Annotated in this window: 53 protein-coding genes, 1 tRNA gene and 3 riboswitches (1 of these 57 running past the window's edge); of the genes, 48 read left to right on the plus strand and 6 right to left on the minus strand. The window is 25.4% G+C overall.

Annotation, left to right across the window (positions count from 1 at the left end):
- Nucleotides 1-1,444: 1,444 nt before the first annotated feature.
- The 4 genes from KQI36_RS09980 (at nt 1,445) to KQI36_RS09995 (ending at nt 7,771) form a co-directional block, all read left to right on the plus strand.
- Nucleotides 1,445-2,242: a MerR family transcriptional regulator gene (locus tag KQI36_RS09980; RefSeq protein ID WP_216450738.1), complete on the plus strand. Its 798-nt coding sequence runs from the start codon at nt 1,445-1,447 to the stop codon at nt 2,240-2,242.
- Nucleotides 2,243-2,339: 97 nt separating this feature from the next.
- Nucleotides 2,340-4,337, plus strand: coding sequence for an FAD-dependent oxidoreductase (locus KQI36_RS09985; RefSeq protein ID WP_216450739.1), 1,998 nt, complete (start codon nt 2,340-2,342; stop codon nt 4,335-4,337).
- 652 nt (nt 4,338-4,989) lie between these two features.
- Entirely contained in the window at nt 4,990-5,655 is a 666-nt protein-coding gene (locus KQI36_RS09990; RefSeq protein WP_010297494.1) for an HD domain-containing protein, read from the plus strand.
- Nucleotides 5,656-6,301: 646 nt separating this feature from the next.
- Nucleotides 6,302-7,771 carry a methyl-accepting chemotaxis protein gene (locus KQI36_RS09995; protein WP_216450740.1) on the plus strand — a complete coding sequence of 490 codons (1,470 nt, stop codon included), beginning with the start codon at nt 6,302-6,304 and terminating at the stop codon, nt 7,769-7,771.
- Nucleotides 7,772-7,927: 156 nt separating this feature from the next.
- Here KQI36_RS09995 and KQI36_RS10000 read toward each other — a convergent pair whose 3' ends face one another.
- Nucleotides 7,928-8,419 (minus strand): cupin domain-containing protein, encoded by a 492-nt coding sequence (locus tag KQI36_RS10000; protein ID WP_010297487.1) that lies wholly within the window; start codon nt 8,417-8,419, stop codon nt 7,928-7,930.
- Nucleotides 8,420-8,606: 187 nt separating this feature from the next.
- On the opposite strand from KQI36_RS10000, the gene KQI36_RS10005 reads away from it, so the two are divergent.
- The 4 genes from KQI36_RS10005 to KQI36_RS10020 all read left to right on the plus strand — a co-directional run bounded on the left by KQI36_RS10005 (nt 8,607) and on the right by KQI36_RS10020 (nt 14,279).
- Nucleotides 8,607-9,338: a hypothetical protein gene (locus KQI36_RS10005; RefSeq protein WP_216450741.1), complete on the plus strand. Its 732-nt coding sequence runs from the start codon at nt 8,607-8,609 to the stop codon at nt 9,336-9,338.
- Between the two features lie 352 nt (nt 9,339-9,690).
- Nucleotides 9,691-9,790: riboswitch (purine riboswitch) on the plus strand.
- A gap of 72 nt (nt 9,791-9,862) precedes the next feature.
- Nucleotides 9,863-10,852: an adenosine deaminase gene (gene add / locus KQI36_RS10010; RefSeq protein WP_216450742.1), complete on the plus strand. Its 990-nt coding sequence runs from the start codon at nt 9,863-9,865 to the stop codon at nt 10,850-10,852.
- 260 nt (nt 10,853-11,112) lie between these two features.
- Nucleotides 11,113-11,793 (plus strand): ABC transporter ATP-binding protein, encoded by a 681-nt coding sequence (locus KQI36_RS10015; RefSeq protein WP_061995690.1) that lies wholly within the window; start codon nt 11,113-11,115, stop codon nt 11,791-11,793.
- Nucleotides 11,793-14,279 carry an ABC transporter permease gene (locus tag KQI36_RS10020; protein WP_216450743.1) on the plus strand — a complete coding sequence of 829 codons (2,487 nt, stop codon included), beginning with the start codon at nt 11,793-11,795 and terminating at the stop codon, nt 14,277-14,279. Before KQI36_RS10015 ends, KQI36_RS10020 begins: the two co-directional genes overlap by 1 nt.
- Nucleotides 14,280-14,332: 53 nt before the next feature.
- Here the strand turns inward: KQI36_RS10020 and msrA are convergent, their stop codons facing one another.
- Nucleotides 14,333-14,908, minus strand: a complete 576-nt coding sequence (gene msrA, locus KQI36_RS10025) for a peptide-methionine (S)-S-oxide reductase MsrA (RefSeq protein ID WP_216450744.1) — start codon at nt 14,906-14,908, stop codon at nt 14,333-14,335.
- Nucleotides 14,909-15,433: 525 nt separating this feature from the next.
- Here msrA and KQI36_RS10030 point away from each other — a divergent pair.
- The 5 genes from KQI36_RS10030 (at nt 15,434) to hydF (ending at nt 20,461) form a co-directional block, all read left to right on the plus strand.
- Nucleotides 15,434-15,850 carry a hypothetical protein gene (locus tag KQI36_RS10030; RefSeq protein ID WP_216450745.1) on the plus strand — a complete coding sequence of 139 codons (417 nt, stop codon included), beginning with the start codon at nt 15,434-15,436 and terminating at the stop codon, nt 15,848-15,850.
- 582 nt (nt 15,851-16,432) lie between these two features.
- Nucleotides 16,433-16,681 carry a TM1266 family iron-only hydrogenase system putative regulator gene (locus KQI36_RS10035; RefSeq protein ID WP_010297449.1) on the plus strand — a complete coding sequence of 83 codons (249 nt, stop codon included), beginning with the start codon at nt 16,433-16,435 and terminating at the stop codon, nt 16,679-16,681.
- Between the two features lie 82 nt (nt 16,682-16,763).
- The gene (gene hydE / locus KQI36_RS10040; RefSeq protein ID WP_216450917.1) at nt 16,764-17,801 is read left to right on the plus strand and encodes a [FeFe] hydrogenase H-cluster radical SAM maturase HydE; all 1,038 of its coding nucleotides are present in this window, start codon (nt 16,764-16,766) and stop codon (nt 17,799-17,801) included.
- A gap of 86 nt (nt 17,802-17,887) precedes the next feature.
- Entirely contained in the window at nt 17,888-19,264 is a 1,377-nt protein-coding gene (gene hydG / locus KQI36_RS10045; RefSeq protein ID WP_061995694.1) for a [FeFe] hydrogenase H-cluster radical SAM maturase HydG, read from the plus strand.
- Nucleotides 19,265-19,276: 12 nt separating this feature from the next.
- Nucleotides 19,277-20,461 (plus strand): [FeFe] hydrogenase H-cluster maturation GTPase HydF, encoded by a 1,185-nt coding sequence (gene hydF / locus KQI36_RS10050; protein WP_216450746.1) that lies wholly within the window; start codon nt 19,277-19,279, stop codon nt 20,459-20,461.
- Nucleotides 20,462-20,866: 405 nt separating this feature from the next.
- Here hydF and KQI36_RS17725 read toward each other — a convergent pair whose 3' ends face one another.
- Nucleotides 20,867-21,340 (minus strand): GNAT family N-acetyltransferase, encoded by a 474-nt coding sequence (locus KQI36_RS17725; protein ID WP_010297437.1) that lies wholly within the window; start codon nt 21,338-21,340, stop codon nt 20,867-20,869.
- A gap of 205 nt (nt 21,341-21,545) precedes the next feature.
- Between KQI36_RS17725 and KQI36_RS10060 the strand changes: the two genes are divergently transcribed.
- The 13 genes from KQI36_RS10060 (at nt 21,546) to KQI36_RS10120 (ending at nt 31,186) form a co-directional block, all read left to right on the plus strand.
- The gene (locus tag KQI36_RS10060; protein WP_216450747.1) at nt 21,546-21,965 is read left to right on the plus strand and encodes a hypothetical protein; all 420 of its coding nucleotides are present in this window, start codon (nt 21,546-21,548) and stop codon (nt 21,963-21,965) included.
- 17 nt (nt 21,966-21,982) lie between these two features.
- Nucleotides 21,983-22,159 carry a hypothetical protein gene (locus KQI36_RS10065; protein ID WP_483400430.1) on the plus strand — a complete coding sequence of 59 codons (177 nt, stop codon included), beginning with the start codon at nt 21,983-21,985 and terminating at the stop codon, nt 22,157-22,159.
- A 99-nt stretch (nt 22,160-22,258) separates the two neighbouring features.
- Nucleotides 22,259-22,744 (plus strand): flavodoxin family protein, encoded by a 486-nt coding sequence (locus tag KQI36_RS10070; protein WP_216450749.1) that lies wholly within the window; start codon nt 22,259-22,261, stop codon nt 22,742-22,744.
- A 273-nt stretch (nt 22,745-23,017) separates the two neighbouring features.
- Complete coding sequence (locus KQI36_RS10075) at nt 23,018-23,632, plus strand: TetR/AcrR family transcriptional regulator (protein WP_216450750.1); 615 nt, start codon at nt 23,018-23,020, stop codon at nt 23,630-23,632.
- Between the two features lie 17 nt (nt 23,633-23,649).
- Nucleotides 23,650-24,318, plus strand: a complete 669-nt coding sequence (locus tag KQI36_RS10080; RefSeq protein WP_216450751.1) for a DUF998 domain-containing protein — start codon at nt 23,650-23,652, stop codon at nt 24,316-24,318.
- A 131-nt stretch (nt 24,319-24,449) separates the two neighbouring features.
- The gene (locus KQI36_RS10085) at nt 24,450-25,109 is read left to right on the plus strand and encodes a B3/B4 domain-containing protein (protein ID WP_216450752.1); all 660 of its coding nucleotides are present in this window, start codon (nt 24,450-24,452) and stop codon (nt 25,107-25,109) included.
- 30 nt (nt 25,110-25,139) lie between these two features.
- Nucleotides 25,140-25,319: a hypothetical protein gene (locus KQI36_RS10090; protein ID WP_216450753.1), complete on the plus strand. Its 180-nt coding sequence runs from the start codon at nt 25,140-25,142 to the stop codon at nt 25,317-25,319.
- Nucleotides 25,320-25,570: 251 nt separating this feature from the next.
- Nucleotides 25,571-26,326 (plus strand): nitroreductase family protein, encoded by a 756-nt coding sequence (locus KQI36_RS10095; RefSeq protein WP_216450754.1) that lies wholly within the window; start codon nt 25,571-25,573, stop codon nt 26,324-26,326.
- An 81-nt stretch (nt 26,327-26,407) separates the two neighbouring features.
- Nucleotides 26,408-26,455: riboswitch (PreQ1 riboswitch) on the plus strand.
- Between the two features lie 231 nt (nt 26,456-26,686).
- Nucleotides 26,687-27,667, plus strand: a complete 981-nt coding sequence (locus KQI36_RS10100) for a nucleoside hydrolase (RefSeq protein WP_216450755.1) — start codon at nt 26,687-26,689, stop codon at nt 27,665-27,667.
- Nucleotides 27,668-27,679: 12 nt separating this feature from the next.
- On the plus strand, nt 27,680-28,228 hold the full coding sequence (locus KQI36_RS10105; RefSeq protein ID WP_216450756.1) for an ECF transporter S component: 549 nt from the start codon (nt 27,680-27,682) through the stop codon (nt 28,226-28,228).
- 262 nt (nt 28,229-28,490) lie between these two features.
- Entirely contained in the window at nt 28,491-29,069 is a 579-nt protein-coding gene (locus KQI36_RS10110; RefSeq protein ID WP_216450757.1) for a non-canonical purine NTP pyrophosphatase, read from the plus strand.
- Between the two features lie 568 nt (nt 29,070-29,637).
- Entirely contained in the window at nt 29,638-30,378 is a 741-nt protein-coding gene (locus KQI36_RS10115; protein WP_216450758.1) for a SatD family protein, read from the plus strand.
- Nucleotides 30,368-31,186: a DUF3307 domain-containing protein gene (locus KQI36_RS10120; RefSeq protein ID WP_216450759.1), complete on the plus strand. Its 819-nt coding sequence runs from the start codon at nt 30,368-30,370 to the stop codon at nt 31,184-31,186. Before KQI36_RS10115 ends, KQI36_RS10120 begins: the two co-directional genes overlap by 11 nt.
- Before the next feature lie 37 nt (nt 31,187-31,223).
- Here the strand turns inward: KQI36_RS10120 and KQI36_RS10125 are convergent, their stop codons facing one another.
- Nucleotides 31,224-31,607: a SatD family protein gene (locus tag KQI36_RS10125; RefSeq protein ID WP_216450760.1), complete on the minus strand. Its 384-nt coding sequence runs from the start codon at nt 31,605-31,607 to the stop codon at nt 31,224-31,226.
- A 725-nt stretch (nt 31,608-32,332) separates the two neighbouring features.
- Here KQI36_RS10125 and KQI36_RS10130 point away from each other — a divergent pair.
- The 6 genes from KQI36_RS10130 (at nt 32,333) to KQI36_RS10155 (ending at nt 37,652) form a co-directional block, all read left to right on the plus strand.
- Entirely contained in the window at nt 32,333-33,016 is a 684-nt protein-coding gene (locus KQI36_RS10130; RefSeq protein WP_216450761.1) for a response regulator transcription factor, read from the plus strand.
- A gap of 194 nt (nt 33,017-33,210) precedes the next feature.
- Nucleotides 33,211-34,458 carry a HAMP domain-containing sensor histidine kinase gene (locus KQI36_RS10135; RefSeq protein WP_216450762.1) on the plus strand — a complete coding sequence of 416 codons (1,248 nt, stop codon included), beginning with the start codon at nt 33,211-33,213 and terminating at the stop codon, nt 34,456-34,458.
- Nucleotides 34,459-34,619: 161 nt separating this feature from the next.
- A complete protein-coding gene (locus tag KQI36_RS10140; RefSeq protein ID WP_216450763.1) occupies nt 34,620-35,990 on the plus strand; it encodes an MATE family efflux transporter in 1,371 nt (456 codons plus the stop codon).
- Between the two features lie 426 nt (nt 35,991-36,416).
- On the plus strand, nt 36,417-37,022 hold the full coding sequence (locus tag KQI36_RS10145; RefSeq protein WP_216450764.1) for a DUF2238 domain-containing protein: 606 nt from the start codon (nt 36,417-36,419) through the stop codon (nt 37,020-37,022).
- A gap of 110 nt (nt 37,023-37,132) precedes the next feature.
- Nucleotides 37,133-37,209 (plus strand) — tRNA-Asp (locus KQI36_RS10150).
- A gap of 56 nt (nt 37,210-37,265) precedes the next feature.
- Nucleotides 37,266-37,652 carry a YbgA family protein gene (locus KQI36_RS10155; RefSeq protein ID WP_216450765.1) on the plus strand — a complete coding sequence of 129 codons (387 nt, stop codon included), beginning with the start codon at nt 37,266-37,268 and terminating at the stop codon, nt 37,650-37,652.
- Between the two features lie 37 nt (nt 37,653-37,689).
- On the opposite strand, the gene KQI36_RS10160 is transcribed toward KQI36_RS10155, so the two are convergent.
- A complete protein-coding gene (locus KQI36_RS10160; protein ID WP_216450766.1) occupies nt 37,690-38,088 on the minus strand; it encodes a hypothetical protein in 399 nt (132 codons plus the stop codon).
- 586 nt (nt 38,089-38,674) lie between these two features.
- A riboswitch (NiCo riboswitch) is annotated at nt 38,675-38,765 on the plus strand.
- Nucleotides 38,766-38,892: 127 nt separating this feature from the next.
- On the opposite strand from KQI36_RS10160, the gene KQI36_RS10165 reads away from it, so the two are divergent.
- From KQI36_RS10165 to KQI36_RS10230, 14 genes are all read left to right on the plus strand, one after another.
- A complete protein-coding gene (locus KQI36_RS10165; RefSeq protein ID WP_216450767.1) occupies nt 38,893-41,415 on the plus strand; it encodes a cation-translocating P-type ATPase in 2,523 nt (840 codons plus the stop codon).
- Between the two features lie 407 nt (nt 41,416-41,822).
- Nucleotides 41,823-43,181, plus strand: coding sequence for an MFS transporter (locus KQI36_RS10170; protein WP_280527033.1), 1,359 nt, complete (start codon nt 41,823-41,825; stop codon nt 43,179-43,181).
- Nucleotides 43,182-43,411: 230 nt separating this feature from the next.
- Entirely contained in the window at nt 43,412-43,687 is a 276-nt protein-coding gene (locus KQI36_RS10175) for a CD3324 family protein (RefSeq protein WP_199870085.1), read from the plus strand.
- 276 nt (nt 43,688-43,963) lie between these two features.
- Nucleotides 43,964-45,160, plus strand: coding sequence for a S8 family serine peptidase (locus tag KQI36_RS10180; protein WP_216450769.1), 1,197 nt, complete (start codon nt 43,964-43,966; stop codon nt 45,158-45,160).
- A 228-nt stretch (nt 45,161-45,388) separates the two neighbouring features.
- Complete coding sequence (locus tag KQI36_RS10185; protein WP_061996255.1) at nt 45,389-45,853, plus strand: GNAT family N-acetyltransferase; 465 nt, start codon at nt 45,389-45,391, stop codon at nt 45,851-45,853.
- Nucleotides 45,854-45,967: 114 nt separating this feature from the next.
- Nucleotides 45,968-46,396, plus strand: a complete 429-nt coding sequence (locus tag KQI36_RS10190) for an RDD family protein (protein WP_216450770.1) — start codon at nt 45,968-45,970, stop codon at nt 46,394-46,396.
- Nucleotides 46,397-46,558: 162 nt separating this feature from the next.
- Nucleotides 46,559-48,550 carry a methyl-accepting chemotaxis protein gene (locus KQI36_RS10195; protein ID WP_216450771.1) on the plus strand — a complete coding sequence of 664 codons (1,992 nt, stop codon included), beginning with the start codon at nt 46,559-46,561 and terminating at the stop codon, nt 48,548-48,550.
- A gap of 206 nt (nt 48,551-48,756) precedes the next feature.
- Nucleotides 48,757-49,773 carry a CPBP family intramembrane glutamic endopeptidase gene (locus KQI36_RS10200; protein ID WP_216450772.1) on the plus strand — a complete coding sequence of 339 codons (1,017 nt, stop codon included), beginning with the start codon at nt 48,757-48,759 and terminating at the stop codon, nt 49,771-49,773.
- Nucleotides 49,774-49,900: 127 nt separating this feature from the next.
- The gene (locus tag KQI36_RS10205) at nt 49,901-50,926 is read left to right on the plus strand and encodes a CPBP family intramembrane glutamic endopeptidase (protein WP_216450773.1); all 1,026 of its coding nucleotides are present in this window, start codon (nt 49,901-49,903) and stop codon (nt 50,924-50,926) included.
- A 548-nt stretch (nt 50,927-51,474) separates the two neighbouring features.
- Entirely contained in the window at nt 51,475-52,488 is a 1,014-nt protein-coding gene (locus KQI36_RS10210; RefSeq protein ID WP_216450774.1) for a CPBP family intramembrane glutamic endopeptidase, read from the plus strand.
- A 135-nt stretch (nt 52,489-52,623) separates the two neighbouring features.
- The gene (locus tag KQI36_RS10215) at nt 52,624-52,887 is read left to right on the plus strand and encodes a hypothetical protein (protein WP_216450775.1); all 264 of its coding nucleotides are present in this window, start codon (nt 52,624-52,626) and stop codon (nt 52,885-52,887) included.
- 44 nt (nt 52,888-52,931) lie between these two features.
- Nucleotides 52,932-53,126 (plus strand): hypothetical protein, encoded by a 195-nt coding sequence (locus KQI36_RS10220; RefSeq protein WP_216450776.1) that lies wholly within the window; start codon nt 52,932-52,934, stop codon nt 53,124-53,126.
- Between the two features lie 668 nt (nt 53,127-53,794).
- Nucleotides 53,795-55,648 (plus strand): cell wall-binding repeat-containing protein, encoded by a 1,854-nt coding sequence (locus KQI36_RS10225; protein ID WP_216450777.1) that lies wholly within the window; start codon nt 53,795-53,797, stop codon nt 55,646-55,648.
- Between the two features lie 183 nt (nt 55,649-55,831).
- The gene (locus KQI36_RS10230) at nt 55,832-56,686 is read left to right on the plus strand and encodes an SHOCT domain-containing protein (protein ID WP_216450778.1); all 855 of its coding nucleotides are present in this window, start codon (nt 55,832-55,834) and stop codon (nt 56,684-56,686) included.
- Between the two features lie 47 nt (nt 56,687-56,733).
- Here KQI36_RS10230 and KQI36_RS10235 read toward each other — a convergent pair whose 3' ends face one another.
- Nucleotides 56,734-56,922 (minus strand): hypothetical protein, encoded by a 189-nt coding sequence (locus tag KQI36_RS10235; protein ID WP_216450779.1) that lies wholly within the window; start codon nt 56,920-56,922, stop codon nt 56,734-56,736.
- A gap of 140 nt (nt 56,923-57,062) precedes the next feature.
- On the opposite strand from KQI36_RS10235, the gene KQI36_RS10240 reads away from it, so the two are divergent.
- Nucleotides 57,063-57,401 (plus strand): PadR family transcriptional regulator, encoded by a 339-nt coding sequence (locus KQI36_RS10240; RefSeq protein WP_216450780.1) that lies wholly within the window; start codon nt 57,063-57,065, stop codon nt 57,399-57,401.
- A gap of 2 nt (nt 57,402-57,403) precedes the next feature.
- Nucleotides 57,404-57,671 carry the 5' end (the start) of a hypothetical protein gene (locus tag KQI36_RS10245; RefSeq protein ID WP_216450781.1) on the plus strand. The gene runs 395 nt beyond the window's last position, so the window shows 268 of its 663 coding nt (coding positions 1-268); its start codon is at nt 57,404-57,406; the stop codon falls past the right edge of the window.

Consider the following 57,671-nt stretch of genomic DNA (forward strand, 5'->3'; position numbering starts at 1 on the left):
TTTTCTAACATTTCATCATAATCTAGCCAGTAGTATTTTTCTCCATTAAAAACTTTAGATATAAATTTATTATGATTTTTAAATATATAATCTAAAATTAAAATATCATCAAAACTAACATTTGCTTTAATAGCCTCAACTTCATTAAAATTTAATTCATATAACATAAACAAACCCTCCTAAAATTAAGCTCTCACTATTCATATATGCATTAAGAGGAGAGAGTTCCGACTCTTTTTTATGTTTTTTAAAAGAAATTAGCAAGTTTATTCAGTTTTATATTATTTTTAAATTTAATATGAAAGTAAATAAAAATATTATAATGTAATGAGTATAATATAAAGAATTCATATTATATAGGGATATAATCATAGGCGTAAAACTAAGGCTAGAAATCCCAAATTTATAGTGTTAAAAAGTAATAATGAAAAAATTAAAAATGCTAGTCTGTGAAAATTTCAAAGAAACTCTAAATATATTTTTATCTGATTTTTATGACTACCCGGAGAAGCGACGTCCTTGTCTGGTGCACCGGCTAATCTGTCCTTGGATTAGGTCAAAAAATCAAACAAAAATCTATAAGAGTTTCTAAATCAATTTTCAATGAATAGCTTATTTAAAATCTTTATTATTACATAATGTATTAAAAGCTTAAAAGAAAAATATTTTATTGGAATAAAGTGGCTTAGCTTTATGCACGGGGATATAATCTCCAACTTAAGATTATACATAAAATTTTTGTTATCAGTTGAGAAAAAAGATTAACAAAAAATTGCGCTTATATCTGTAATTTTTTAAATATATAAATTATATAGTAGTTAGATTGCATAATTAAAATTTATAAAGAAGGAAAGTTATCCAAAGGGTTAGTGTCATCTAGAAGTTACTTTTTAATAAGTGAGGAAAATAAAAATATACAATTAATGAATTTTACCAGTAAAATATTCATTAAAAACTTATAATACCTTGAAAGTACTAAGTTTGAAGGAGAATTTGCTTATTAACTTAAAAAAAGAAAAATCACTGGTAAAAAAACAATAAAACCTAGTAAAATCAATGGTTAAGGTGTATAATAAGAAATAAAGAATGGCTATTTTTCAATGGTTGAACCTTAACATATGATGTATTTAAATTTTAGTAAATCCCATTGTTTATCTAAGCATTGGAAAGTTGAACCTTAACATATGATGTATTTAAATTAACTATGTTGTTTACTAAACCAATTTGTTTGATTAGTTGAATCTTAACACAAGATGTATTTTAAATTTTATTAACTAATAGAATATGCCTATCCTAAAGTGTTATATTTAATGCTTAGGATAGGTTTTTATTTTAAAAAGATTTTAATATATGATGGATATTAAATGTATAATTAAAGTAGTAAAAAATATAAGAATTTTACCGATAAATACCTAAAGTTACTTTATGCAGAAAGGGGTAAATTATGAAATATAGTATTACAGATTTAGCAGAAATTCTTGGATGTACTACAAGTGCTATTCACTATTTTGAGAAAGAGCATTTAATTGAAGTGGAAAAAGGAAAAAACGGCCATCGTTATTATAATGTTGTAGATGTATTTCGATTGCTTTCCTATACAAAGTATCGTTCAATGGAAATGCCTATGAAAACCATCATTACACAATTTGGTGGGAAGGAAAATAATTATAAGTTGATAGAAGAAAGAGAGACAATGTATCAATTAGAAGCTTTAAAAAAGGCTGAATATTATATGAATTTAGCAGATGCTATTGGAGAACATCTTATTAGTATAAGAAGAATTAAAGAACTATTAAATAAATATGAGTTTGCAAAATCGCCTGAAATAACAATTATATGCGATGATGAATGTGGATGGCTTTCAAAAAAACGTAGCTCCCAAAAGATAATTCATCAATGGGTAAAAGCAATGCCTACAGTTCAATTAGGGGTATTTGATTCAAGAATGGGAATGAGCAGTTTTGGATATCTAGTGAAGACAGAAAAGAGGAAGGAACTGAACTTACCATTAGGATTACATACCAGGGAATTGAAAAGTACATCTTGTATACATACAATTGTAATGGCAGATGAGGATTTTACACAATATCCTCAAAAAGTATTTAAAGAAGCCTCTGAATTTATAATGAAAAAGGGGCTGGAATTAGGTGAAATAGCCTGGGGAAAGATATTATTAGTTGAGGTTGAGAAAGGCTCAAAGTTACATCCTTATATAGAATTATGGATTTCGATAAAAATATAACAATATCCTCTTGAAAGTAAAGTTCCTTTATGCTCTATACTGAAATTAACAGGAAAACATTAAAAATATAAATGTGAATTCAGAAAGGAGAAAGAAAATGAAAGATAAATATAAGGTGCTTTACGACCCAATTAAAATTGGAAAATTAGAGATTAAAAATAGATATGTTTTAGCTCCAATGGGACCAGGTGGAATGTGTAACGCTGATGGTAGTTTTAATAAAAGAGGAATTGAGTTTTATGTAGAACGTGCAAAAGGTGGAACAGGATTAATTATGACAGGTGTAACTATGGTGGAAAACGCCATTGAAAAATGCGCATTACCATCTATGCCATGCCCAACAATTAACCCTTTAAATTTTATTACAACAGGTAATGAGATGACAGAAAGAGTTCATTCATATGGAGCTAAAATCTTTTTACAATTATCAGCAGGTTTTGGTAGAGTAAGTATACCATCTATTGTAGGAAAGGTAGCTGTAGCACCTTCTAAAATTCCACATAGATTTTTACCAGGAGTTACATGCCGTGAATTAACTACAGAAGAAGTAAAAAAATATGTAAAAGCTTTTGGAGATTCAGCAGAAATTGCAAAAAAAGCTGGATTTGATGGAGTTGAAATTCATGCAGTACATGAAGGATATTTATTAGATCAATTTGCAATTTCTTTATTTAATCATCGTACTGATGAATATGGTGGGTCACTTGAAAATCGTTTAAGATTTGCATGTGAAATTGTGGAAGAGATTAAACAAAGATGTGGACAAGACTTCCCAGTATCTCTTAGATACAGTATAAAAAGTTTCATTAAAGATTGGTGTAAAGGTGGCTTACCAGGGGAAGAGTTTGAAGAAAAAGGAAGAGATATTCCAGAAGGAATTGAAGCTGCAAAGATACTTGTTGCAGCAGGATATGATGCTTTAAACGGAGATGTTGGATCTTACGATTCTTGGTATTGGAGTCATCCACCAATGTATCAAGAGAAAGGGCTATACCTTCCATATAATGAAATACTTAAAAAAGCAGTAGATGTACCTATTATTACAGCAGGAAGAATGGAAGATCCAGAATTATCAAGTGATGCCATATTATCAGGAAAAACAGATATGATAGCTTTAGGAAGACCACTTCTTGCAGATGCAGAAATTCCAAATAAGATTTTTGAAGGTAAATATGATAAGGTTAGACCATGTTTATCTTGTCAAGAAGGATGTATGGGAAGATTACAAAACTTTGCAACGGTATCTTGTGCTGTAAATCCTGCCTGCGGACGTGAAAAAGAATATGGACTAGAAAAAGCTGAATGTATTAAAAAGGTACTTGTTGTAGGTGGCGGTGTTGCAGGAATGGAAGCAGCAAGAGTTGCAGCTATTCGTGGACATAAAGTTACATTACTTGAGAAAAATGGTTACCTTGGAGGTAATATTGTACCAGGAGGAGTTCCAGATTTTAAAGATGATGATCGTGCACTTGTTAAGTGGTATGAAGGTACACTTAAAGAGTTAGGTGTTGAAATAAAATTAAACGTGAATGTATCAAAAGAAAGTATTAAAGAGTTTGAAGGTTATGAGATACTTTTAGCAACAGGTTCTACTCCGAGAACACTTTCTATTGAAGGTGCTGATAATGTTTATTCAGCAGAAGATGTTTTAATGGAAAGAAAAAATGTTGGGGAAAAGGTTGTTGTAATTGGTGGAGGTCTTGTTGGATGTGAAACAGCTCTTTGGTTAAAGCAACAGGGAAAAGATGTTACAATTGTAGAAATGCAAAAGGATATTCTACAAGTAGGTGGACCTTTATGTCATGCAAATCACGATATGCTTAATGATTTAATTAAATTTAATAATATTAATGTTAAGACAAATTCTTATATAAGCAAGAAAACAGATAAAGGTTTTGTATTAAATACAAATGGAGAAGAATCAATTATTAAGGTTGATAGTGCTGTTGTAGCTATTGGATATTTATCTGAAAAAGATTTATATAATGAAGTTAGATTTGATATTCCTAATGCAAGGCTAATTGGAGATGCTAATAAGGTTCAAAATATTATGTATGCTATTTGGAGTGCATATGAAGTAGCTAAAAATATTTAAGATGTCTTTATGAAAACTAGATATGGATATATGTCCATATCTAGTTTTTATTCTTAAGGATTATTATCATAACTTTTGTTTTTTATATTTATTATTTAAATAAAATTCTTGTTTGAATAATTTTTAGTATATTAGATATAGCATATGAATTTTTACACATGTTCTAACTATTGAAACAAAAATTAAGAGTAGGTTTTTATCTTGAATGAAATATATTTTACTTATAAAAGAATAGTGGTTTTGAATTGAAAAAGTATAAAAAATAATGAATTTTACCAGCAAAATATTCACTAAAAACTTGTAATGCCTTGAAAATACTAAGTTAAAAAGGTATTTTACTTATTGAGCTTAAAAAATAAAAATCACTGGTAAAAAACAATAAAACCTAGTAAAATCAATAGTTTGGATGTATAATAAGAAATAAAGAATGGCTATTTTTCAATGGTTGAACCTTAACATATGATGTATTTAAATTTAAACACTACTTGTTTATCTAAATCTATTATAGCAAGTTGAACCTTAACATAAGATGTATCATGAAATATGTTGAATTTTATTTATTTAGCATTTCTTTTTTATAAAAACTAATATTTTAGGTAAGAATAAACTCAAGATTATTGAATAGTGGATAGTTATAATAAGGAGTGAGTTTATGCCATTAATAACATTTGAAGATATAAAAAATAATAAAGAATTTAAAACTTACATAGAAATAGGTGATAGACACTTAGGTGTAAAAGGATATACAAAACACGATTTTGGGCATGTAATAAAAGTTGCAGAAACTGCAGGTAATATATTAGAGCATCTAGGATTTAGTAAGAGAGAAGTGGAACTTGCAAAGATTGCAGGATATATACATGATATTGGAAATATGGTAAATAGACAAGAGCATGCTCAAACAGGAGCATGTATTTGTTTTAATATTTTAACTAGATTAGGTATGAGTCCAGAAGAAATAGGTATTATAGTATCTTCAGTTGGAAATCATGATGAAGAAGTTGGAATTCCTATAAATCCAGTAGCTGCAGCATTAATATTAGCTGATAAAGTTGATGTAAGACGATCAAGGGTAAGAAATACTGATTTTGCCACATTTGATATACATGATAGAGTAAATTATGCTGTAGAAAAAGCAGATGTAAAAGTTCATAAAATAAGCAGAAAAATAGAGTTAGCATTAACGATAGATACTACTATATGTCCGCTGATAGAATATTTTGAAATATTTCTTACTCGTATGTTGCTTTGTAAAAAGGCAGCAGACTTTTTAAAGGCTGAATTTAACTTAATAATCAATGAAACTAAAATGTTATAGGGTTCCAAGTTGACTTTTAAAATTATTCATTCCAAAACTTGGATACCTAAAATAGTGAGACATGCTCCGAATCATTTAGAATTCAATGCTGAATCTTGCACGAAAATATTTTAAAGTTATTGAATAAATTTAAATTTGAGCTTGTTTCCCTATATGATTAAAAGAATTAATATTAGAGTTATATAATGATAATCTTATAAAATTACCATTATATAGCTCTTTTTTATGTAATGAAAATAAAATTTACTAAGAATAAATTTCAAAATATAAAAAATATAAATATAGTGGTTTTGAAAGTAATGGTTCTAAGATGAAATTTTAGGAAGTTTAAGACAAAATTGTTACATTTAATGAATAAAGTATACTATTTTGTTTAAATTTGTATTAAAATACATATATAAGAATTTATAGGAGACTATAAAAATGATTTAATTATAGGGTTCCAAGTTGACTTTTAAAATTATCCATTCCAAAACTTGGATACCCAAAATAGTGAGACATGCTCTGAATCGCTTAGAATTCAACACTAAATTTTGTATAAAAATATTTTAAAGTTATTGAATAAATTTGAATTTGAGCTTGTTTCCCTATATATAACAATAACTAACAATTATGTTAAATTTATATTAAAAGATGGGAGAATATTATGGGAGATTTTAAAGTTAAAGAAGTAATTAATAAATGTTTTGTTTTTGGAACTTTAACATTGTCTTTTGCTAATTCTATATGGCTATATTTTATGTCTCAACATAATGCTATAAGTGAATTTTTAGCATGGATAGCAATAGCGATAGCAGCTATCTCTACAGCTATAATGTTTTGTTTTTATATTAAAGATAAGGGAAATGAAAAGGTAAGACAATTAGTAAGTATACCTTATGCTATAATTTATGCTATTGGCTTATTTGGAAGTAAAAGTACGTTATCACCAATACCTATACTTTTACTAGTTGTTATTTGTATGGTTTATTTAGAAGAAAAATTTTTATTAAGGATTTTAATAGGTGCATCAATATTTAATATTATTTGGATTATATTAAATATTGGAAATGTAGCGATACAATCAAAGGTTATTTTTTTAGAAGTAATTATATTTTTGTTCTTTATATTATCATATGTGGTAACAAAAATTTCTAATAAAGTTAGAAAAGCAGGATTACAGGAAAAAGAAAGGACTATTAAACTAGTAAGTGAACAAAAAGAAATAATAGAGCAAATGAAAAAGGCAACAGAGCTTTTAAATACTAATAGTAATTCTATTGAAAATACATTTAATATAATAGAAAAATCTTCTGATACTATTCAAGTTGCAATAGAGGAAATTTTAAATGGTTGTGAAGTAACAGCAGTAAGTATAGAAGATCAAAATGTTGCATCAAATAATATAAAAAATGATATTGAAAGTACAGTAAAAGAATCTATTGAAATGGGTAATCATTTTACTGAAAGTAAAAATACTTTTATAAACACTTTTAATATAGTTGAAGAGTTAGGCAATAAATCAAAAATAATAAAAAGCAAAAATGATAATGTTCACAATATATCTAAGGATTTAGTATCAAAAACCAATAAAGTTATTTCTATAATTAATATTATTGAAGATATATCAGATAAAACTAATTTATTAGCGTTAAATGCTGCTATAGAATCAGCAAGAGCAGGTGAATATGGAAAAGGTTTTTCTGTTGTTGCAGAAGAAATAAGAAAGCTTGCAGAGCAAAGTAAAGAATCTTCTCAAGAGATAAGTAACATTATAGGGAGTTTAGAAAGTGAGGTTTTAAATGTTTCTCAATCCATAACAGATGTTTCAAATATAATGGGTGAGGAAGATACTTTAGTAAAGACAACTACTGAAAATTTAGAGGCATTAAAAACAGAGATGATTACTTTGGAAGGAAAAGTTATAAAAGTTAATGGAAGAATAAATCAAATAAATGATGATAACTTAAAAATTAATGACAGAATAGAAAATATGGCATCGATTTCAGAAGAAACTTTAGCTAACTCTCAAAGCACCAAATCAGAAGTAGATATGCTTTTTGAAGAGGTTAAGAATGCTAAAAAATATTTAGAGGAATTATTAGTTTTAGCGGAACAGATGACAACTTACATTTAACATTCTAATTTAAAATTTTAATTTATAAATTCGGAAAATTAGAAAATTGAAAATTGTCCATTTCAGTAAGTGGATAGTTAAAAAGCTACTGTTAGCAATGCTTTTTAACTGTCCACTTTTACTTAAGATTATTAATTTAAAATAAAAGTTATATTATTATTCTCTTGTAAGTTTTTCTATGATATTCTCATGTTCTGGATATTTACTCATTAAATCACTTCTTGAGAAAAGTTTAAAATCATCAAAGTGGAATCCAGGAGATACCATGCATCCTACTAAAGCAAATCCATCTTCATTCATGCTTGAACCAAATATGTATCCTTTAGGAACTAAAACCTGTGGTGATTCGCCTTTTTCTATATTTAAACCTAATTGTTTTGTTATTAGTTCACCGCTAGGAGAAATCATGTATATTGTTAAAGGGGAACCACTGTGGTAGTACCACATTTCATCGGATTCAAGAATATGAAAATTAGAAACTTCTCCAGTTCTTAATAAAAAATATATACTGGTCCAAAGGTGTCTAGAGTCATTAGTATGATTAACTTTTATGTTTTCATCAGATTGGAAACATTCTTTAAAATAGCCTCCTTCAGGATGAGCAATCATATCTAAAGATTTTATAAAATAGTCTGCGTTTCTTATCATTTTTGCAATCTCCTTTATCAATTAAAATATTTATAAACAATATTAATACATTTGTTATAGATTTACAAGAAAAAAATATGACTAATAAATAAAAACTTATTTCAGTAATGGTTTTTGCGCAAAATAAGAACTTTATGTAATTTAAAACATATTATGTATATAGAGTATTGAAAAGGGAGTTTTGTTTATGTTAAGAGAAATTTGTATTGATAAAAGATATTTAGAAAATATATCTGGAGGAAATGACAGGTATAAATCTAATGATTATATTATTCAAAAACATAATGGTCTTGAGATTTGGAATAGTTTTTATAGGCAAACATCAGGAAATATGGTTCAAATGGATTTAGTTAAACAAGCAGTAAAGGGAACTTTTGAAAAAGCTTTTTTTGAACTTGCAAAAATTTCAGGAAGATTAAGTAATGATGAGGTTCTAAAATTTCATGTAAACTTTTTTGAAAATATGTTTATGCAACATGCAAATAACATACCATGCTTTAAAAAAGTAAAAGAAAAATCACCGGATAAAATGGAGTTTCAAAGAATAGTAGAAACTCATGTAAATAGATTTAGAAAGACATTTCAATTTCATGTTGAAAAGTTTCAGTGTAATAAAAGTATGAGTCCTTCAGAGAATATGGATTTAACCAATGAATTAAATAAATGGTTTGATGATTTTAATAGTAAGCTTAATGAGTTTATGGCATTGAGTAAGGATTTAACTTTAGACCAATCTATGGAGTTACATGATACAATGGTGGAAACCATAATTAGATTACATGTTGAAAATTTAGAATGTTTTAAAAATCTTAAAACAGGTGCTGTAGATGGTATGAATTTAAAAGATATAATAACTAATCATCAAAAGAGATGTAGAAATGTATTTAATATGCATGTAAATATGTTTAATTGTGAATAATATAGGGAAACAAGCTCCAATTTAAATTTATTCATCAAATTTTTGTTATCAGTTGAGAAAAATAAGAACAAATATAGTTAGTTAAGAATTATTGAAGAAACTGGGTATCAGTTTCTTAAATTTAAAAATACGTTGAGAATTACTAGGAACAAAGTGAGTAGTAATAACCTCAACTATTCACTATTAACTCTTAACTAAAATAATCTGTTAGTTATTGAAAAAATATTAATTTAAGTTTTCTCATTTGATAAATGAATAAGTTTAAGATTTAATTTGGGAACTCTATATAAATATATTTAAAATGTAAAATTTTAATAAAAATCTATTGACACTTTTCTTTAAACCATTTATAATCACTAAAAAGTAGTAACTTCGTATAACTCCAATAATATGGTTTGGGGGTCTCTACCAGGTACCGTAAATTCCTGATTACGAAGAAGAGAGTGTAACATTATCTTCTTCGTAATCAGGAATTTTTTTGTTATGTTACATAAAATATTTTATATAATAGGGGGAATTTATTAATGAAAAATTGTTTGCCAAAAATAGATTTACATTGTCATTTGGATGGAAGTGTTAGACCAGAAACAATACTAGATTTAGCTAAAAAGGAAGATATTAAACTATTTTCATATGATATAGATGATATAAAAAAGGCACTTATAGCACCATTTGATTGTGAGTCTTTAAATGAATATTTAGAAAGATTTAAAATACCAAATGATATAATGCAGTCAAAAGAAAGTTTAAAAAGAATAACCTTTGAATTATTAGAGGATGCAGCAAAGGAAAATGTTAAATATATAGAAATAAGATTTGCACCATTACTTCACACATTAAAAGGGTTATCAGTAGATGAGATTATACAAAGTGTAATTGATGGTATAAAACTTGGGGAAGAAAAGTATGAAATAAAAGGAAATTTAATACTAAGTTGTATGAGAAATATGGGCGAGGATGCAGCTATAAAAGTTATTGAAGAAGGAAAAAAATTCTTAGGAAATTATGTTGTTGCCATAGATTTATGTGGACCAGAAGAAAAGGGATTTGTACATGATTTTGTAAAAGCCATAAGACTTGCTAGAGAATATGGATATAGAGTAACTATTCACGCTGGTGAAACAGGATTTGGTATAAATGTTTTAGATGCAGTAAAACTTTTAGGTGCAGAAAGAATAGGTCATGGAATATTTATAACTAACTGTGATGAAGCTTATAAAATAGTAAAAGAAAAAGGGATAACTCTTGAAACATGCCCAACAAGTAACGTTCAAACTAAGGCTGTAAAATCTTTTGATAGCCATCCGTTTTATGATTTTTACAAAGATGGAATCAACGTTACAATAAATACAGACAATAGAACAGTTTCTAATATAGATATGACAAATGAATGCAATATTGCCTTTGAGAAATTTAAAATAAATAATGATGATTATAAGAATATATATTTAAAAACAGTGGAAGCAACATTTGCAGACGAAGACACTAAAGAGTGGTTAAAACAGTTTATTTAGTTAAATGAATTATTTAACTTAGAAAAATTAAAAATAATAATAGAAAACCTGTGTTAAAAATAAGATTTAAATTTTTAAACACAGGTTTTTTCTATATAAAATTATAGGTTAAGAGTTATTTATTACATTTAAATTTTTACAAAAGGTTAGAATAAAAACAGAATATTATGAAAATTATGTATATTAATATAGTATATATTTACCAAATGAACTATAATATATATTATATATTCTAAAGAGGGATGAAAGGAGGAAAAGTTTTGGAACTTTTAAGAACTGAATATTTAACTAAAAGCTACGGATTTAAAGAAACGGAAGTTAAAGCTTTAAAACCTACGGATCTTAGTATAAATGAAGGTGAGTTTACTGCCATTATAGGTCCAAGTGGTTCTGGTAAAAGTACACTATTACATCTTTTAGCAGGTCTTGATAAACCATCAAGTGGTAAAGTGTATATTAATGGAAAAGAAATATATTCTATGAGTGAAAAGGAGCTTTCTAAGTTTAGAAGAACTAATATAGGATTTATATTTCAGTTTTTTAATCTTATTCCTATACTTTCTATAGAAGAAAATATTAAATTACCAATTTTAATGGATGGAAGAAAAGTTGATGAAGATTATTTTAAGGAAATAATAGAAACTTTAGGACTTACTGATAGAAAAAGACACCTTCCTGGAGAAGTATCAGGAGGACAACAACAAAGAGCATCAATAGCACGAGCGTTAATTACAAAACCTTCAATAATATTTGCCGATGAACCTACTGGAAACTTAGATAGTAAAAATAGTAAAGAAGTAATGGATCTACTTACAATGTCAATTAAGAAATATAATCAAACTTTAGTTATGATAACACATGATCCTAAAATAGCAGAAAGAGCAGATAGAATAATAACTATATCTGACGGCGAGATAAGTGGAGATAGGAGGACTCATTAATGAAAAGTTTTTGGGGGCTTATTCCACGTAATATATTAAAGAATAAGAAAAGAAATTTTTTAATAGGAGTATCAATTATGCTAGCAGCGGCCCTTATTACATCTTTAAGCATAATTGAAAGCTCTATAATTAAAAATGCAAAACAGGGATATATAGATGCTTCTGGCGGAATTTATGATGTTCTGGCATATGAAAATGGATATAAAAACATGAGTAAATTCAAAGAAGATGAAATTTTTAAAAAAGCAACGATGGTTACTAATGTTGGTATTCATAAAGTTAAAGATTCCAAAACAGAAATATCAATAGATGGTTATGATGAAAATGCAAAACATATTTTAAACTTTAAACTTTTAAAAGGTAAATATCCAGAAAAAGAGAATGAAATAGCAATTGAATCTTGGATTTTAGATGAAATCCTTCCAAACTATAAATTAGGCGACAAGATAAATTTAAGTTATGAAAATAATAGTTCACAAAACAAGAAATTAACTGGTGAAAATGAGTTTACTTTAGTAGGTGTTATAAAGTACACAAGAGAAGAAGATTCATTAAAAAATAGAGGTAAGGCATATATAACTGATGATTATGCTAAAAAAATAGTTAAGTATTTTCCAGCAAAATATAGTGCATATGGAATAAAAAAAGATAAATATTCTTTAGAAGATATTGATATTATATTAGGTGTTACTAAGGATTATGAACAAATGTCTATATACCATAATTATTTTAAAGAATTTGCATTAAATGGAATAAAAGTTTTAAATGGAACATTTAAAATGATATTTTGGGTTGTAGGAGTAGTAGCGGCAATTGTTATTTATAATATCTTTAACATAATGGTTACAGAAAGAACTAAAGATTTTGGTATATTTAGAGCTTTAGGTACATCACCAGGAAAAATTAAAATTTTAGTTATTTTAGAAGGGATTACTTTAGGGGTGATATTTATACCTATAGGTATATTAATTGGAGGAGCTTTTATTACATTACTTATAAATAATGTTAATTTATCTAATTTTTATATACCTACAGATGGATTAAAATGGTCTTGCATAGTGGGATTCTTATCTATAATAGGTGGTTCGTATTTCCCTGCTAAAAAAGCTTCAAAAATAACACCTATGGAAGCTATTTTTTCAAATAATAATTTAGAGTTGAAGGGTCATATGTTAAAACCAGGATTGGAACCAGAAGAAAAATTTAGAAAAAATTTCTCATTTATATCTAATATGGCCTATTTAAATTTAATTAGAAATAAAAAACGTTTTATAACAACAGTTATATCTTTTAATATAACAATAATAATGTTTTTTGGAGTGAATTTCTTAATAGGAACAATGGACCCTATTAAAGATTTTAAAAATAAATTTGGTGGAGATTTCATAATTCAATCTTCTTCAATAAAAGGTAATCAAGGAATAAGCGAAAATAACATTGAAAATATATCTAAAATGCATTCTGTTAATATAAAAGATAAAGAAAAATCTATAAGTAATGGATTAGAATTAGCTAAGGATAATGTAACTAGTGCAGGATGTGAATACTTAAAGGCTTCTTGTGGAGGTAATAAATCATCACTAGATAATTTAAATAAAGGAATTTATAGATTTTATTGTGATTCATATGGATATGAAAAAGATGAAATAGAAAAGCTTAAGGAGTTTGTTATAGATGGAGAGATTGATTATGAAGAAATGAGAGAAAATCCATATGTGATTTTAATACAAAACAAATATAGTAAAGCAAGTGAAGATGATTTTGTAAAGTTAAAAATTCCTTTATATGATGAACATGGGGAGTTTAAAGGTGATAATACTGTAGAATTTAAAGTTATAGCAGTTTTAGATGAAAGTAAGGTGAAATTAAGTGAAAGATGTATAACAACTATAATGTCTAATGAGGCTATGGAAAGGTATTTAAATGTAAAAAACTATAGTAATTTAAAGGTAAGTTTAAGTGATGAAAACCAGTATGATAATGTAAAAACATTAATCAATAAAGAAATAAAAAATTCAAAAGAAATAACCCTATTAGATTATAAAAGTGAGCTAGAAAAACTGAAAAAAGATAGCAAAGATCAGTTGACGATATTATATAGCTTTATAGCTATTGTTTTTATAGTTGTAATAATAAACATTATAAATGTTATGAATATGAGTGTAATTTTACGAAAAAAAGATATAAGTATGCTAAGAGCCATAGGAATAGGCAACAAAGGAGTAAAAGAAATGATATTAAAAGAAGGTTTGTTTTATGGCATAGCTTCAGGACTCTCAGGGTCAATTTTAGGTACAATATTAGTGTATATATTATCTTATATAGTAAAGAGAAGTTCAAATAAAATTATAGCATTTCATATTCCAATAGTCTCAATAGTACTTTCCTTAATTATATCTATAACAGTATGTGCAATATCAGCATTATTACCATTAAGAAAAGTGTTTAAAGATAGTATTATAGATTCATTAAGAAGTATAGAGTAATTACAACGTCCATTTATAACCAAACAATGGTTATAAATGGACGTTGTTTTATATTATTCCTCTTTAAGTGGTAAGGTTTCATATATATTGTAATATTCGTCACCCCAATACTTATTTATAAATTCATCACGACCAGACTTTTCACGATCTTTTTTATATTCTTTAGAGTTCTTTTTATAAAAATTTTGATGATATTCCTCAGCATTATAAAATGTAGTAGCAGGCAAAATTCTTGTTATTACTGGTTTTTCAAATCGCTTGGAATTGTTAAGATTTTCTTTTGACTCTTCAGCTATAAGCTTTTGACCTTCAGTTAAATAAAATATTGCAGCTCTATATGAATTTCCCCTATCTTGAAATTGTCCTTCATCATCTGTTGGGTCAATTTGACGCCAAAATACATCTACAAGATCTTTATAAGATATTACTTTAGGGTCGAAGATAACTTCTATAGCTTCATAATGACCAGAACTTTGACTTTTTACATCTTTATAAGTTGGATTATCTAATGTGCCTCCGATATATCCAGAGGTAACTTTTATGATTCCATCTAAAATATCAAAAGGTGATACCATACACCAAAAACATCCACCAGCAAATATAGCTTTTTCATAATTTTTAGTACACATAATAACACCCCCTTTCATAATAAGTTATAAAAATTTTATCATTTAAATTCAAAAATTTACAGCATAATATATAGGATGCCAAGATTATTTTTTAAATTATATATTCCAAAACTTAGATACTCAAAATAGTGAGACATACTTAAAATCATTTAGAATTCAACACTATATCTTGTATGAAAATATTTTAAAGCTATTGAATAAATTTAAATTGGAGCGTGTTTTCCTGTATATTTATAAAAATATAATAGTAAAATTTAAAGTTTTTATTTATAATTGACTTTTAATACAATAATTTGTAAAGTATAAAGATGTACAGGAATATAAGTGCAAATATTAATTTATACATAGAGATTTTTATTTTAGCTTAAAATAAGAATCCAGGATTTAAAGTTTGTATTTAAAATTATGTAAGTCCTTTATTATCAATAAAAATAATAAATATTTTAGGTAAGATAATGAATTAAAAATTGAGGTCTTATATAAAAGATAAAAACAAACTTAAAATATAATTTTAGGAGGAAATATATGTACGTAGTTTTAGGAAATGAAGCTGTAGATAGCAAAGAATTTAAAAATAAAATTGAAAGTGAAACAGATTTTAAGGTTGTAAAAGACATGTGTAAGGGGTCAAAAAGAGAAGATATATTAGCATATAATTTAAGTGTTAGCATAGATATATTAAATGAGATGATAATAGAAGCAGGTTTTGATCCAAAAGAATTAAGTGAAGATGAATTATTTGATGAGTATCTTACAGTAGCTGAAGATTTGGCTTTAGATTTAGAAGAATTAGTAGGTGAAGATTCAGTTTTAGATATAAAAGCTTATAAATGGGATCCATCAAGTAATGATATTAAATTAGTATTAGTTATAGCAGACTATGAACTTCCAGAGGTGAAAGTAAATGATGTAGTTCGTAGACTTTTAAAACAAGTGGAATAATGCATACAAAAAGAAAGAATAAGCAAAAGAGTTGATTATGACTTAATTTGTATTGACAAATCTTTCTAAATAGCAGTATTATATAGTTGTATTTATTATTCATTTAAATAAAGAGAATTCTTTATTTTTTTGTTTAAAATATATTTAGCTATATTATAAAATTCTAATGTAATAAGTAGAGTTTCAATTTTTTATACTTTATAAAATGATGTCTGACAGAAAAGAGAAAATCTAATCTGAAAGAGAAGTAATGATATAAATATAGAATGTATAAAATCATTTATTAATGGTTTTATAAGAATACATATTGCTTAAAATATATAGTTTTTAATTTAAAACTATATAAAAATTGAGCAATTTATTTGTAGCTCCATTATAATATAATAGATTTAAAATCATATTATATGGGGTGTATATAAGGTGTATATTTATATGACTAGTTTTCTTTTAGAAGACTAGTCTTTTTGAGTTTTTTAAAAAATATATTAGGCATATTTAAAAAAATAGAAATAAAAGACAAATAAGTAAGAATGCTGACTTATTATTTATTTGATTATGCTTAAATTTATGGAGGAATTATATATGAAAAAAATAGCTGTTATAAGTGCAATACTTGAAGAGCCAATTAGTTGTCAAAATGAGTTTAATGAAGTTATCACAAAATTTAGAGGAAGTATAAAAGGTAGAATGGGTATACCTTTTGAAGAGGGAATTTCAGTTATATCTATAGTTGTTACAGGTGAGTTGAATGAGATAAATAGTCTTACTGGTAAGCTTGGAAATATAGAAGGAGTTACCGTTAAGACGTCAATTTCTAAAGTTGAGATATAAGGCATAATCAAATATGTTTCAAATCTTTGGTCTATTATTTCTTTTCACATGCCTAATTAAATTTTATGGAGGAAACATGGCTATAAAAAAACTTTTAGACAAACTATATAGTACTAATAATTTAAATGAAGAGGAACTTTTATATTTACTAAACAATTTAGATGAAGAAGGGATTAACTATCTTACAGAACTAGCTCATAAAACAGCTATACACAATTATAATAACAGTGTGTACATAAGAGGACTTATAGAATTTACTAATTACTGCAGTAGAAACTGTATATATTGTGGAATAAGGGCATGTAATAAAAATGCTCAGAGATATAGGTTAACTAAAGATGAGATTTTAGAGTGTGTAGAAAAAGGAGATAAATTAGGATATAAAACCTTTGTATTACAAGGTGGAGAAGATCCATATTTTACTGATGAGAAAATAATAGATATTGTTCAGAGTATAAAAAAGAAATGTCCAGATAGTGCTGTAACTTTATCTATTGGAGAAAGAAGTTATAAGTCATATAAAGATATAAAAAAAGCAGGTGTAGATAGATATTTGTTAAGACATGAAACTGCTAATAAAAATCTTTATGAAAGTCTTCATCCTAATAGTAGTTTTGAAAATAGAGTACAATGTTTGTTGAATTTAAAAGAACTTGGATACCAAATTGGTGCTGGATTTATGGTAGGAATACCAGGTCAAACTAATGAAGATTTAGTTAAAGATTTATTATTTATAAAAAAACTTACACCACATATGTGTGGAATAGGGCCATTTATTCCTCATAAAGACACCATATTTAAAGATGAAAAAAGTGGAACCACTAAAAAAACAATAATAATGTTAGCATTGACAAGGCTGTTAGTTCCAAAAGTCTTATTACCAGCAACTACAGCGTTAGGAACAATAGATTCAAATGGTAGAGAAAAAGGTATAAAAGCAGGAGCTAATGTAGTTATGCCAAATTTATCACCTAATAAGGTGCGAGAAAAATATGCACTTTATAATGGTAAAGTATCAAGTGGTGATGAAGCTGCAGAATGTAAAAAAGAGATAGAGGATAGAATAAATTCTATTGGATTTAAAGTTGAAATATCAAGAGGAGATAGCAAAGTATTATAATATAACTGTACTAAATTGCTAATTATAATTTTAATAACAAGAAATAAAGTTAAAAATAATAAGTTTATTGATAATGGAGGATTTTTATGTTTATAAAACATGATTATATAGAAAGTATTTTAGAAAAGGCTAAAAGTGCATCAAAGGAAGATATACAAAGGGTTTTAGATAAAGCTAAAGAACGTAAAGGATTAAGTCATGAAGATATAGCAATATTACTTCAAATTGAAGATGAAAATCAATTAATGGAAATGTATAAAATTGCAGGAGATATAAAACAATCTATTTATGGAAAAAGAGTAGTTCTTTTTGCGCCTCTTTATGTTAGTGATTATTGCGTAAACAACTGTGTTTATTGTGGATATAAAAGATGTAATAAATTTAATAGAAGAAAGTTAACTCAAGCAGAAGTTGCTGAGGAAGTTAGAATTTTAGAAAAAATGGGTCATAAAAGATTGGCATTAGAACTTGGAGAAGATCCAGTGAATGCACCAATTGAGTATGTGCTTGAATGTTTAGATACAATATATAAAACTCAAAATAGCAATGGAGAGATAAGAAGAGTTAATGTAAATATAGCCGCAACTACTGTAGAAAATTATAAAAAATTAAAAGATGCCAATATAGGAACATATATATTATTCCAAGAAACTTATCATAAGCCAAGTTATGAGGCAATGCATCCAAACTCATTAAAATCTGATTATATGTATCACTTAACAGCTTTTGATAGAGCTATGGAATCAGGAATAGAAGATGTTGGTGCTGGGGTATTATTTGGACTTGCTGATTATAAATTTGAAGTATTATCACTTATGATTCATAATGAACATTTGGAAGAAAAATTCAATGTAGGGTTCCATACAATTTCTGTTCCAAGACTTAAAAAAGCTGAAGGTATGACTTTAGAAAACTTTCCTAATTTAGTAGATGATGAAACCTTCAAAAAAATAGTTACTATAATAAGAATAGCTGTACCTTTTACAGGAATAATTCTTTCTACTAGAGAAAGTGCTAGTATGAGAAAAGAACTTTTAAAATATGGGGTATCACAAGTTAGTGCAGGCTCTATAACTGGTGTTGGTGGATACAAAGAGCAAGAGGAAGGTAACAATGTAGATCAGTTTACTGTTTCAGATAATAGAAGTCCTATAGAAGTTTTAAATGAATTATTAGATGACGGTTATATTCCAAGCTATTGCACTGCTTGTTATAGAAAGGGAAGAACTGGGGAAAGGTTTATGACTCTTGCCAAATCAGGACAAATTCAAAATGTATGTGAGCCTAATGCTATGACTACATTAATGGAATATGCATTAGATTATGGTGATGATAAGTTTATTGAAAAAGCAGAAAAAACTATAATAGATAACTTAAAATATATAAAAAGAGAAGATATAAGAGAACTTGTCAAAGAAAATATTAAAAAATTAAAAGAAGGAAAAAGAGATCTTTATATCTAAAGAGAGGTTTATATGAATACTACACCAAATAGTAATAGAAAACATATAACTATATATGGAAAAGCTAATGCAGGTAAATCCTCATTAATGAATAGATTTTTCAACTCAAAGGTTGCTTTAGTATCAGAAACAAAAGGAACAACCACAGACCCTGTATTAAAACCTATGGAGTTAATTCCTGTAGGACCTGTAGTTTTTATTGATACTGCAGGTATTGATGATATAAGTGAACTTGGAAAATTAAGAGTAAATAAAACTTTAGAAATATTAAAAAGAACAGATATTGCCATATATGTTATGGATATAAATGATATAGACCTAACCTATTATGACAAAATGAAAAGTGAGTTTAAAAGATTTAATATACCACACATATTAGTGTTTAATAAAATAGATATTATAAGTGAAGAAAATTTATTTTTATTAAAAGATAAGTTTAAAGAAGCTGTATTTATATCAAGTGAAACTAAAGAAGGCTACAATAATTTAATTGATGTTTTAATAAAAAAAGTAGGAGAAACTGAAGAAGATTTGCCTATAATTGGGGATTTACTTCCTTATAATAGTAAGGTTATTCTTGTAGTACCAATTGATAGTGAAGCACCAAAAGGAAGACTTATATTACCTCAAGTTCAGTGTATAAGAGATTGTTTAGATAATGGAATAAAAAGTTATGTGGTAAGAGATACAGAGCTTGAATCGGCCCTTGAAGATGTTAAGGACGTTGACTTAGTGATTACTGATTCTCAAGCTTTTAAAAAAGTTGATAAAATTGTTCCAAAGAATATTAATTTAACGAGCTTTTCAATGCTTTTTGCAAGACAAAAGGGTGATTTAAAAGAGTTTTTAGATGGGGCAAATAAAGTTGAGGATTTAAATGAGAATTCTAAAATACTTATTTGTGAAAGTTGTTCACACAATGTTTCTCATGAGGATATAGGAAGAGTAAAAATTCCTAAACTTCTTAATAAACATGTTGGGTTTAACTTAACTTATGAGTATAGAGTAGGTCATGATTTTCCAGAGGATATAGAAAAATACGATTTAATTATACATTGTGGTGCATGTATGATTAATAGAAAAACAGTGTTAAATAGAGTTAGATTATGTAAGGAAAAAAATATACCTATAACTAATTATGGGGTTTTAATAGCCTATTTAAACGGAATATTAGATAGGGCTAAAAGTATATTTTAAAAGAATAAATAAAAATAAAAGCTATATAAAAACAAGGATATTGTTTTTATATAGCTTTTAAATTTGTATGATATTTTACAGATAGTTAACAGCTTATTTTAGTTAACTATAGTGCTACTTATTTTTATCAACTGATAACAAAGATTTGATGAACAAACTTTATATAGGATTCCAAGTTGATTTTTAAAATTATCCATTCCAAAACTTAGATAACTAAAATAGTGAGACATTCTCCGAATCACCTAGAATTCAACACTATATCTCGTATATAAATAATTTAAAGTTATTGAATAAATTTAAATTGGAGCTTGTTTTTTATAACATATGTTAAATATATTTTATATGTAATAATTTAATGTTAAATAAAAAGAATAAAAATAAGTATTAAATGAAAGTACGTATAAATTATAGCATCATAGAAACAAAAAAGTAATCATCTATCAATTCTATTTTTGAACCTTTATTTATCCAAATTTTTCTAGATGGTATATTATCTTTTTTTATTTTAGAAGATAAGTGTTTTATTCCTTTTGATTTTGCATAATTTAAAATTTGAGAAAAAGCTTCAGTTGTGTATCCTTTCTTCCAATATTTACTGCTAATCCAATAACCAATTTCAGCTTTTTTAAGTTTTATATTTTGATGACTTAAAGAGATTGTTCCAATGGCAATTTCTTTATATAAAATGGCAAATATCTCTGCATTATTAACTTTGGACCAGTGATTGTTATAGATAATAAATTCATTATGAGATATATTGCTTTTTTTTGCACCTAAAGAATCCTGTAATTTATTATCTGTATTTAATATTTTAACAAGTTCATTTGCAAAAGTATTATTAATTTTTGCAAGAGTAATATTATTTGTATTATTAACCACAATAAAGACCTACCTTTTATCATTTACCATACTAAACTTTATTATAAAAATTAGTAATAGGTATATCTATAGTATATACCTATATAGAAATATATGCCAGAATATGCATTATTATAAAGATTTTTGTTTATACATTTATATAAAAGGTTTTGAAATAATTCTATAGAATATAAGTAATGAAACTGTTTTAAAGGGGATTATAATAATGAATAGAAATAAAAAAATATTTAATGGTATAATTTTATTTACTATATATTTTCTATCAATAATATATAAATATAATCATGATGTTAAACTTGAAAAATATATTTCAAAATTTAACGAGGTAAAAATAGTTTATTCACAAGGATTTAAAAAGAAAGATTATAAAATAACTAATACATTAGAAGTTACTAAGTTTTATGATTATTTGTGCAAACAAAAGGTAAATAGAACCTTTTGGAAATGTGTTGATGGAAATATAAAAAAATATCATATAAGTTTTAAGAATGACAAAGATAAAATTAATGAATTAGTTATTTTTGAAAATGGTAAGATATTAATTAATCATATTGAATATGATTTAAATAAAGATATTTTTAATAATGTAGAATTTCAAAATATAATTTCAGGCAAAGAAATATAACTTGTCCAGTTATTATAATTCATGGGGATAATGATGATGAAGAAGTTCAATTGTTTAAAAGGTCTAAAAATGCAATGAATTACTTGAAAAATAGTGATATTGTAGTTATTCATGGAGAAAATCATAGTTTTATTAATCATTATGACAAGTTAGTAGAAATTATTACAAACTGGTTTTTAAAACATTTTAAATAAAATAGAAAAGTATAGTTTTTAAGCTTTTATTTAAATATTATATTGCAAATGTTATCCTATAATTTAGTATTATATACTAGGAAGAGAAGGTGTGTATTAATGAAAAGTTTAGTAGTATTTTTTTCATTAGAAAATAATACAAAAACAATAGCTAAGGCTATTAGTGATGAACTTGATTGTGAATTACTAGAGTTAAAATCTAAAAAACAATATCCTACTTCAGGATTTAAAAAATTCTTGTGGGGTGGTAAAAGTGTTTTGTTTAAAGAAAAACCAGAGCTTTTACCATTGGATGTAGATCTTAATAAATATGATAATATACTTATTGGAACGCCTATTTGGGTAGGAACTTTCCCGCCGCCAATAAAAACTTTTATAGAAGAATATAAAATAGAAAATAAAAATATAGCAGTGTTTGTATGTCATGGTGGTGGTGGTATATCAAAATGTTATAAGGATTTAGAAAAACAATTACCAAACAACAAATTTAAAGGATATGTAGAATTTTTAGAACCTTTAAAAAAGGATACATGTGAATCTATTAGTAAAGCAAAAAAATGGGCAAAATCATTAGATTTAAAATAGAATTTTAAATTTAAAACTAACTTAATATATTTATTAGATGAATTTTTTGTTATATAGTTTAAAAGGGTTATCCAAGTTTTGGAATGAATAAATTTAAAGGGTCAACTTTGAACCCTATAATCATATTAAAATAGAATTTAAATTTTAATATGATTTTTTTATGTTTTATATTAAGTACCATTAAAAAATACATTGTATTTACTATTAAACGTTAGTATAATGTTTAATAAAACGAACAAGTGTTAGTTAAATGTTAAGAAAAGGTGATTAAAAATGGAAAATGAGAAATTAAGTACTAAAGAAAAAATTTTTGCAAAATCCATAGAATTATTTTCTAAAAAGGGATTTAATGGTGTATCCATACGACAAATAGCAAAAGGTGTAGGTATTAGAGAAAGTTCAATTTATAATCATTATAAAAGTAAAGATGAGATAATAGAATCTATATTTGAATATTTTGCTAAGTCTATTAAAGATTATAGGCCTTCTACCCTAGAACTAAATAGAATGATGGATTTTATGTCACCAGAGGAGTTGTTTAAACATCTTGTAATAACCTATGGTAAGTTTTTAAATGGAAAGCTTGATAGTATAGCAATAATAATATATTCAGAGCAATTTAAAAATAAAAAAGCAAAGGAATTAATGGTTGAGACTATAATAAAAGAGCCTTCACGATTTATAAAAGAAATATTAGATATGATGAAAGAAAAAAATTTAATCAAAAATATAGATACTTCACTTGTGGCAGATGAATATAACTATGCTTTAGTTGCAATAACTTTTGAATATGCTCATGCAATAAATGATGGGAAAGATACATCTCCAATAATAAAAAAAATGTTTAAGCATATAAGTTTTATCTGCGATTATTTAAAAGTGAAATAGGAAAAGAGGTTTTACAAATGAAAAAAATTTATCCTTTATTAGGGGTAATTGCATCAATTAGTTATATTATATATGTAAGTGTAGGGGGAGTTTTAAGCGATGGTGAATATAGTCATCTTACTAATGCAATAAGTGATTTACCTTATTTTATACCACAAGATAGTTTTATATGGTTGGAAAAATTAACAATAATCTATAGGGCATCTCTTGCTTTTTTTAGCATTATTGCTTTTATAGATTTTAAAAAATATAAGTCTACTATATGTAGAATAGCTTTTTTATTAGTATTAGTTAATTCTCTAGTAGGTATGATGATGACCTTTTTTCCTATGGATGTTAGAGATCCTCAAATAACATTTATTGGCATTAGATATATTGTGTTAACAGGATTTTCTTTAATATTTAGTACATTACCTCCATTATTTATAGGGATAGGTGTTAAAAATATAGTTAAGTTTAGACATTTAACTATCTATTCAATGATATCAAGTTTAATTATATTTATCAGTGGATGTATTAGTGCTGTTGGTGCTGTCAATGAATATATATATTTTGGAGTTTTTGAAAGAATCACAATTGGTACATATATTATTTGGATTTTAGTTGTTTCAATGAACATATTATTTAGCAATATAGCTACAGCTAATTTAGAAAAGTATTTAAAAAACAAGGTAGAATGTACATAGTTAAAAAAGATAAGGATTCCTCTTTTTAATATTATATAAAAGTATATTTAATAATGAAATAAGTATAACTTATAATGGTAAATTATGATAATATAAAACTATATAGAATTATAGAAAAGGAGTTGCAAAGGATGAAGATTAGAATAGATGAAGAATTAAAGGAAAAATGTCCAAATTTAGTTTTAGGATGCATAATAGCAAATGTAAAAGTTACAGAGTATGACGAAAAATTATGGAAAGAAATAAATAAAGAGTGTTTTAAATTTCAGGGGACAATGGAATTAAAGGATGTTTTGCAACTTGAAAATATAAAGGCATCTAGGGATGGTTACAAAAAATTAAAAAAAGACCCAAGTAAATATAGGGTTTCATCAGAGTCTTTAGTTAGAAGATTGGTAAAGGGATTAGATCTTTATAAGGTTAATACTATAGTAGATATAAATAATTTAATATCCTTAAAAAGTCTTAATTCAGTTGGAACATATGATTTAGAAAAAATAGGTGAAGATATATGTTTTACAGTAGGAAAACCTGGTGAAACTTATGAGGGTATAGGAAGAGGCTCTATAAATTTAGAAAATATGCCAGTTTTCCAAGATGAAAAAGGTAAATTTGGAAGTGCTACTTCAGATTCCATAAGAGCTATGATAACAAAAGATACAAAATGCATATTAATGAACATAATTTCATTTAATGGTGAAAAAAATTTACAAGATTATATAAGTAATAGTATAGATCTTTTAAAGAAATATGCTTATGGGGAAATTTTAGAAGTAAAAGTTGTTAAATAGACACTTAAATGTAATTATAGTGAGGATTTTATGAAAAATAAGAATGCTAATCATAAACATGATTATAATCTTAAGGAAATATTTTTAGATGAAAAAATACACGTAAGAAACTCAAAAGGTGATTATTATTTATATTATAGTATATTTGAATGTAGAATTTGTAATAAGATAAAAAAAGGATATTTTTTAAAATTGTTTATGTCAAAATAGATTTAAAATTATTCATTTATAAAATGAGAAAACTCAAATCAATATTTTATCAATAACTAACAGAAACTGTTTATTTTAGTTAAGAGTTAAGAGTGAACAGTTGTAGGATTTTTCTCAACTGATAACAAAAATTTGATGTATAAATTTAAGTTATAGATTGCATACCTATAGTTGTTTTATAAATTTGAATGAATAAAAAAACTAAACTGCAATATATTAAGAAAGATAAATTAAATTTGGAAGGTGTTTACATGGAACTAAAAACTCAGTGGTATAAAAGCATTGATAAAAGAACATCAAGAAGAACTTATATGGATAAAGACTTAAATTTAGATCATTTAAACAAAATTTCAAGTCTTATAGATAAAATTAATAAAGAATCATCTTTGAATATTCAGCTTATAAAAGATGGAGAAAAGCCTTTTAAAGGAATAAAGAAATCTTATGGAATGATAAGTGGGGTCAAATCTTTTATTGCACTTGTTGGAAAAAAAAATATTATTAATGTTGAAAGTAAAATAGGATATTTTGGAGAAGTTCTAGTTTTAGAAGCTACTTCTTTAGGAATAGGTACTTGTTGGATTGGTGGAACCTATGATAAAAAGGAAGTTGAAAATAAAATAGATATAAAAGAAAATGAAAAACTTTATTGTGTAATTTCAATAGGATATGTAAAAGAAGAGAAGGGAATAAAAGAAAAATTATTATCATCTTTTAGTAAAAATAGGAAATCTTCAAATGAAATTTTAAGTTGCAATGAAAAAGAAGTTCCTAATTGGGTTAAAAATGGTATAGAAGCAGTAAGAAAAGCACCATCTGCTATAAATAAACAGCCTTGGAAATATGAATATTCCAAAGGAAGTATAAAAGCATTTATAGATGAGCAAAAACATGGGTATGAAAAAATAGATCTTGGAATATCTATGATACACTTTCAGTTAGGTGCTAAAAATAGTGGATATGTAGGCAACTGGGAATATATAAAAAATATAAATATATTTAAATAAAATAATGTATGCACTTGAATTTTAGAAATATTTATTATATACTTCAAATAGAATAAACTGAATATGCTTATAGTGATAACTATAAAAGAGGTTCGTTTTGACCATCCCTCTATAAAAAACTAGGCAAACTTATAAAAGTAATTAAGATTTATATTTTTTGTTAAATTAAGTTTTAGTTATATAATATATGTACTTAGATTATGAAGGTCACCCTAATTTAGGTGTGGCTTTATATTTTTTTGCTATATTATATATTTTATAGTTCAGTTTTTTAGAGTAGGAAAATCCTGCTCTTTTTTTATTGCCATAAGATATTTTATAAATAAATTATATTTAACACCTAAAGAAAGGAAAAATGAAATGAATAAAAGAAAAGTGATAATAGATTGTGATCCAGGAATAGATGATATTTTAGCAATAATGGTTGCACTTTCAAGTAAAGAGTTAGAGGTTAAAGCTCTTACTATAGTATCTGGTAATGTTCATGTAAGTAAAGGTTTTAAGAATGCACTTCAAGCACTTAAAATAATGGGACGATTAGATATACCTATATACATAGGCGATGGAAAACCACTTAAAAGAGAACTTGTTGTAGCAGAGGATACCCATGGAGTAGATGGAATTGGTGAAAACTTTTTTGAAGATATAAATGAAGGCATAGTAAAAAAAGGTGCTGTGAATTATATAATAGATATATTAAATAAAGAAAAAGATGTATCAATAATAGCATTAGGACCACTTACAAATCTTGCTGAAGTATTAAAAAAAAGTCCTAATACCTTTAATAAAATAATTGAAATTGTATCTATGGGTGGAACTTTTAAAAGTCATGGTAATTGTTCACCAGTAGCAGAATTTAATTATTGGGTAGATCCACATAGTGTTAAATATATTATGAAAAACTCACAGGTACCTTTTCATATGGTAGGTCTTGATGTAACAAGAGAATGTGTTTTAACGCCAAATCATATAGAACTTTTGAATCAGCTTAATGATGAAAAAGCAGATTTTATTGTTAAGATAACAAGATTTTACGTTGATTTTCATTGGAAACAAGAAAAAATATTAGGCTGCGTAATAAATGATCCTTTAGCAGTTTTATATTTTATCAATAGGTCTTTATGTAGGGGATTTTCAGCATATATGGATGTTGTAACAGAAGGAATAGCTATAGGTCAAACTGTAATTGATAGTGAAAATTTTTATAAATTTAAAGCTAATTGTAATGTTTTAACAACCGTAGATTCTAATATGTTTATGAAAGAATTTTTAACTAGAATTTTACCACACAAAAGAAGTGAAATAAATTTAATTTTAAATAATAAAAAATATAGTGGTTAGGAGTTAAAAAATATGGATAAATCAGATACATTTAAAATAGCTATAATTGGTGTAGCAATAGCTCTTAATATAGTAGGAGCATTTGTAGCATTTAATTTGAAACTTCCAATATATCTTGATTCTATAGGAACTGTATTTATAAGTTTTTTATTAGGACCTTATTTGGGTATAATAACTGGCTTTTTTAGTAGTGTAGTTAGTGGGTTAACTTTTGATATATATTCTTTATGGTTTTCTCCAGTTCAAATATTTACAGGTTTAATATTAGGAGTTATGTTTAAAAAGAACCTCCTAGAAGGATGGAAAATTCTTTTCTCAGTATTTTTTGCTACTATATTTATAAGTAGCGTAGGTGCAATTTTAACAGCTTTCATATTTGGAGGTTTTACTTCTTCAGGGTCTAGTTATATAATAATCTTACTTAGAAAACTAGGATTAGGTAGTATTTTAAGTGCTTTTTTAGTTCAATTTATTACGGATTATTTTGATAAACTAATTGCAGTACTATTTGTAAATAAGGTTGTGAAATTATTAAAATATAATAAAAAAATAGTGTTATAAGTTGAAATTAAAATTTTAAAATTATAACTTAAATAGTAACTTTATATTTTTAATATCTTCTTTTTGTATTAAATATTATAATAAAATTTATTTTTTTACTTATTTAATCTATTAATAAGTGTATTTTTAGTGTATAATTACTAAAAAAATATATATTTTAACATTTAATTACATGGTATGACATATAAAATGTAGTTGTAATAGTATATATGTTATAATATTTTAATATAATAATATTTTTTATATGAGGAGGATGTAGGGGATGATGAAAGAAATTATTTTTGTAACAACTAATAAAGGCAAAATTGCTTCAGCACAAAGAGAATTAAAAAATATTAAAGTGTTACCATATAACGCAGAACTTATAGAACCTAGAGGTGATGATATAAAAGAAATTGCAAAGCAGAAGGTTTTACAAGCTTATAAAATTGTAAAAAAGCCTTGTATAGCACTAGATTCTGGTTTTTTTGTAGAAGCTTTAAATGGATTTCCTAAAGCTTATGTAAATCATATGCTAGAAACTATAGGTATAGAAGGACTTTTAAAATTAATGGACAAGGTAGAAAATAGAACGTGTACTTTTAAATCTTGTCTTGCATATTACGATGGTGAAAATATGGAATTCTTTGAAAGTAATGATTATGGAACTTTAGCTCATAGCATAAGAGAGAATGAGAATAATGAAAAGTGGTCAAATCTTTGGTATATATTTAAACCAAAAGGATTTTTAAAGACTTTAGCTGAATTTAATGAAGAAGATTTCTTAAGATATGATAATAATTCGAAAGATGATACTTGTATAAAAAAATTCGGTAATTGGTATGATACATATTGTAAATAAATTAATACATAATAAATATAAAGTGGAAGTATACTATTTTTTAAGAGTGTTTTCCACTTTATATTTATTATTATTAGTTTAATTTTTTTCTTTTTATATGGAAAGTTTTATATAAATATGAAATATGGGCAATAATAGATATAGTCTTTTAATATATAAAGGAGTATTTAAATATAAATAGAATTTATATAAATATAAATATTTTTAAATAGCATTTTAAATTTAAAATTATTTATTCTAAAATTTAACTGCTAAAGTTAGTGAGACATCATTGAGACACTTGAAATTCAATATAATATTTTAAATTATAAGTTAGAAGTTTTAATTTTAAAAAGGACTATAAAGGAATATTATCATGAAAAAATTTAAAAATAGAGAAGGGAGGAGCTGCTACAATTAGAACCTTCAAGTTATCATAAAAATAATTGGATATTTGCAACCAAGATTAATATAGAATTTAAAAGCTATGGATTGTTTATGAACAAAGCAATGAAAATAATCTCTATATAGGTGTATTTATCTAAATTTTAAGTAGCAGAACGACTTAAGTATGTATAGTGTAATAAATATGGACATTGTAAGCTCTAGAAAAATAAAAGATAGGGCTAATTTTCAAGAGGAACTAAAAATATATTTAAAAACTTTGAGTAAGAAATACTCTAAAATATTAGTTGCACCAATAACATTTACATTAGGTGATGAGTGGCAAATTGTTTCTAGCTCACCAGAGAAAAGTTATGATATTTTTAAAGAAATTCAAAGATATTTATTAAGAAAAAATATACAAGTATACTGTGGGATAGGTATAGGTCAGATATCAACTAATCTTTCGAAGGACACTAGAGAGATGGATGGAGAAGTTTTTATAAATGGTAGAGAAGCTATAAATATAGCTAAAAAAACTAAAGGGTTTTATGGTCAGAATATTAAGTCAAAACATAATAGAGTATTTTTTAAAGGTGCAGATTTACCAATTGATTTATATAATAAATTTATTTTAGATGAAATAGCTGTTACTTCTGAATATGATGATAATATAACTTTAAATCAAGTCATAAATTCAATTATTGAAAATAATGAAACTATAGAAAGTAAGTTTACAGAAAAGCAAAGAGAATTAATAGATTTATATGAAAAACATGGATCATATAATAATATGATTTCTACAGATGGTAATTTGTCTAAATCTAACATATCTCAAAGATTAAATTCTTGTAGTTATTTTTTGACTGTACATAATACAAGAATCATAAGGTTATTATTAACAACATATATAAAAATAATTGAAAGGAGTAGTAATGTATTTTAGTTTATTTTTAGTTTATTTAATTTCACATATTACTTTTGATTTTATTTTTCAACATAATAATATACTAAAATTAAGATTCCCAAAAGATAATTCAATTAAATCTATATTAAAAGGTAATTTTATTCATAGCTTTTTTCATTTTTTAGGTATGAATTTATTTCTTTTGGGGTTTTATTTAGCAAATGGACAACCATTAGAAATTTTAAATAAATGTATACTTATTATTACTATATTTCATTTTTCTATAGATTGCTTAAAGTCAGGTTTAATATTAAAAAAGCCATGGTTGAAAGAGGATGTAATAATTTTTTTATTAGATCAGTTTTTGCATTTATTGGTTATTATTAATGTTTTTATTTTATGTGAAGGCATGAATTTTAAAGAAGGCTTAATAAAATTATTAAATTATAGGACAAGGTTTACATCTATGGATAGGTTTCTATCTATTATTTTAATAATATTAATTTGCACAAATGTAACAGGAATATTTATTAAAGTGTTAATAAGAAGCTTAACAAGTAAAAAATATATAAAAGCAAGAAAAAATAACATATATATACCTATAAAAAATGATAATACAGGTGCTGAAAATGGTGGACTTATAATTGGAATATTAGAAAGGTCATTTATATTACTTATAATGGCCATAAACCAAGCCCCTCTAATAGGATTTGTATTAGCTACTAAATCTATAGCAAGGTTTAAAAAACTTGAAGATGAAAGTTTCGCAGAATATTTTATTATTGGGACTTTTATAAGTTTTATAATAGCAATGATAGGTGGAAAAATTATATACACTTTATTATAAAAAATACCAATAACAATTAAAATGTTATTGGTATTTTTTAGCCTTGTATAACAACTAATGAGCATTGATTTCTTTTAGCGTATTTAATAGCCTTTCTTGCTAAATAAAAGGAAGGGCCATCAAGCTGATTCACAGTAAGTTCAAAATTATGAATTGTTATTTCACCTATTCCAACACCTGTATAAAATTTTACATTTGAAGGTAGTTTACTTTTAAAGAAATCTAATATTTCTAAGTACGGAGAATTTTCTTTTAAAAGTCCTTGCCATTCATCACCTAATGTTATTATAAAAGGAGCAACTATATAATCTTTAAATAAGGTGTTACATTCTTTTAAAACATCAATAAGATATAATTGAAAATCATGTCTATTTTCTAATAGTCTTGAATTTTTTATATCACATATAATTGTAACAAACATTATTAATCCTCCTAAATTTTAACATAAAGAGCATAAAGTTTACTATATATAGTAAACTTATATAAGGTTAACTATATTTTTCAAGAGTAAATATAGTTAAACAAAATTATATAAAATGTAATGTTAAATTCTAAGTTATTCAGAGCATGTCTCACTATTTTGGGTATCCAAGTTTAGAAATAAATAATTTTAAAAGTCAACTTGTTTTTCTATATATAGGGATGCAATCTATAACTTAAATTTATACATCAAATATAGTTAGTTAAGAATTATGAATTATGAATTATGAACTTAGGATGAAAGTGGCAACCACTTTCTGAAAATGATTTAAAAAAATCTATCAATATAATTTGCTTTGCAAATTTATAAAAAGGTACGTTGAGAATTACTAGGAACGAAGTGAGTAGTAATAACCACAACTGTTCACTATTCACTCTTAACTTTTAACTAAAATAACCTGTTAGTTATTGATAAAATATTAATTTGAGTTTTCTTATTTGATAAATGAATAAGTTTAAAATTTAATTTGGAACATTATATCTCACTCTCTGTTATTATAATATGTAGAAAAAGTAAATCTGAAACAGTATTTTTATAAAATAAATATTATAATTAAAGATTTATTTTAGTAGTTCAAGTTGGAAATGCTATAAAAAGTTGTAGAAATATAGTTTTTTATGATAATATTTACTAAAAGATATTAGTTATTTTCAGGGGGAATTAAGATGAATGAAAAGGTTTTAGTTGTTGATGATGAAGAAGAAATACTTTCTTTAATTTCTGATGCTTTATCTGATGATGGCTATTTAGTATTTACTGCAAAGGATTGTGATGAAGCTTTAGAAAAACTTAAAGTTAATCCAGATATAATATTATTAGATGTTATGATGCCAGGAAAAAATGGATTTGAGTTTTGCACTGAAATAAGAGATGCAATTTCCTGTCCAATTATATTTATAACTGCTAAAATAAATGAAGCTGATTTATTAAAGGGTTTAGCTATAGGTGGAGATGATTATATTACAAAACCTTTTAGCATAAGAGGGCTTAAAGCTAGAATAGGAGCGCATATAAGGCGAGATAAAAGAAATTTTTCTATGGAAAATAAAAAATATATTATTTTTAATGATTTAAAAATTGATTTAAAAGGAAGAAAAGTTCTTTTAAAAGATGAGGAAGTTATTTTAACTAAAAGAGAATTTGATATAATTGAACTTCTAGCATTAAATAACGGACAAGTTTTTTCAAAGGAACAAATATATGAAAAAATTTGGGGATATGATGCAGAAGGCGATTCTTCAACAGTAGCTGAGCATATAAAGAAAATACGTTTTAAATTTAATAAGCATAATATCCCTAATAAATATATTTCTACTGTATGGGGTGTAGGATATAAGTGGGAGAACTAAGGAAGTAAGGTGAACAAATGCTTAAAAAATATTCTATAAAAAAGCAATTTATATCAACATTTTTTTTGGCTTTAATATTTAGCTTAATAAGTTTTTTTATATTGTTTTTAATATTTATGTATATATTAAATAGTAATATGTTATATCCAGCAAACTATTATGAAAGGCAAATTCCGAAAATTGAAGATTATATAATGAAGTGTGGGGATAATATATTAAATGAAACTGAAAAAGGAAATCTTGAAAAGATAATACCTACTGAAGGTATAAAATATAAAGTTTATAGCCTAAAAAATAAAAGTAGTTATGGTAATTTACAAATTAAAGATGAAGATAATAATTCTATTTTAAAAAAATTAAACACAGTAGATATAAATGCTTTTAATAATGTAACAAAAGTAGTTCCAATAATAAGTAATAATGGAACATTAGAAGGTGTAGTTTATTTAAATTATAATTTAAAAACTTCAATTAATCCTCATAAAAAGTTAATAGGAACAATGTTAGGTGTTATTACTTTACTTAGTCCATTTATATTTATAATAATATATAGTATTATATTTGGTAGAAAATTAAGTAAAAACTTAAATGAACCTTTTAAACAGTTAATTGAAGCCTCAAATAAAATACAAGTTCAAGATTTAAATTTTAAACTAAATTATCCCTATGACAATGAAATAGGTAAACTTATGAAAAGTTTTGAATCAATGAGAGTTGAGTTGGATAAAACTTTAACTAAACAATGGGAAACAGAAAAGGAAAAAACAGATATGATTAATGCATTATCTCATGATTTAAGAACACCACTTACAGTTATCAAAGGTCATGTGGAGCTTTTGCAAGATGGTTCATATAAGAATGAGAAGAGGCTATTAAGATATCTAAACTCTATGGAAAATTCAGTTAATAGAGCAGTTTTATTGGTAGAAGATTTAAATTTATTATCTAAACTAGAAAATCCTGATTTTACATTACAAGTAGAACAAATTAATGTAAAAAGTTTTCTTGAAGATAAAATTGAGGAATATATACCATTTTCAAATAAGAAAAATATAAAATTAAGTTTAAATGAAATAAATATAGATGCAAATACTACATTTTTATTAGATAGATTAAGAATTTCTCAAGTTTTAGATAACATAGTTACAAATGGTTTAAGATTTTCTCCGGAAGGTGGAGAAATTCAAATTGATGTAGAATATGAAGAAGAAAAATTATTTTTTAAAATTTGTGATAGCGGAGAAGGGTTTAATGAAGAAGATTTAAAAAATATTTTTACTAAATTTTATAGAGGGGACAAATCAAGAAGAAAATCTACAGGGAATTCAGGTTTAGGACTATATATTTCCAAAAGTTTAGTTGAAAAGCACAATGGAAACATTAAAGCTTATAATAGTGAAGATAGTGGAGCTATTATAGAGTTTTTTATAAAAAATCCTTAAAATAAGAGTCTATTAATTAGGCTCTTATTTAAATTTTTTGAAAAATTTTAGTTTTTAAAATTTTTTCTGATATATGGAACTAGGTTTTAATATTGTATATACTAAGTAAGGTTTGTTAATTAAGCTTAAAAACTAATAATACTAGTTTGGAGAATGAATTTATGGAAGAGAGAAAATTAAAAGAAAAACTTATAAAGATTACATGGCCTATTTTTATAGAGAGTATATTATTTTCATTACTTGGAGGAACTGATATTTTTATGCTGGGAAGGTACTCAGATAATGCAGTTGCGGCAGTTGGTGTAGCAAATCAGCTTATGTTTATGGTGAATTTAACCTTTGCAATAATAACCGCTGGTACGTCAATTTTAGTGTCTCAATATATTGGTCATAATAAAGAGTATAAAAAAGGTAATGAAAATATAATTAAAGTAAGTATAGTATCAATAGTGTTTAATCTTATTATTGGACTAATAATAAGTATTTTAATGGTTATGGGAGGAACTGTTTTATTAAAAGCTCTAAATACAGCAGATGAGCTTTTAATTTATGGAAATAGTTATGTGAGTTTTGTTGGCGGATTTGTTTTCATACAGGCACTTTCAATGACTTTTACTGCAATCTTAAGACCACACGGACTTACTAAGATTTGTATGATAGTAACCTTTATAATGAATATAATTAATATTACTTTAAATTACATATTAATATTTGGGAACTTTAATTTACCAGCATTAGGTGTTAAAGGTGCGGCTATTTCAACAACCTTAAGTAAAATTATTGGGACTATAATCTTAGGAATAGTTGTTTATAAAAAAGTATTGAAAGATTTTAAACTAAGCCTATTTAAAAAGTTCCCAATGGAGGATTTTAAAAATATATTGATAATAGGAATTCCAGCAGCTGGTGAGGAAATATCATATAGTCTTTCACAACTAGTTGTTACAGGGTTTATTAATTTGATTAGTATAAATTCTATGGCAACTAAAAGCTATATAGCTAATATTGCAAGTTTTGCTTATTTATTTTCAGCATCATTGGCACAAGGGTGTAGTATACTTGTTGGACAATTAGTGGGAGAAGAAGAAACAGAGTTAGCATATAAATTATGTTTAAAATGCTTGAAAAAAGCAATGATTGTTACAACAACAGTTAGCTTTATATTTCTTTTACTTGGAAAGCAAATACTTGGAATATTTACATCAAATGAAGAAATAATAGCTCTTGGATTTATAGTTCTAATTGTAGATTTAATATTAGAACCAGGAAGAACTATAAATTTAGTTGGTATTACATCTTTAAGAGCTGCAGGTGATGTTAAATTTCCTGTATGTATAGGTATTTTTTCAATGTGGACATTTGGAGTTGGACTTGCATACATACTAGGAATAAAGTTAGGTCTTGGACTTGTTGGAATGTGGATAGCATTTGCAATAGATGAATGGTTTAGAGGAATATTGGTTTATAATAGATGGAAGAAAAGAAAATGGCTTGGAAAATCTTTTGTATCAAAGACTAAGACAGCATCATAAATATATTTATAAAAATCAATAGGTATTATTTTAAAGTTTGAAATAATAATATTTTGTATGAAATATCTCTAAAAATAGTATTAATATTATTTTTTAGGGATATTTTTAGTTTATACAGCAATTATATATTATATTTTTTATATAAAAGGAAAATATATAAGTAAATAATTATAGAATTTCAAATTTTCATGTATTAAGTTAACCTTTAAATTTGTATATGTATAGGGTTCCAAGTTGACTTTTAAAATTATTCATTCCAAAACTTGGATACCTAAAATAGTGAGACATGGTCCGAATCACTTAAAATTCAAAACTGTATCTTATGTGAAAATATTTTAAAATTATTGAATAAATTTAAATGTGAGCTTGTTTCCCTATATATCTAATTATTTAAAAATCATAGTATTTGAAAGGAATAAATTTTAAATGAGTAATAAAAATAATAAATGGACTATTGAAATAGCAGTAATACTTGGAATATTTTTATTAGGTACTATTATTTTAAATATTATATTTAAACAATGGAGTGGGTTGAATTTTTTAATATTGGCTATTGTGTGCATTACATTTCCATTTATAATTACTAGCATTGCTAATAAAAAAAATATAATATTACCTTATAATTTTCAATTAATATCGTTAGTGTTTATTGTACTTACAATATATTTTGGAGAGTTTAGAAAATTTTATATGAGGTTTTGGTGGTGGGATTTATTTATTCACTCTATATTTGGTAGTTATGCAGTTCTTATAGCATTAAAATTAAATCAAGGAATCATTACAAACACAAAGGAAACAACTAAAAAACGGTTTCTTATTTTTAAATTAGTTATTGCATTTAATTTTTCAATTTCATTAGGTACTATGTGGGAAGTGTTTGAATTTGTAGGAGACTATTTATTTAAAACTAATATGGTAAAGGGTGGAATTGAAGATACTGCAACAGATTTAATTGTAAAAATTATAGCAGCGTTTATTACTTCTATATTATGTTATTACCATGAAGCAAAATCTATAAATAGTGAAAATTAATATATATTAACTCGATGTAATAATAATATTTTACAATCTTTCCAAAAAGTATTGACAATTATAAAATATTCATGTAATATAATGTATGTAATCAGTAAACATTGCGATATGGCCTAGTGGCTCAGTTGGTTAGAGTACCGGCCTGTCACGCCGGGGGTCGAGGGTTCGAGTCCCTTCTAGGTCGCCAAATTTGTTTACTGGTTATTTTTTTTATTTAAATATATATGAAATGGGGTGTTTTAGTTGATAATAAAGGAAGACAGAAAAAACATAGATATTCTTTGGTCCAAATATAAATATGTTGTAATGGAACGATCTTATAAAGAGTATAAAGAAATAAGTAAAGATATAGGCTTGAACAATTATACATATAAAGAATTTAATGAAAAGCTAAAAAAAGTAATAAAAGAAGCACCTATGAAGAGTCAAGTAATAAATACAGTTCATCATATATGGGGATATTTTAAAAAAGTTGCTACTGAAGAAGAAAAAACATGCCTTTTTGAAATGATAAAGGAATTTGAAGAAAATAGAAAAGACTTAACAGAAATAAAAAAACTTTTAAAGGAATATGCAATAAAATATGAATCAAAATATTTATTGAATAGTTATTATTTTGATTATAATTAAATTTTGTAGTATATAATAAAAAACCAATTAGATAATTTTATAACCTAATTGGTTTTTTATTTTCTATAATAGTATTAATAATTTTTTCTTTAATATATTCATTTTTATAAACAGTATCAAGAGAAAATCTACATTTTTTTGCTATTGCCATAAAAGTTAAATTTTCATTTGATTTTATTATTTTTTCAATGGCTCTATCAATTTTACAATCTATAACTCTTATTTCTTTATAATGTTTCATTCTTTCTAATACATATGTCCTAAGTTGAGGGTATTTATTTATAACAAAAGGAGTAATCTTTACCTTCTTCACAACCAAAGCAAAACTTAACCTTTGGTTATTATTTAAAATTTCTTTTATTGCATTATTTATATCGATTTTATATTCCTCAATATCTTTATAGGATGATGCATTACAATTTAAACAATTCTCCACCGCGATTCTCCTTATTCGACAAATTCTATTAACTTAATAATATACTATTATCAAACTATTGTAAATCCTTACATTAATATAGATTATATAGGATTCCAAGTTGACTTTTAAAATTATCCATTACAAAACTTGGATACCTAAAATAGTGAGACATGCTCCGAATCATTTAGAATTCAATGCTGAATCTTGTACGAAAATATTTTAAGGTTATTGAATAAATTTAAATAGGAGCTTGTTTCCCTATAGTACCTTAAATTTAATAAAAAATTTTCAGTAAAAAAATTTTAGATATATACGTATAAAACTGAAAATCACTTAAAAAAATATTATTAGTTTACATAATTAAAATTAAGTTTATAAAAATAAATGTAAACTAAAATGAAAAATGAAAACTAATATAACTAAAGAATAAATCACTAGAGAAATGGTTAATTTATTTATATAGAATATAAAATTGCATTTGAATCTATACATTGTAAATTAGAGATTATTTTATTAGAAAAAATAAAATTTTTGTTAAGTTGTAGAAACTATTTTGTTTATCACATATAATAATATGTAATCTCTTTGCACTGCATATAAATCTACAGTACAAACTGATCAGGCCGATGAATTATTTTGTTTATGGAGCCGGGCCTTAATTGGCAACAGGATTATAAAACACCTGTGGGACAGTTTATTGTTCTACAGGTGTTTTTTGTCTACCTTTAGAACAATAAAACAAATAAGATCTTTAATGCAATGCCATAGAGCTATCAAACAAAATATTCTTGATAAATCAAGAATTAACGGAGGTAACTTTTTATGACAGAACAAAAAAAGGTAAATGATTTTAAAGGTTTAACTAAGGAAGAGGTAATTAAAGCTCAAGAGAGGTATGGCAAAAATCAGCTAATACCTGAGAAAAAAGAAAGTTTTTTTCTAAAAATTTTAGAAGTATTAAAAGAGCCTATGTTTTTACTCTTAATTTTAGCTGCAATTATATACTTTATATTAGGTGAACCACGAGATGGACTAGTAATGTTGATATTTGTAGTTGGAATAATTAGTATTGATGTCATTCAAGAATGGAAAACAGATAAAACTTTAAGCGCACTTAAAAATTTATCAGCTCCCAATATAACCGTGATTAGAGATGGAGTAGAATGTGTTATAAATAGTGAAGACTTGGTTCCAAAAGATTTAATGATAATAAATGAAGGTGTGAAAATTCCTGCAGATGGTAAACTAATTAAAGTTAGTGATCTTTGTGTAAATGAATCTTCTTTAACTGGTGAAGCTGAAGTTGTATGGAAATGTACAGATGATAGCCAGAATAAGGACTATTGGAAAAGAGATTATTGTTATGCAGGTACTTTAGTTACTCAAGGTAGTGGAATAGTTTTAGTAGATAAAATAGGAGCCGACACTGAATATGGGAAGATAGGTATTGATATAGCGAAAGCACCAGATATGCCTACACCACTTCAGAAACAAACTGGAAAATTAGTAAAGGTTTGTGCAATAATAGCAGCAGTCTTATTCATATTAGTTTGTGTAATAACGTATATAAATCTTTCAGACCATAGCTTAAAAGATAGGATTATTGAGAGTATATTATCTGGAATAACTCTAGCTATGGCGATGATACCAGAGGAGTTTCCAGTTATTTTAACAGTGTTTTTATCTATGGGAGCTTGGAGGTTAGCAAAAAAGAAATCTTTAGTTCGAAAACTTCCATTAGTTGAAACTTTAGGAGCTGTGTCTATATTATGTGTAGATAAAACTGGGACCATTACAATGAATAAGATGGAACTAAGCGACACATGGACATTTAATTGCGATGTAAGAGAGTTAAGTTATGTTATGGGAATGGCTTGTGAAACTGATGCTTATGATCCAATGGAACATGCTATGCTTAAATATTGTGAAGAGAATAATATAAGTAAAAAAGATTTATTTAGGGGAAATTTAATTTATGAATATTCATTTACTAATGAAAATAAAATGATGGGTCACGTATGGGAAAAAGATAAAAAAGTTGTTATAGCAGCTAAGGGGTCACCAGAAAAAATTTTAACTTTGTGTAATTTGAAGCAAGAAGAAAATAAAAAAATAGAAGAAAAGATACATTCAATGTCTTCTAAAGGATTAAGAGTAATTGCTATCGGTAAAATGGATATTGAGGATAAATCAAATATACCAACTACTTTAGAAGAGTGTAATTTAGAATTTTTAGGATTAATAGGATTTATGGATCCACCAAGAGAATCAATAAAAGGTGATATAGAAAACTGTATTAAAGCAGGTATAAGAGTAGTTATGATTACTGGTGACAATGGAATAACAGCAAGTTCTATTGCAAAACAGGTTGGTATTCCACATAGTAATGAAGTCATTACTGGTGATGAACTTGACAGTATGAGTGATGAAGTTCTTAGAGAAAGAGTTAAAGAAGTTAGTATTTTTTCAAGAGTTGTACCTGAGCATAAAATGAGAATAGTAAAAGCATTTAAAGAAAATGGAGAAGTTGTTGCAATGACTGGTGATGGGGTAAATGATGCACCAGCCTTGAAATATGCAGATATTGGAATAGCTATGGGGAAAAAGGGGTCAGAAGTTTCAAGAGAAGCAGCAGATTTAATTTTATTAGATGATAACTTTTCAACTATAGTTGATACTATTAAAGATGGAAGAAGAATTTATGATAATATAAGAAAAGCTATTGGATATATATTTACAATTCATATACCAATTGCCTTTGCATCTTTATTAGGACCACTTCTTGGTATTAAATCATCACTTTTATTATTACTACCAGTACATGTAGTACTTTTAGAACTTGTAATAGATCCAACTTGTTCGATAGTATTAGAAAGACAACGTGCAGAAGATGATATTATGAATCGTAATCCTCGTAATCCTAATGAGGGAATATTAACTTCAAAAATTTTAATCAAAAGTATAATACAAGGATTAGTTTTATTTGCAGCTTCTTTTGGAACGTATTATATAAGTTTAAAGAATAATCCACTTAGTGCTAATGTAGCTCGCTCTATGGGATTATCTATAATAATAATTTCTAATATATTACTTGTTCAAGTTAATAGTTCTAATAAAGATTTTGCATATAGATCATTTATGTATTTAAAAAAAGACCCAGTAATGTGGTTGGCAATAGGTGGAACATTCTTAGGATTAGCTGTAATACTTTATTCACCAATTTCTAGTTTTTTAAGTTTATCAGCACTTAGTATAAAGCAATTAGGTACAGTTGTGATTATATCTATAATTTCAGTAATGTGGTATGAATTAGTGAAATTATTTAATAAAATAAAAAAACATTAATAATTGTTTTATAAGAACTGCTTTAAAATGGAAATAAAATTCTGTTTTAAAGCAGTTTGTTTGTTATTAAATATGTTATAAAATAAAAAGTGAATAAAAGAGTGTTTACTTTGATAAAAGAAAATGATATTATGAACATAATCATTTAAAATAAAAGTAAACTTTTCAAATAAAAGTAATACTTAGAATAAGTAGTATAATGAAATTTGTAAATACAACTATCATGTATACATTTTGCTAAGTTTTTATATAATAAACCAATCAAATATAAAATTAATAAATAATCACATTTTATTAAGCATACTACAGTGAACACATTTAACAATATCAGTTTAGAATATAAAAAAATAATGGAAATTTTATATAGTAATAAGAATACTAGATACAAAAAGATAAAAAATAAAAATATGTTAAAAATACAGAATATTCTTAACAATAATAGTTGTTTCAAAAAGGAGGAATTACTTCAAATGAACGTGAAATTATTTAAAAAGAAAGATTTCTTATTGCTCATGTTAGGTAAACTTGTTTCATTAATTGGAAGCGAAATGCAAAGTTTTGCTTTATCCCTATATGTTCTAGCTATTACTGGCTCTGCAACTAAGTTTGCTTCAGTTGTTGCAATAACAGTTATACCTAAAATTATACTAGGACCAGTTGCAGGAGTTTTTGCTGATTGGTTTGATAGAAAGAAAATAATAGTATGTTTAGACTTTATAAATGGAATAATTATTGGAATATATGCTATTTTATTTTTTATAAACGGAGAACTTTCAATGATGAGTATATATGTTTTAACTATAATACTTGCCACTGTTGAATTATTATTTCAACCTGCAATTTCAACAGTTATACCTAGCATTGTTCATGAAGAAGAGCTTGTAGCAGCAAATGGGGTAAATTCCACTATAATGAATATAGGCTTGTTAATTTCTCCATGTATTGCAGGTATATTATTTGGAATAAAAGGATTGCAATTGGTACTGATAATAAATTCTGTAAGCTTTATATTATCAGCGATAAGTGAAATGTTTATAAATGTTCCAAAGACTAATAAAAAACCTGAAAAAATTAACTTTAAATCTTTTAAAAAAGATTTTTCAGAAGGTCTTAAATTTATAAAAGAAAGAAGTATTATTAAAACTATAATAAAATTAGGTATGGTTTTAAATTTTGCATTTAGTTCATTTGTATCAGTAGGGTTACTATATATTAGTAAAGAAATTTTAAAAGTATCTGATTCCCAATATGGAATGATGCAATCTATTTTAGTTATAGGAATGTTTTTAGCACCAGTTGTTTGTGCGTTTATGTGCAAAAAAATGCCACTAGGAAAACTAATATTTAAAGGGGTGCTTATTTCTTCAGTAATTATATTTTTAATATCAATATGTACAACAAGCATAGTAGTTAAATACTTCTCAAGTAATCTGACTTTGTTTGGAATAATAACTATGTTATGTATAATGTTTATAACTATGATATCTGCAGTTAATATGGCATTATCTATTTCTATTCAAAAACAAGTTCCTATAGAATATTTAGGAAGAGTATCTACAGTAATGAATTCATTATTAATGTCTATATCACCATTAGGAACAATGTTTTTTGGAATACTTTATGATAAAATACCAGCTTATATGGCAGTGTTAGTTTGTGCTAGTATAATGTTCATAGCAATAATTGCTTTAAGAAAGAGTTTATATGCTGGAGATGCACAGGATGTTCAACTTTTATCAGAAAAGGAAAAAGTTTATGAAACATAATTAATTATAAGGAACAAAATGAATACTAGGTGGTATCATAAATATAACTAAGTTGTATTTTAATAGGAGGATAGATTTATGAAATATACTGCTTTAAAGTTATTTTTCTTATCATAGCAGAGGTTGCTATGATAAAATAAGTTAACTTTTAAAAAATATTTTAAAAGTTTTATTTCACTATAGTAACCTTTTCCCTAACTTTTATATTATTTATAAAAAGGAGAAAAGTTATGGCTTATATTAAAGCAGGAGATGTATTACCAAGTGAAATAATAAAACTAATTCAAGAATATATAGATGGAGATTGTATTTATATCCCAAGAAAGTTTGAAAATGAAAAATCCTGGGGTGAAAAAAATGGTACGAGAAAATTTTTACAAACTAGAGATTCTGAAATCTACAATATGTATTTAAAAGGTGCTACTATTAATCAATTAGTGGATATATACTTTCTTTCGGATAAAAGCATAAGAAGAATAGTTCATAAAGAAAAGAATAAATTTTAACTTAAAATTATTATAAAAGGTTATATAAAGGCCAGCCCCAGATAGCTCCTTAATATTAAGGAGCTATCTGGGGCTGGTTTTAAAGTTAGATAAAATTTAAAGTTTATATTTTTATTAAGTCTTATAAAAATAATATTTAAAACGTTACAAAAGGTTTAAATATTATTTAGTGTTGAAAATGGTTTTTCAACAATTTATTTAACAATGATTTAATATAATATATTTAAGGCATATTTATATGGCTAATTTTAATAAGATGTTAGGGTGTGAGAAAAGATGAAAAAATTTCTAACTGTTATAATAGCATTTATGTTAATGTTTACTTATGGATGCAGTAAATCTTCAAATTCTATACCTAAGCTCTCTTCACTACCAAAGTATGAACAAAATATAAATTCACCATATCAAGTAGATGTGAGAGATAAAGATTTATCTGGATTGGATTTAACTAATGAGTTAAATAATTTAGAACATGCAGTCTTTAACACTTCTACAAAGTGGACTAAAAAGCTTCCAAATGAATATAATCCTAAAAAAGTATTAGAATATGGAAAAGATCCAGGATTAGGATTAAAAAGTATTCACAAAAAAGGAATTAATGGAGAAAATATAGGAATAGCTATAATTGATAAGAAACTTTTAAAAGATCATAATGAGTATAAAAATAATCTTCAAGATTACAAAGAAATTCATAATCTTGAAATGAATCTTAATATGGATGGAGCAGCAGTAGCATCTATAGCTGTAGGAAAAAATATAGGGGTGGCACCAAAAGCAAATTTATACTATGTGGCAACTGATTGGGAAGATATAAGTTCACAATCTGATGGAGTTCAATATAATTTTATTTGGCTAGCTGAATCTATTGATTATATAATAGAAATTAATAAAAGTTTAGATTCAGATAAGAAAATTAGGGTTATATCAGCTTCAGTAGGAATAAGCGAAAATCAAAAAGGATATAAGGAGTTTATGGAAGCTGTTGACAGAGCAAAAGAAGCAAATATATTTGTAGTAACACCATATTTAAACAAGACCTATGGTTTTGGATATGATGGACTAGGAAGAGAAATTTTACAGAATCCAAATGAAACTTCATCCTATAATATAAATGAACAGTGCAGAAAAGCATTCTATGAAGAAAAGGGAGAACTTTACAATAATAAGGCAGAAAAGTTAAAATATAATGAAATATTATTGGTGCCAATGGATTCAAGAACAGTAGCAAGTGAGACTGGTAAAGATGACTATGTTTTTTATCCTTGTGGTGGATGGAACTGGTGTGCACCATATATTTCAGGATTATATGCTTTGGCATGTCAAGTTAACCCAGATATGACACCAGATTTATTTTGGAAAACAGCATTAGAAACTGGAGATAGTATAAAAATACAAAACGATGAAAATCAGTATGAATTAAAAAAGATTGTAAATCCAGAAAAACTTATGAATAAATTAAAAGAAAATAAGTAAAAGTTTTTTAAGTTAGATTGTAAGAAGAAGTAAAATTCTTCTTCTTTTTTTGTGAAATTTAATAATGCAATAATCTAAAATAATTTAGATATACAACTAATCTATTTTATATAAATTTGCAACTCTATAGGTAGTCTCAACTTTAGTTAATAACTGTTTTTAAGATTTAAATAGTCAAAGCTAAATGCTAAAATATGTATAAAGTTTTTATTTTAGGGAGGCTTTTTTATGAATATTGAATTTAGAAAACCAAATAAGTATGATGGAAAAGACATAGCTACATGGAGATATGAAGGTATTTATTCATTTTATGACAATGATAAAACAAAAGAAAAACAGCAATGGGCATTAAATATACATAATGAAAAGGATACATTTGTTATGTATAATGAAGAAAATAAATTAATAGGAAATTGTTGTTTCTATTTTGATGATGATAACGTAAAATTTAATTTTGGGGTACAAATGAGACCAGACTTAACTGGAAAAGGAATGGGTGATGAAGTATTAAAATTTATACTCAAATTTGCTAAGGAGAACTACAAATTCAATGAAATATATTTATTAGTTGCTAAATTTAATAAAAGAGCAATAAAACTATATAGTAATTTAGGATTTGAAATTTTAGAAGAATTTATATGGAATGTAAATGGAGAAGAAACAGAATTTATAGAAATGAAGAGATTTTTGTAAAAATAAGTAAGTGTAATAGATGTAGATTATTAAATTGTTTTCATAATATTTCCTTATTAAAACACCTTTTTTAGTGGAATACTATTTAAAAGTAAAAGAGAAAGGGTGTTAAATATGATTTCATCACCAGGAAGAAGATTTTTGGCTTATATTCTTGATATTTTAGTCAGTTTTATATTAGCACTTATAATAAGCCTTTTTATAGGATTACCTAGTATATTTATTGCAGATACCGAAAATATAAATAGCTTTTTTAGTGGATTATATGCAGTTTATATAGGGGTATTAATATTATCTACAATAATAATACAATTTTACTTCTGGAGTAAAAGTACTTCAATGGGGAAAGCAATTTTGAAGATGAAAGTTTTAGATAAAAGAACTCGTCAACCAGTGGGATTTTTGAAGATGGTTTTAAGAGAATTAATTGGAAAACAGGTATCAGGATTGTTTTTTGGTTTAGGCTATATATGGATATTTATTGATAAAGATAATCAAGCATGGCATGATAAAATATTTGACACTATAGTTGTTGATCAATAAAAGTATATGTTTTTTAGACTACCTAATGTTAGGTAGTCTATTTTTTATATAATAAATTGTAAACAATATAAATATAATATTAGATAATATAAAATAAAATTTTAAAACAACGATAAATATAGATAACATAGAAAATATTTTAATACTTGGGAGGGGAGAATTGTGAGAAAAAAGAAAATACGTACATTAAAAACAGAATTAATTGTAATGGTTATTTTAACAAGTATTATTCCTATCTGCTTACTTGGATTAGGGTTAAATAAAGCTCAATATTCTGCATCAAAAACTGTTTTTATAAATGAAACTTATAAAAATATACTATCAGTCGAAAAAGAGATTGAAACATTAGTTCTAAAAAATACAGAATTTATAGAAATTTTATCACAGGATCCATATATAATAGATAGCTTTAAAGAAGATATCTTTAAGGAAAAAACGTTAAAGGTATTTAAAAGTATAAAAGATAATAATGAAAATGTGTCTTCTGTATATATGGGGTCAATTAAAGGAGAAACATTATTATATCCTAAAAAGGAGCTATCAAATTATGATCCAAGAACAAGACAATGGTATATAGATGCACAAAATTCAGAAAGCATAGCTATTACTCCACCTTATTTAGATGCATTTACATCAACAAATATAATAACTATATCAAAAAAAGTTACTAATGATAAAGGAGAAATACAAGGTGCTTTAGCTATAGATATACAGCTTTCTAAGTTATCAGAAATAGTTTCTAATTGTAAGATTGGTAATAATGGATTTTTAATTGTTGCATATAATGACGATAATATAATAGCTAGTAGCAAAGAAGAATTTTTGATGAAAAGCTTATCTCAAGAGAGTTATGGTGAGAATTTAAAGTCTATAAAAGATGAATCTACAATCAATTTAAATGGAGAAAATTATATTGTAAAAAAATTAGAAAACAAAAACACAAATTATTCATTATATGGGTTTATATCCAATGATGATATATATAAACTAACTCTTTCAAATATTAAATTCACTATTATAATAACAATGTTAATATTTATAATAGCTATAATATTAACCATTATCTTCTCTAGAAAGATAACTAAAGCATCTAAAATAATAGTAGATGTTTTATATAATTGTAAAAATGGGAATTTTAAAGAAAAAATTGATACATCTAAAATTGACAATAAAGAGTTTTTGGAGATTGCTAACGGAACCAATATGATGATAGAAGATATAGTTTTACTTTTAAATAATGCATTTAATACATCTAAAGAAGTCTATGATAAGTCTAATGAATTAACTAGCATATCACAGGAATCAGACAATATAAGTAGTAATATAGCTCAAGCTATGGGGGAAATATCAAAAGGAGCAATAGAACAATCATCATCATTAGAAAAAACTGTTAATTTATCTTTAGAATTAGGTGATAGAGTTAAAGCATCTGTTGAGTATTCTCAAGAAGTAATAACAAAGTCTAATAATACAATGGATTCTGTTAAAAAAGGTAAACAAGTAATATTACAACTTAAAGATATGCAAAATGATATTACAAAAAATATAGAATTAACAGTGGAACGTTCAAAAATATTACAAGATAATTCTCAAAAAATAAATATTATATTAGATACTATAAAATCTATAACAAGTAGAACTAATTTATTAGCATTAAATGCAAGTATAGAAGCAGCAAGAGCAGGGGAAAGTGGTAAAGGATTTGCAGTTGTAGCAGAAGAGATAAGAAAGCTTGCAGAACAGTCATCACAATCAGCTTCTGAAATTGAAAGTATAATAAAATTAAACATTAATGATATAGATAAAGTTGTAAAGGATATTAATAATACCAATATAACTATAAATAAAGGAAATGAGAATGTGGAAAGTACCTTTGAAGTGTTTACAAATATAAATATGGAAATATCAAATCTAAAAATATTGATAAATCAAGTAAATGATAATTTAAAACAAATGAATGTAGCTAAAAATGAATTTATTCAAAATATCCAATCTATATCAGCAGTTTCAGAAGAGTCTGCAGCAGCAACAGAAGAAGTATCAGCAGCTACTGATGAGCAAAACATAAAGATGAAAACTTTACTTAATTATTCAGAGGAACTTAAAAATATATCTAAAAAGTTACATGAAATAATAGAAAAATTTGAAATATAAAAGTAATAAAAAGTGGCTATATTAGAATGAAAAAACTTATTCTAAATATAGTCACTTTTCTACTTTAGATAATATGAACTTAATTAAATAGATATCATAAACTTTATTTAAAATATAGTTTATAACGTTAATTGAATAAATTGTAATTTTATAAAACATTATGTAAAATAATTATATAATTTACAAAAATAAGGGGGCGTAATTAAATGAACAATTATTTATCAAATGCAAAAAAAGAAGTTTCTATGGCTTTAATAATTAATTTTGGTATTACAGCTTTAATGGGGATTATATTAGTTGTAGCATATAAAAAAACACCAACAACTAGTACTTATGATTTTGCTGCAGTCCAAATGCTGTATCCAGCCTTTGCTACAATTATTACAATTAAATATTTTAATAAAGGAAAAATTGATAAAGAATTAAATATATTTTTCAATGTATTTATTGCAACTACTATAGTTTCTATTATTTCATTACTAGTATGTACTTTTTTCTTTAATGATAATCCTGAAATTTTAAGCTGTATTATACAGGGGATTATTACTATATCCAATATCATTTTTATCATGCTTATATTTTCCAACGAAAATAATTCCTTTAAAAAATTTAATTTAAAATTTACTAAAAATTTTAAAAAAGTTGTTATAATTTTATTAATTTTTATAAGTTTATTTATGATAACAACGTGTATAGCTCTAGTAGGTGATAATAGTACTACTTTTAAGTTTTCCACCTTAATTATACATCTAATTACTTTACCAGTTTCATTAGTTTTTAGTTTATTTTTTGAATTTATTATGTTTTTTGGAGAAGAATTTGGATGGAGGGGATATCTTCAGCCAAGATTACAAAGTATTTTTGGAAAAAGATTAGGAGTTTTAATATTAGGAGCAATTTGGGGAATATGGCATTTGCCGCTTTGTTTTACATTATACAGTCCAGAAACACCGATATATTGCGTTATAGCACATATAGCCCATTGTATACTTTTAAGTATATTTTTAGGATATGCATATATGAAAACTGAAAATTTATGGGCACCAATATTAATTCATTTAATAAATAATAATTTTGCAGGAATTTTTAGTGGTGAAAATTACGAAGCAACTTTTGAATTAAAAACATTATTAGTAGGAATAGCAATTAATGTTATTATTTTTGTACCATTCATATTTACTAAAGAATATAAGAAAAGTAGCAATACCCAAATAAATATTTAATTATTTACAAGTGTAGATATAAATAGTTTTATCACTAAAAATACACATTGAATTTATTATAAAAAAGTGAAATTTTATGTGAAATAGTTATATAGTTGATATCTTTAAAATAAGGGGGCGTAATTAAATGAACAATTATTTATCAAATGCAAAAAAAGAAGTTTCTATGGCTTTAATAATTAATTTTGGTATTACAGCTTTAATGGGGATTATATTAGTTGTAGCATATAAAAAAATACCAACAACTAGTACTTCTAGTACTTCTGATTTTGCTGTAGTCCAAATGCTGTATCCAGCCTTTGCTACAATTATTACAATTAAATACTTTAATAAAGAAAAGCTTAGCAAACCGATAAATATATTTTTAAATATTTTTATAGCAACTACTATAATTTCTATTTGTGCTTTATTTATATGTACTTTTTTCTTTAGTAATAATCCTAAAGTTTTAAGTTTTATTATAAATGGTATTATTGGCATATTTAGTGTTGCTTCTACTATTGTTATATTTTCTAACAAAAATAAGGATTTTGAAAGTTTAAATTTAGAAATTGGTAAGAATTTTAAAAAAATTGTTATAGTTTTATTAATATTTGTTGGTTTATTTATAGTAAGTGTATGTGTAGGATTTATAGTAGAACCGGACGATTCCTTTAAAATTTCAAATCTAATTAACACCTTAGTTTCTCTACCCGTAAGCTTATTTTTTAGTGTAGTTTTTTCTTTCATTATGTTTTTTGGAGAAGAGTTTGGATGGAGGGGATATCTTCAACCAAGATTACAAAGTATTTTTGGGAAAAAACTAGGAGTTTTAATATTAGGGCCAATTTGGGGAATATGGCATTTACCACTTTGTTTTACATTATATAGCCCAAAAACACCGATATATTGTGTGATTTGGTATATTATTAGCTGTACTTGTTTAAGTATATTTTTAGGGTATGCATATATGAAAACTGAAAACCTTTGGACACCAATATTAATTCATTTAATAAATAATAAATTTGCAGGAATGTTTAGTGGTGGAAATTACGAAGCAACTTTTGAATTAGAAACATTATTAGTAGGAATAGCAATTAATGTTATTATTTTTGTACCATTTATATTTACTAAAGAATATAAGAAAAGTATAGGGGAACAAGCTCAAATTTAAACTTATTCATTAAATTTTTGTTATCAGTTGAGAAAAATAAGTACAAATATAGTTAGTTATGAATTAAGAATTAAGGATGAAAGTGGCAACCACTTTCTCAAAATGATTTTAAAAAATCTATCAATATAATTTGCTTTGCAAGTTTATAAAAAGATACGTTGAGAATTACTAGGAACGAAGTGAGTAGTAATAGCCACAACTGTTCACTATTCACTCTTAACTAAAATAATCTGTTAGTTATTGACAAAATATTAATTTGAGTTTTCTCATTTGATAAATGAATAACTTTAAAACTTAACTTGGAACCCTATAGTAATACCTAAATAAATATTTAATTATTTACATGTGTAGATATAAATACTTTTATCACACTAAAAATACACATGAAATCCTTATTATTAGTTGAGAAATATATTTAATTAGAAATTAAGATTTAGGAAAAAAATAAATAAACAATTTTAAAAATCAATTGAATTTATTGTAAAAATGTGAAATTTTATGTAAAATAGTTATATAGTTGATACAATAAAATAAGGGAGCGTGATTCAATGAACAACTATTCATCAAATGTAAAAAAAGAGATTTCTATAGCTTTAGCAATCAATTTTGCTATTACAGCTTTAATTGGAATCATACTTTTTGTACTATATGAAAAAATGCCTTCAGAAAACATTCAGTATTTTGGTGCAGTTCAAATGCTGTATCCAGCATTTGCTACAATTATTACTATAAAATATTTTAATAAAGAAAAGCTTAGCAAACCGGTAAATATATTTTTTAATATTTTTATAGCAACTACTATAATTTCTATTTGTGCTTTATTTATATGTACTTTTTTCTTTAGTAATAATCCTAAAGTTTTAAGTTTTACTATCCAAGGTATTATTGCCATAGCTAGTGTTGCTTCTTCTATTGTTATATTTTCTAACAAAAATAAAGATTTTGAAGGTTTAAATTTAGAAATTGGTAAAAATTTTAAAAAAGTTGTTATAGTTTTATTGATATTTGTTGGTCTGTTTATAATAAGGGCAGGTGTAAGTTTAATAGTGCAGCCGGATGATTCTTTTAAAGTTTCAACTTTAATTTTCACCTTAGTTTTTCTACCTTTAAGCTTATTTTTTAATGTAGTTTTTTCTTTCATTATATTTTTTGGAGAAGAATTTGGATGGAGGGGATATCTTCAACCAAGATTACAAAGTATTTTTGGGAAAAAACTAGGAGTTTTAATATTAGGGCCAATTTGGGGAATATGGCATTTACCACTTTGTTTTACATTATATAGCCCCAAAACACCGATACATTGTGTTATATTTCATATAGCTTATTGTATACTTCTAGGAATATTCTTAGGGTATGCATATATGAAAACTGAAAATTTATGGACTCCAATATTAATTCATTTAACAAACAATGCTGTATCAGTTGCTCTTTCTGGTGGAAGTTATGAATCTAACTTTACATTGAAAATGTTATTATTGGGAATAGCAATTAATGCTATTGTTTTTGTACCATTTATATTTACTAAAGAATATAAAGAAAATAATATAACGACAAACATGTAAATGTTTTAAAATTAAATTCTATAATATTTTACAAAAAATAGCTCTAAAGATTTATTAAAATAAAATAAGTCTTTAGGGCTTTAAACTTTCATATATTATAGAAATAAGTATTGTAAAAATGGGAGTTTGATAATTATGAAAAATATAAAGAAAAATAAATTTAAAATTATTTATGTATTGATTTTAATAACAATTCCATTAATAGGAGGTATTTTTTATAAAAATACTAATTTGTATATTGGTTCAGACAGGTACTTATCATGCAAGAATCCAGATGAACTAAAAGTTAAATTAATGGATGATTTGAATGATACTCCTAATGGAATAAATTTTAACTTTACAGGGCTTACTGGCACTTGGGATTTAATAGAGTTAAGTGCTAAAAAAATAATAGAATAACTATAGATGATAATAGTAAGATTAATAGTGGAAAATGTTATACTGTGATTTTAGATTCTGATTATAATATAATAGATAAAAATAATGAATTAGATAAGAAATCAAATATAGAATTTGATGCTATAAAAAATGAAAAATATTTTGTTAGGGTAGTTGGTAAAAATGCTAGCGGTAGTATAGATATAAAAATAAATAATATTGAAAATTTAGATGTTTCACATAGAGATTTTTTAAAATAAATCATGTTTTCTTAAAATATGATATACAAGTAATTATTCTAACTAATATAGGGTTCCAAGTATAGGCGTAAAGCTAAGCCTAAAAATTCTAAATTTATAGTGTTAAAAAGTAATAATGAAAAAAATTAAAATGCTAGTCTGTGAAAATTTCAAAGAAACTCTAAATATATTTTTATCTGATTTTTATGACTACCCGGAGAAGCGACGTCCTTGTCTGGTGCACCGGCTAATCCGTCCTTGGATTAGGTCAAAACAATCAAATGAAAATCTATAAGAGTTTCTAAAGCAATTTTCAATGAATAGCTTATTTAAATTCTTTATTATTACATAATGTAGTAAAAGCTTAAAAGGAAGATATTTTATTGGAATAAAGTGGCTTAGCTTTACGCACATGGGGTTCCAAGTTAACTTTTTAAATTATACATTGCAAAAACTTGGATACATAAAATAGTGAGACATGCTCCAAATAACTTAGAATTCAACACTACATTTTGTATAAAAATATTTTAAGGTTATTGAATAAATTTAAATTTTATAACTATAATGAAGCTTGGATTTTAAAAAAATACATGAATAATATGTAAAAAATTTAATTATTTGACATAAAATATTTAAAATGGTAAACTGTCTTTGGAAATAAAAAATAAGTTTAAATTTAGGGGGATATGATGAAAAGAAGAAAAATTAGTATAATGCTTACAGCATTAATTTTTATGAATACGTTTTCTGCAGTCGAGGTATTAGCTAAAGAAAACATTATAACAAACAATAATTTAGAAAACACACAAGTAGTAGATACTATTGATTTAAAAAATGGTAAAGAAGCTAAAGATTCAGTTGAAAGACCATATGTTGCCAATATAAGCAAATCTCAAGTTATAATTGGAACTATGTATAGGGCAAGTATAGGAATATCCGGTCGTGCAATGCCAGGAAATACGGTTTATATAAAATTAGGTAATGATAGTGCAAAGAAATATATAGGTGAAGATAAAAATTTCTATTTTAATATAAATACAATTAGTAGTTACATAACTGTTGAGTTATATAGTGTTAATTCTAATGGTGATAAATCTGATAGTGTTATTTTAACAATTACATCTGAAGAAGATGATATAAGTAATAATGGAATTAATCCTAATGCTTCTCCTATAATTACAGCATCTGATATAACATTAAATAAAGGAGAAACATTTACACCGTTAGATTATGCTACTGCATTTGATGAAGAAGATGGCGATATAACAAGTAAATTAGAAGTGATAAAAAATACAGTAGATATAAATAAAATTGGTGACTATGAGGTTATATATAAAGTTGTTGATAGTGAAGACGAAGAAGTAACTAAAAAAATAAAAGTAAAGGTAATAAGTAATGAAAAACCTTTATTAAATGTGAATGATTCAACAATAAAAGTTGGAGATAAGTTTGATAAAATGGATGGAGTAACAGCAATAGATGAAGAAGATGGTGATATTACTTCTAAGATAAAGGTTGTTGGTGATGTTGATACAAATAAGATTGGAAATTATAAATTAACTTACAGTGTAACAGACAGTGATGGAAATGTTGTGAATAAAGATGTAATTATAACTGTTGTTGCAAGAGATATCTTAATTAAATCAGCACAAGGAGATAATAGATATGACACTGCGGTTAAACTTAGTGAATTAGAGTTTAGTTCAACTGATACAGTAGTTATAGTTAATGGACAATCATTAGCTGATGGATTAGCAGTAACTCCTCTTGCTTCATATAAGTCAGCACCAATATTATTATCTAAAACTGATAGTATTCCAATGTCAACTAAAAATGAAATTAAAAGATTAGGCGCAAAAAATGTGATTATAGCTGGTGGAACTGGTGTAATCAATACTGAAGTAGAAAAAGAACTTAAAGAATTAGGTATAGATAATATAAAAAGACTTGGTGGAGAAGATAGATATGATACATCATTAAAAATTGCTCAATATATAGATGAAAATTGTTATAGCATAAAAGAAATAGTAGTTAGCAATGGAAAAGGAGAGGCAGATGCATTATCAATTTCATCAGTGGCAGGAAGAGATAAAATGCCAATTATTTTAGTTGAAAAAGAGAATATTTCAGAAAATACTTATAAGTGGCTTAAATTAAAAGATTTACAAAGTGCGTATATTATTGGTGGAATAGGCGTAGTAAGTAATAATGTTTTAGATAAAGTAAATTTAATTACATCTGAAGATGTTAATAATAATAGGTTAGGTGGAAATGATAGATATGAAACTAATGCAATTGTTATAGATAAATTTTTTAATGACAAATTAGATGAAGTTTATATATCCAAAGGAGCAGTGTTAGTTGATGCATTAACATCAGGAACTATAGCAGCATTAAATAGTTCCCCAGTAATTATTGTTGGTGAAGACCTAAATAACATGCAAAAAGATGTTATTAATAAGAAATCTGGTAATACAATAATTAAAGCTGGCGGTGGAATTTCAGAAAAAGCAGTAAAATCTTTAATAGATTGTCTTAAATAATGTATAGCAAAGCAGTTAATAAAATTATTAAAATTTTATTAACTGCTTTTATAATGAAATTTTATCCAGTAAAATAATTATGTTTTTAATTGCATAAGTATCTAGCTATAATAAGTAATTTTATCGTCATTTTATTCATATATATAATTTAATACATAGTTAATAAAAATAGGGGGATTTAAAATGAGTAAATTAGATACTGAACCAACTCCACCGGATTATATGGGCGTTGCACCTGGCTGTTTGGGATTTATTATTGGGGGGATATTCTCATTACTAATTTTGTTCGTGGATTCCATACAAGAAAAATTTTATAACTTTTTTTGTATAGATTTAGGGTTAAGCGATGGATCATGGAAAATTATAGTTATAATTTTAATCATAATTCCTCCGATTATAATTCCTACAATTTGTTTATTAATAAACTTTACATTAAATAAGACAATATATAAGACTAAATTTGAAAATAGACTAAAAGAGTATAACATTAAACTAGAAAAATATAATTTAGAAAAAGTATTGAATGAGCAAATAATAAAAAATGGTGTACCTGAAACAGCAAAGACAGTTGTTTGTAACAGATCTTCCTTAATAAAAATGATTAATAATACTGAATTATATGTATGGATTAAAGATGATAAATTATGTTTTGCTAATAAATATCATTCTATAATAATAAAATTATTAGAAATTCATAGAGATGATATTTTACATTTTTTAAAACAGAATAGAAAAATTCATAATGAGATAATAACATCAAAGGACTCTAAATCTAAAAAAGAGGAGATTACACTTGAATTTATTAATAATAATAAATATGAGCAGTTATTTTTTCATATATCAGCCTATGATATACTAAAAGATTTAATTCCTGAAAAAGAAATACAATTTGTTAATAATGAAAATAATTCTAAGTTAATAGATAATTGCACTACAGTGTATGAAAAACTTAGAGAATTGTCTAGATTAAAAGAAGAAGGAATTTTAACAGACGAAGAATTTACTGAAAAGAAAAAAAAGTTGTTAATTGAAGTTTAAATTTATTTTAAAGAGTGCATCTCAGTAGGAGAGCACTCTTTTTGAATTTAAAAATTTGTTTTATTTCTAGAATTTTTTATAGTGTATGTTACAAAATCAACTAATCCTATACCAAGAGATATTGCTAATGCCTTAGTAAAATTAATTTCTAACCATTTTATAAAATAACCAATAATACAAAGAAATAAAAAAACAAAAATAAATTTAATAATAATTTCCTTAATTGAACTACTCATATAATAAATCCCCCTGTAATTTATTATATCATTATTAAATTATTCCTTAGTAATAATAAGAAAAACTTTACAACCATACTATCTTGTAATACAATGTAGTAGTAACTTGCAATACAATATAGTTAATGGAGGTTTGAATTTTGGGAGAAAAATCACAATTTTTTAAAGGGCTTTTAGAAGGATGCATTCTTAAAATTATAAACGATGGTGAAGTTTATGGTTATGAAATAGCAGAGAAGTTAAAAGACTATGGAATTGAGGAGGTGAGTGAAGGGACCATATATCCATTACTTTTAAGATTAGAGAAAAATGGATTTGTAAATTCAGTGAAAAAAAAGTCTGTTTTAGGACCTAAGAGAAAATATTATAGTTTATCTTTTTTAGGAAAAAATGAGTTAAACAATTTCTATGAAAATTGGAAAGAACTTAGAAATAGTATCAATAACATATTTGAGAATTATGACAAGGAGAATGTATAAATATGATAGATAAAGTTTATAAATTAAGTGAAAATTTAACAAAAGAAAATGATAAAATATTTACAGATATAATTTGCTATTTAAGAGTAAGCGATCTAAGTGAATGTGAACAAGATGAAATTAGTAATGATATATTAGGAATGTTTTTAGATTGGCAAGGACAAGGAAAGTCTATAGACGACGTAATTGGAAGTGATTACAAAAAATTTACAGATGATATAATCTCAGCTGTAAATCCTAAAAAATCTATTTTGGAAAAGTTAAAAGAGT

Origin of the sequence: Clostridium senegalense (assembly GCF_018916625.1) — a bacterium.
Lineage (GTDB): Bacteria > Bacillota > Clostridia > Clostridiales > Clostridiaceae > Clostridium_J > Clostridium_J senegalense.

What these genes read in the sequence shown, in the direction of transcription:
- KQI36_RS10165 (WP_216450767.1), top strand. Translation starts at nt 38,893, where the DNA reads ATGACAGAACAAAAAAAGGTAAATGATTTTAAAGGTTTAACTAAGGAA.
- KQI36_RS10035 (WP_010297449.1), top strand. Translation starts at nt 16,433, where the DNA reads ATGAAAAAAATAGCTGTTATAAGTGCAATACTTGAAGAGCCAATTAGT.
- KQI36_RS10130 (WP_216450761.1), top strand. Translation starts at nt 32,333, where the DNA reads ATGAATGAAAAGGTTTTAGTTGTTGATGATGAAGAAGAAATACTTTCT.
- KQI36_RS10185 (WP_061996255.1), top strand. Translation starts at nt 45,389, where the DNA reads ATGAATATTGAATTTAGAAAACCAAATAAGTATGATGGAAAAGACATA.
- add (WP_216450742.1), top strand. Translation starts at nt 9,863, where the DNA reads ATGAAAAATTGTTTGCCAAAAATAGATTTACATTGTCATTTGGATGGA.
- KQI36_RS10085 (WP_216450752.1), top strand. Translation starts at nt 24,450, where the DNA reads ATGAAGATTAGAATAGATGAAGAATTAAAGGAAAAATGTCCAAATTTA.
- KQI36_RS10095 (WP_216450754.1), top strand. Translation starts at nt 25,571, where the DNA reads ATGGAACTAAAAACTCAGTGGTATAAAAGCATTGATAAAAGAACATCA.
- KQI36_RS10115 (WP_216450758.1), top strand. Translation starts at nt 29,638, where the DNA reads ATGGACATTGTAAGCTCTAGAAAAATAAAAGATAGGGCTAATTTTCAA.
- KQI36_RS10225 (WP_216450777.1), top strand. Translation starts at nt 53,795, where the DNA reads ATGAAAAGAAGAAAAATTAGTATAATGCTTACAGCATTAATTTTTATG.
- KQI36_RS10090 (WP_216450753.1), top strand. Translation starts at nt 25,140, where the DNA reads ATGAAAAATAAGAATGCTAATCATAAACATGATTATAATCTTAAGGAA.
- KQI36_RS10175 (WP_199870085.1), top strand. Translation starts at nt 43,412, where the DNA reads ATGGCTTATATTAAAGCAGGAGATGTATTACCAAGTGAAATAATAAAA.
- KQI36_RS10075 (WP_216450750.1), top strand. Translation starts at nt 23,018, where the DNA reads ATGGAAAATGAGAAATTAAGTACTAAAGAAAAAATTTTTGCAAAATCC.
- KQI36_RS10205 (WP_216450773.1), top strand. Translation starts at nt 49,901, where the DNA reads ATGAACAATTATTTATCAAATGCAAAAAAAGAAGTTTCTATGGCTTTA.
- KQI36_RS10190 (WP_216450770.1), top strand. Translation starts at nt 45,968, where the DNA reads ATGATTTCATCACCAGGAAGAAGATTTTTGGCTTATATTCTTGATATT.
- KQI36_RS10030 (WP_216450745.1), top strand. Translation starts at nt 15,434, where the DNA reads ATGTACGTAGTTTTAGGAAATGAAGCTGTAGATAGCAAAGAATTTAAA.
- KQI36_RS10120 (WP_216450759.1), top strand. Translation starts at nt 30,368, where the DNA reads ATGTATTTTAGTTTATTTTTAGTTTATTTAATTTCACATATTACTTTT.
- KQI36_RS10200 (WP_216450772.1), top strand. Translation starts at nt 48,757, where the DNA reads ATGAACAATTATTTATCAAATGCAAAAAAAGAAGTTTCTATGGCTTTA.
- KQI36_RS10180 (WP_216450769.1), top strand. Translation starts at nt 43,964, where the DNA reads ATGAAAAAATTTCTAACTGTTATAATAGCATTTATGTTAATGTTTACT.
- hydG (WP_061995694.1), top strand. Translation starts at nt 17,888, where the DNA reads ATGTTTATAAAACATGATTATATAGAAAGTATTTTAGAAAAGGCTAAA.
- msrA (WP_216450744.1), bottom strand. Translation starts at nt 14,908, where the DNA reads ATGTGTACTAAAAATTATGAAAAAGCTATATTTGCTGGTGGATGTTTT.
- KQI36_RS10000 (WP_010297487.1), bottom strand. Translation starts at nt 8,419, where the DNA reads ATGATAAGAAACGCAGACTATTTTATAAAATCTTTAGATATGATTGCT.
- KQI36_RS10005 (WP_216450741.1), top strand. Translation starts at nt 8,607, where the DNA reads ATGTTAAGAGAAATTTGTATTGATAAAAGATATTTAGAAAATATATCT.
- KQI36_RS10125 (WP_216450760.1), bottom strand. Translation starts at nt 31,607, where the DNA reads ATGTTTGTTACAATTATATGTGATATAAAAAATTCAAGACTATTAGAA.
- KQI36_RS09990 (WP_010297494.1), top strand. Translation starts at nt 4,990, where the DNA reads ATGCCATTAATAACATTTGAAGATATAAAAAATAATAAAGAATTTAAA.
- KQI36_RS10135 (WP_216450762.1), top strand. Translation starts at nt 33,211, where the DNA reads ATGAAGTGTGGGGATAATATATTAAATGAAACTGAAAAAGGAAATCTT.
- KQI36_RS10110 (WP_216450757.1), top strand. Translation starts at nt 28,491, where the DNA reads ATGATGAAAGAAATTATTTTTGTAACAACTAATAAAGGCAAAATTGCT.
- KQI36_RS10215 (WP_216450775.1), top strand. Translation starts at nt 52,624, where the DNA reads ATGAAAAATATAAAGAAAAATAAATTTAAAATTATTTATGTATTGATT.
- KQI36_RS10080 (WP_216450751.1), top strand. Translation starts at nt 23,650, where the DNA reads ATGAAAAAAATTTATCCTTTATTAGGGGTAATTGCATCAATTAGTTAT.
- KQI36_RS10230 (WP_216450778.1), top strand. Translation starts at nt 55,832, where the DNA reads ATGAGTAAATTAGATACTGAACCAACTCCACCGGATTATATGGGCGTT.
- KQI36_RS09985 (WP_216450739.1), top strand. Translation starts at nt 2,340, where the DNA reads ATGAAAGATAAATATAAGGTGCTTTACGACCCAATTAAAATTGGAAAA.
- KQI36_RS10140 (WP_216450763.1), top strand. Translation starts at nt 34,620, where the DNA reads ATGGAAGAGAGAAAATTAAAAGAAAAACTTATAAAGATTACATGGCCT.
- KQI36_RS10170 (WP_280527033.1), top strand. Translation starts at nt 41,823, where the DNA reads ATGTTAAAAATACAGAATATTCTTAACAATAATAGTTGTTTCAAAAAG.
- KQI36_RS09980 (WP_216450738.1), top strand. Translation starts at nt 1,445, where the DNA reads ATGAAATATAGTATTACAGATTTAGCAGAAATTCTTGGATGTACTACA.
- hydF (WP_216450746.1), top strand. Translation starts at nt 19,277, where the DNA reads ATGAATACTACACCAAATAGTAATAGAAAACATATAACTATATATGGA.
- KQI36_RS10210 (WP_216450774.1), top strand. Translation starts at nt 51,475, where the DNA reads ATGAACAACTATTCATCAAATGTAAAAAAAGAGATTTCTATAGCTTTA.
- KQI36_RS10100 (WP_216450755.1), top strand. Translation starts at nt 26,687, where the DNA reads ATGAATAAAAGAAAAGTGATAATAGATTGTGATCCAGGAATAGATGAT.
- KQI36_RS10060 (WP_216450747.1), top strand. Translation starts at nt 21,546, where the DNA reads ATGAATAGAAATAAAAAAATATTTAATGGTATAATTTTATTTACTATA.
- KQI36_RS10020 (WP_216450743.1), top strand. Translation starts at nt 11,793, where the DNA reads ATGAAAAGTTTTTGGGGGCTTATTCCACGTAATATATTAAAGAATAAG.
- KQI36_RS09995 (WP_216450740.1), top strand. Translation starts at nt 6,302, where the DNA reads ATGGGAGATTTTAAAGTTAAAGAAGTAATTAATAAATGTTTTGTTTTT.
- KQI36_RS10070 (WP_216450749.1), top strand. Translation starts at nt 22,259, where the DNA reads ATGAAAAGTTTAGTAGTATTTTTTTCATTAGAAAATAATACAAAAACA.
- KQI36_RS10145 (WP_216450764.1), top strand. Translation starts at nt 36,417, where the DNA reads ATGAGTAATAAAAATAATAAATGGACTATTGAAATAGCAGTAATACTT.
- KQI36_RS10105 (WP_216450756.1), top strand. Translation starts at nt 27,680, where the DNA reads ATGGATAAATCAGATACATTTAAAATAGCTATAATTGGTGTAGCAATA.
- KQI36_RS10235 (WP_216450779.1), bottom strand. Translation starts at nt 56,922, where the DNA reads ATGAGTAGTTCAATTAAGGAAATTATTATTAAATTTATTTTTGTTTTT.